At 74.1% G+C, this 47,142-nt stretch carries 52 protein-coding genes and 1 tRNA gene; 20 read left to right on the forward strand and 33 right to left on the reverse strand.

Annotation, left to right across the window (positions count from 1 at the left end; all coding sequences use genetic code 11):
- Positions 1-92: 92 nt before the first annotated feature.
- The 4 genes from ACZ6Y7_RS36180 to ACZ6Y7_RS36195 all read right to left on the reverse strand — a co-directional run bounded on the left by ACZ6Y7_RS36180 (position 93) and on the right by ACZ6Y7_RS36195 (position 4,510).
- Entirely contained in the window at positions 93-2,426 is a 2,334-nt protein-coding gene (locus ACZ6Y7_RS36180) for a catalase (protein WP_465762211.1), read from the reverse strand.
- 52 nt (positions 2,427-2,478) lie between these two features.
- On the reverse strand, positions 2,479-3,120 hold the full coding sequence (locus ACZ6Y7_RS36185; protein WP_465762212.1) for an HAD-IIIA family hydrolase: 642 nt from the start codon (positions 3,118-3,120) through the stop codon (positions 2,479-2,481).
- Between the two features lie 77 nt (positions 3,121-3,197).
- Positions 3,198-3,755: a hemerythrin domain-containing protein gene (locus ACZ6Y7_RS36190; RefSeq protein ID WP_465762213.1), complete on the reverse strand. Its 558-nt coding sequence runs from the start codon at positions 3,753-3,755 to the stop codon at positions 3,198-3,200.
- A gap of 302 nt (positions 3,756-4,057) precedes the next feature.
- Positions 4,058-4,510, reverse strand: coding sequence for a DUF6098 family protein (locus tag ACZ6Y7_RS36195; RefSeq protein WP_465762214.1), 453 nt, complete (start codon positions 4,508-4,510; stop codon positions 4,058-4,060).
- 171 nt (positions 4,511-4,681) lie between these two features.
- Here ACZ6Y7_RS36195 and ACZ6Y7_RS36200 point away from each other — a divergent pair, with 171 nt between their 5' ends.
- The 7 genes from ACZ6Y7_RS36200 to ACZ6Y7_RS36230 all read left to right on the forward strand — a co-directional run bounded on the left by ACZ6Y7_RS36200 (position 4,682) and on the right by ACZ6Y7_RS36230 (position 9,038).
- Positions 4,682-5,194, forward strand: coding sequence for a hemerythrin domain-containing protein (locus ACZ6Y7_RS36200; RefSeq protein ID WP_465762215.1), 513 nt, complete (start codon positions 4,682-4,684; stop codon positions 5,192-5,194).
- 81 nt (positions 5,195-5,275) lie between these two features.
- Positions 5,276-5,836: a hemerythrin domain-containing protein gene (locus tag ACZ6Y7_RS36205; protein ID WP_465762216.1), complete on the forward strand. Its 561-nt coding sequence runs from the start codon at positions 5,276-5,278 to the stop codon at positions 5,834-5,836.
- A 223-nt stretch (positions 5,837-6,059) separates the two neighbouring features.
- Entirely contained in the window at positions 6,060-6,911 is an 852-nt protein-coding gene (locus ACZ6Y7_RS36210) for a VOC family protein (RefSeq protein ID WP_465762217.1), read from the forward strand.
- A gap of 285 nt (positions 6,912-7,196) precedes the next feature.
- Positions 7,197-7,454, forward strand: coding sequence for a hypothetical protein (locus ACZ6Y7_RS36215; RefSeq protein WP_465762218.1), 258 nt, complete (start codon positions 7,197-7,199; stop codon positions 7,452-7,454).
- A gap of 145 nt (positions 7,455-7,599) precedes the next feature.
- A complete protein-coding gene (locus tag ACZ6Y7_RS36220; protein ID WP_465762219.1) occupies positions 7,600-8,151 on the forward strand; it encodes a hemerythrin domain-containing protein in 552 nt (183 codons plus the stop codon).
- A 52-nt stretch (positions 8,152-8,203) separates the two neighbouring features.
- Complete coding sequence (locus ACZ6Y7_RS36225) at positions 8,204-8,410, forward strand: hypothetical protein (protein ID WP_465762220.1); 207 nt, start codon at positions 8,204-8,206, stop codon at positions 8,408-8,410.
- A gap of 280 nt (positions 8,411-8,690) precedes the next feature.
- The gene (locus tag ACZ6Y7_RS36230; protein ID WP_465762262.1) at positions 8,691-9,038 is read left to right on the forward strand and encodes a DUF6296 family protein; all 348 of its coding nucleotides are present in this window, start codon (positions 8,691-8,693) and stop codon (positions 9,036-9,038) included.
- A gap of 57 nt (positions 9,039-9,095) precedes the next feature.
- Here ACZ6Y7_RS36230 and ACZ6Y7_RS36235 read toward each other — a convergent pair whose 3' ends face one another.
- Both ACZ6Y7_RS36235 and ACZ6Y7_RS36240 read right to left on the reverse strand, forming a co-directional pair.
- A complete protein-coding gene (locus tag ACZ6Y7_RS36235; protein ID WP_465762221.1) occupies positions 9,096-9,914 on the reverse strand; it encodes a hypothetical protein in 819 nt (272 codons plus the stop codon).
- Between the two features lie 538 nt (positions 9,915-10,452).
- A complete protein-coding gene (locus ACZ6Y7_RS36240) occupies positions 10,453-10,719 on the reverse strand; it encodes a hypothetical protein (RefSeq protein WP_465762222.1) in 267 nt (88 codons plus the stop codon).
- A 157-nt stretch (positions 10,720-10,876) separates the two neighbouring features.
- Here ACZ6Y7_RS36240 and ACZ6Y7_RS36245 point away from each other — a divergent pair, with 157 nt between their 5' ends.
- Positions 10,877-12,097, forward strand: coding sequence for a PP2C family protein-serine/threonine phosphatase (locus tag ACZ6Y7_RS36245; protein WP_465762223.1), 1,221 nt, complete (start codon positions 10,877-10,879; stop codon positions 12,095-12,097).
- Positions 12,098-12,272: 175 nt separating this feature from the next.
- On the opposite strand, the gene ACZ6Y7_RS36250 is transcribed toward ACZ6Y7_RS36245, so the two are convergent.
- The 5 genes from ACZ6Y7_RS36250 to ACZ6Y7_RS36270 all read right to left on the reverse strand — a co-directional run bounded on the left by ACZ6Y7_RS36250 (position 12,273) and on the right by ACZ6Y7_RS36270 (position 18,669).
- Complete coding sequence (locus ACZ6Y7_RS36250; RefSeq protein ID WP_465762224.1) at positions 12,273-12,704, reverse strand: SRPBCC family protein; 432 nt, start codon at positions 12,702-12,704, stop codon at positions 12,273-12,275.
- A gap of 40 nt (positions 12,705-12,744) precedes the next feature.
- Positions 12,745-15,258, reverse strand: coding sequence for a condensation domain-containing protein (locus tag ACZ6Y7_RS36255; RefSeq protein WP_465762225.1), 2,514 nt, complete (start codon positions 15,256-15,258; stop codon positions 12,745-12,747).
- A 62-nt stretch (positions 15,259-15,320) separates the two neighbouring features.
- Positions 15,321-16,109, reverse strand: coding sequence for an SDR family NAD(P)-dependent oxidoreductase (locus ACZ6Y7_RS36260; protein WP_465762226.1), 789 nt, complete (start codon positions 16,107-16,109; stop codon positions 15,321-15,323).
- 58 nt (positions 16,110-16,167) lie between these two features.
- On the reverse strand, positions 16,168-16,986 hold the full coding sequence (locus tag ACZ6Y7_RS36265) for an AfsR/SARP family transcriptional regulator (RefSeq protein ID WP_465762227.1): 819 nt from the start codon (positions 16,984-16,986) through the stop codon (positions 16,168-16,170).
- 492 nt (positions 16,987-17,478) lie between these two features.
- Positions 17,479-18,669, reverse strand: a complete 1,191-nt coding sequence (locus ACZ6Y7_RS36270) for a Rieske 2Fe-2S domain-containing protein (RefSeq protein ID WP_465762228.1) — start codon at positions 18,667-18,669, stop codon at positions 17,479-17,481.
- Between the two features lie 222 nt (positions 18,670-18,891).
- On the opposite strand from ACZ6Y7_RS36270, the gene ACZ6Y7_RS36275 reads away from it, so the two are divergent.
- A complete protein-coding gene (locus ACZ6Y7_RS36275; RefSeq protein ID WP_465762229.1) occupies positions 18,892-20,526 on the forward strand; it encodes an alpha/beta hydrolase in 1,635 nt (544 codons plus the stop codon).
- Positions 20,527-20,696: 170 nt separating this feature from the next.
- Here ACZ6Y7_RS36275 and ACZ6Y7_RS36280 read toward each other — a convergent pair whose 3' ends face one another.
- The 4 genes from ACZ6Y7_RS36280 to ACZ6Y7_RS36295 form a co-directional block, all read right to left on the reverse strand.
- The gene (locus ACZ6Y7_RS36280; RefSeq protein WP_465762230.1) at positions 20,697-21,227 is read right to left on the reverse strand and encodes a GNAT family N-acetyltransferase; all 531 of its coding nucleotides are present in this window, start codon (positions 21,225-21,227) and stop codon (positions 20,697-20,699) included.
- Positions 21,228-21,312: 85 nt separating this feature from the next.
- Entirely contained in the window at positions 21,313-22,683 is a 1,371-nt protein-coding gene (locus ACZ6Y7_RS36285) for an MFS transporter (protein WP_465762231.1), read from the reverse strand.
- Between the two features lie 124 nt (positions 22,684-22,807).
- Entirely contained in the window at positions 22,808-23,161 is a 354-nt protein-coding gene (locus tag ACZ6Y7_RS36290) for an ArsR/SmtB family transcription factor (RefSeq protein ID WP_465762232.1), read from the reverse strand.
- A 184-nt stretch (positions 23,162-23,345) separates the two neighbouring features.
- A complete protein-coding gene (locus ACZ6Y7_RS36295; protein WP_465762233.1) occupies positions 23,346-23,774 on the reverse strand; it encodes a nuclear transport factor 2 family protein in 429 nt (142 codons plus the stop codon).
- Positions 23,775-24,242: 468 nt separating this feature from the next.
- Between ACZ6Y7_RS36295 and ACZ6Y7_RS36300 the strand changes: the two genes are divergently transcribed.
- From ACZ6Y7_RS36300 to ACZ6Y7_RS36310, 3 genes are all read left to right on the forward strand, one after another.
- Positions 24,243-25,286, forward strand: a complete 1,044-nt coding sequence (locus ACZ6Y7_RS36300) for a PLL family lectin (RefSeq protein WP_465762234.1) — start codon at positions 24,243-24,245, stop codon at positions 25,284-25,286.
- Positions 25,287-25,528: 242 nt separating this feature from the next.
- Positions 25,529-25,747: a hypothetical protein gene (locus ACZ6Y7_RS36305; protein ID WP_465762235.1), complete on the forward strand. Its 219-nt coding sequence runs from the start codon at positions 25,529-25,531 to the stop codon at positions 25,745-25,747.
- A 28-nt stretch (positions 25,748-25,775) separates the two neighbouring features.
- Positions 25,776-26,144, forward strand: coding sequence for a low affinity iron permease family protein (locus tag ACZ6Y7_RS36310; RefSeq protein WP_465762236.1), 369 nt, complete (start codon positions 25,776-25,778; stop codon positions 26,142-26,144).
- A gap of 58 nt (positions 26,145-26,202) precedes the next feature.
- Here ACZ6Y7_RS36310 and ACZ6Y7_RS36315 read toward each other — a convergent pair whose 3' ends face one another.
- The 12 genes from ACZ6Y7_RS36315 to ACZ6Y7_RS36370 form a co-directional block, all read right to left on the reverse strand.
- Entirely contained in the window at positions 26,203-26,742 is a 540-nt protein-coding gene (locus ACZ6Y7_RS36315) for a DUF1360 domain-containing protein (protein WP_465762237.1), read from the reverse strand.
- Positions 26,736-26,903, reverse strand: coding sequence for a hydrophobic protein (locus ACZ6Y7_RS36320; protein ID WP_465762238.1), 168 nt, complete (start codon positions 26,901-26,903; stop codon positions 26,736-26,738). The genes ACZ6Y7_RS36315 and ACZ6Y7_RS36320 overlap by 7 nt, the downstream gene beginning before the upstream one ends.
- Positions 26,904-27,101: 198 nt before the next feature.
- Positions 27,102-27,425, reverse strand: a complete 324-nt coding sequence (locus ACZ6Y7_RS36325; RefSeq protein WP_465762239.1) for a gas vesicle protein K — start codon at positions 27,423-27,425, stop codon at positions 27,102-27,104.
- Entirely contained in the window at positions 27,422-27,709 is a 288-nt protein-coding gene (locus tag ACZ6Y7_RS36330) for a gas vesicle protein (protein ID WP_465762240.1), read from the reverse strand. Before ACZ6Y7_RS36330 ends, ACZ6Y7_RS36325 begins: the two co-directional genes overlap by 4 nt.
- On the reverse strand, positions 27,706-28,701 hold the full coding sequence (locus tag ACZ6Y7_RS36335; RefSeq protein ID WP_465762241.1) for a GvpL/GvpF family gas vesicle protein: 996 nt from the start codon (positions 28,699-28,701) through the stop codon (positions 27,706-27,708). The genes ACZ6Y7_RS36330 and ACZ6Y7_RS36335 overlap by 4 nt, the downstream gene beginning before the upstream one ends.
- Positions 28,698-29,156 carry a gas vesicle protein gene (locus ACZ6Y7_RS36340; protein WP_465762242.1) on the reverse strand — a complete coding sequence of 153 codons (459 nt, stop codon included), beginning with the start codon at positions 29,154-29,156 and terminating at the stop codon, positions 28,698-28,700. The genes ACZ6Y7_RS36335 and ACZ6Y7_RS36340 overlap by 4 nt, the downstream gene beginning before the upstream one ends.
- Positions 29,153-29,701, reverse strand: a complete 549-nt coding sequence (gene gvpO, locus ACZ6Y7_RS36345; RefSeq protein ID WP_465762243.1) for a gas vesicle protein GvpO — start codon at positions 29,699-29,701, stop codon at positions 29,153-29,155. The genes ACZ6Y7_RS36340 and gvpO overlap by 4 nt, the downstream gene beginning before the upstream one ends.
- 4 nt (positions 29,702-29,705) lie before the next feature.
- On the reverse strand, positions 29,706-29,957 hold the full coding sequence (gene ccmI, locus ACZ6Y7_RS36350) for a c-type cytochrome biogenesis protein CcmI (protein ID WP_465762244.1): 252 nt from the start codon (positions 29,955-29,957) through the stop codon (positions 29,706-29,708).
- On the reverse strand, positions 29,948-30,778 hold the full coding sequence (locus tag ACZ6Y7_RS36355) for a GvpL/GvpF family gas vesicle protein (RefSeq protein ID WP_465762245.1): 831 nt from the start codon (positions 30,776-30,778) through the stop codon (positions 29,948-29,950). Before ACZ6Y7_RS36355 ends, ccmI begins: the two co-directional genes overlap by 10 nt.
- Positions 30,778-31,209, reverse strand: a complete 432-nt coding sequence (gvpJ, locus tag ACZ6Y7_RS36360) for a gas vesicle protein GvpJ (RefSeq protein ID WP_465762246.1) — start codon at positions 31,207-31,209, stop codon at positions 30,778-30,780. The genes ACZ6Y7_RS36355 and gvpJ overlap by 1 nt, the downstream gene beginning before the upstream one ends.
- 6 nt (positions 31,210-31,215) lie before the next feature.
- A complete protein-coding gene (locus ACZ6Y7_RS36365; RefSeq protein ID WP_465762247.1) occupies positions 31,216-32,556 on the reverse strand; it encodes an SRPBCC family protein in 1,341 nt (446 codons plus the stop codon).
- A gap of 5 nt (positions 32,557-32,561) precedes the next feature.
- Entirely contained in the window at positions 32,562-33,449 is an 888-nt protein-coding gene (locus ACZ6Y7_RS36370; RefSeq protein ID WP_465762248.1) for a hypothetical protein, read from the reverse strand.
- Positions 33,450-33,862: 413 nt separating this feature from the next.
- Here ACZ6Y7_RS36370 and ACZ6Y7_RS36375 point away from each other — a divergent pair.
- From ACZ6Y7_RS36375 to ACZ6Y7_RS36400, 6 genes are all read left to right on the forward strand, one after another.
- Positions 33,863-33,936 (forward strand) — tRNA-Met (locus ACZ6Y7_RS36375).
- A gap of 478 nt (positions 33,937-34,414) precedes the next feature.
- Entirely contained in the window at positions 34,415-35,239 is an 825-nt protein-coding gene (locus tag ACZ6Y7_RS36380; protein ID WP_465762249.1) for a Rossmann-fold NAD(P)-binding domain-containing protein, read from the forward strand.
- Positions 35,240-35,323: 84 nt separating this feature from the next.
- Positions 35,324-35,971, forward strand: a complete 648-nt coding sequence (locus ACZ6Y7_RS36385; RefSeq protein WP_465762250.1) for a hemerythrin domain-containing protein — start codon at positions 35,324-35,326, stop codon at positions 35,969-35,971.
- Between the two features lie 190 nt (positions 35,972-36,161).
- Entirely contained in the window at positions 36,162-36,755 is a 594-nt protein-coding gene (locus tag ACZ6Y7_RS36390) for an anthrone oxygenase family protein (RefSeq protein WP_465762251.1), read from the forward strand.
- Positions 36,756-37,135: 380 nt separating this feature from the next.
- A complete protein-coding gene (locus ACZ6Y7_RS36395) occupies positions 37,136-37,492 on the forward strand; it encodes a hypothetical protein (protein WP_465762252.1) in 357 nt (118 codons plus the stop codon).
- Between the two features lie 24 nt (positions 37,493-37,516).
- Positions 37,517-37,870 carry a hypothetical protein gene (locus ACZ6Y7_RS36400; RefSeq protein WP_465762253.1) on the forward strand — a complete coding sequence of 118 codons (354 nt, stop codon included), beginning with the start codon at positions 37,517-37,519 and terminating at the stop codon, positions 37,868-37,870.
- 51 nt (positions 37,871-37,921) lie between these two features.
- Here ACZ6Y7_RS36400 and ACZ6Y7_RS36405 read toward each other — a convergent pair whose 3' ends face one another.
- The 5 genes from ACZ6Y7_RS36405 to ACZ6Y7_RS36425 all read right to left on the reverse strand — a co-directional run bounded on the left by ACZ6Y7_RS36405 (position 37,922) and on the right by ACZ6Y7_RS36425 (position 42,917).
- Positions 37,922-38,335: an SgcJ/EcaC family oxidoreductase gene (locus ACZ6Y7_RS36405; RefSeq protein WP_465762254.1), complete on the reverse strand. Its 414-nt coding sequence runs from the start codon at positions 38,333-38,335 to the stop codon at positions 37,922-37,924.
- 870 nt (positions 38,336-39,205) lie between these two features.
- Positions 39,206-40,519 carry a M64 family metallopeptidase gene (locus ACZ6Y7_RS36410; RefSeq protein ID WP_465762255.1) on the reverse strand — a complete coding sequence of 438 codons (1,314 nt, stop codon included), beginning with the start codon at positions 40,517-40,519 and terminating at the stop codon, positions 39,206-39,208.
- A 177-nt stretch (positions 40,520-40,696) separates the two neighbouring features.
- Positions 40,697-41,209, reverse strand: a complete 513-nt coding sequence (locus ACZ6Y7_RS36415; protein ID WP_465762256.1) for a DUF3291 domain-containing protein — start codon at positions 41,207-41,209, stop codon at positions 40,697-40,699.
- A 32-nt stretch (positions 41,210-41,241) separates the two neighbouring features.
- A complete protein-coding gene (locus ACZ6Y7_RS36420; protein ID WP_465762257.1) occupies positions 41,242-41,922 on the reverse strand; it encodes a helix-turn-helix transcriptional regulator in 681 nt (226 codons plus the stop codon).
- 101 nt (positions 41,923-42,023) lie between these two features.
- Positions 42,024-42,917 (reverse strand): winged helix-turn-helix transcriptional regulator, encoded by an 894-nt coding sequence (locus ACZ6Y7_RS36425; RefSeq protein ID WP_465762258.1) that lies wholly within the window; start codon positions 42,915-42,917, stop codon positions 42,024-42,026.
- Between the two features lie 175 nt (positions 42,918-43,092).
- On the opposite strand from ACZ6Y7_RS36425, the gene ACZ6Y7_RS36430 reads away from it, so the two are divergent.
- Both ACZ6Y7_RS36430 and ACZ6Y7_RS36435 read left to right on the forward strand, forming a co-directional pair.
- The gene (locus tag ACZ6Y7_RS36430; RefSeq protein ID WP_465762259.1) at positions 43,093-44,289 is read left to right on the forward strand and encodes an MFS transporter; all 1,197 of its coding nucleotides are present in this window, start codon (positions 43,093-43,095) and stop codon (positions 44,287-44,289) included.
- Positions 44,290-44,974: 685 nt separating this feature from the next.
- On the forward strand, positions 44,975-45,673 hold the full coding sequence (locus ACZ6Y7_RS36435) for an SDR family oxidoreductase (protein WP_465762260.1): 699 nt from the start codon (positions 44,975-44,977) through the stop codon (positions 45,671-45,673).
- A 457-nt stretch (positions 45,674-46,130) separates the two neighbouring features.
- Here the strand turns inward: ACZ6Y7_RS36435 and ACZ6Y7_RS36440 are convergent, their stop codons facing one another.
- Positions 46,131-46,838, reverse strand: coding sequence for a hypothetical protein (locus ACZ6Y7_RS36440; protein WP_465762261.1), 708 nt, complete (start codon positions 46,836-46,838; stop codon positions 46,131-46,133).
- Positions 46,839-47,142: the final 304 nt, after the last annotated feature.

Below are 47,142 nucleotides of genomic sequence, written 5' to 3' on the forward strand. Positions count from 1 at the left end.
CGTCGCTCTGCGGAAGCAGCGGCTCAACCCGCGACCACGCAGCGTCCGTTATCTCTCCTCGCCCCACCACAAGATCAATTATGAGACACGGCCTAACGGGACGGGAAGCGGTGGTGCTCGATCAGGTCGGCGAACTCCTCCCACAGGGCCGGGCCGGGCGGCTCGTCGCCCGCGTGGACGGCCACTCCGGCCAGCCCGCCCGGATCGCCGAAGCCGGCCGCCCGGGAGAGCGCGACGCCCGAGCCGAGCAGGGCGACCGGCTTCCCGTGCCGCAGCGACTCGGTGAGGAAGCGGACGGCGTCCGGATCGGCCGGCAGCGTCGGCTCGCAGCCGTCCGGGACCACCAGCGCGTCGTACAGCACCGACGCCGTGGTCGGCAGCGCGCGGTCCACCGGGACATGCGCGCCGTCGGCGGCCAGCACATGGCCGTCCTGCGCCGCCAGCACCTCCACCGTGGCGCCCTGCGCGCCGAGCCGCTCGCGTGCGGCCCGCACCTGGTCGCCGTCCACTCCCGGAGCGGTCAGGACGGCGACCTTGCGGGTGCGGATCCCGGAGGCCCGCAGGTTGTCCAGGCTGAGCGCGGGGGAGACCTGCAACCCGGCCCCGGGCCGGCTCCCGGCACCCGCGTCGGCACCGACCCCCGCGTCGGCACCGGCACCCGCATCGGCACCGGCGTCGGACTCGGTCCCAGGCCCAGGCACGGCTTCGGGCTCGGTCTCGGGCTCCGGGACGCCGATGCGTCGGGCGACCTCCGCCGCCAGCCCGGGATCCACGTGCCGCAGGTTGCCGACCATCCGACGACGCACCTCGGGCTCCGCCACCTTCCCCAGTTCGAACGAGAAGGCCTCGACGATGTGCTGCTGCTCCCAGTCGGCCATGCTGCGCCAGAACAGCGCGGCCTGGCTGTAGTGGTCGGCGAAGCTGGGGCTGCGGCGGCGGATCGCGGCGCCGTCGATCCGCTCCTGGTAGTGCTCGAAGACCCCTTCGGGCAACCGGCCCCCGCCGAGGGCCGCCGGGCAGCCGCCGCCGACGGAGTTCGGCGCGTAGCTGGTACCGGGGTGGACGACCTGCTGGCCGTAGCCGTCGCGGTGGTTGTTCCGCACGTCGACCAGCGGCCGGTTGACGGGCAGCTGCGAGAAGTTGGGGCCGCCGAGGCGGATCAGCTGGGTGTCCAGGTAGGAGAAGTTGCGGCCCTGCAGCAGCGGGTCGTTGGTGAAGTCGATGCCGGGGACGATGTTGGCGGTGTGGAAGGCCACCTGCTCGGTCTCGGCGAAGAAGTTCTGCGGGTTGCGGTCCAGGACCATCCGGCCGACCGGACGGACCGGCACCAGCTCCTCCGGGACGAGCTTGGTCGGGTCCAGCAGGTCGAAGGGGTAGGCGAACTCGTCCTGCTCCGGGATCAGTTGGACGCCGAGCTCGTACTCGGGGAAGTCGCCCGCCTCGATCGCCTCCCACAGGTCCCGGCGGTGGAAGTCCGGGTCCCGGCCCGCCGTGATCTGCGCCTCGTCCCAGACCTGCGAGCAGACCCCGAGCAGCGGCCGCCAGTGGAACTTCACGAAGGTGCCGCGCCCGTCCGCGGTGACCAGGCGGAAGGTGTGCACGCCGAAGCCCTGCATCATCCGGTAGCTGCGCGGGATGGCCCGGTCGGACATCACCCACATCAGCATGTGGGTGGACTCGGGCTGCAGCGAGCAGAAGTCCCAGAAGGTGTCGTGGGCGGAGGCGCCGGTCGGGATCTCGTTCGGCGGCTCGGGCTTGACCGCGTGGACGAAGTCCGGGAACTTCACGGCGTCCTGGATGAAGAACACCGGGATGTTGTTGCCGACCAGGTCGTAGTTCCCGTGCCGGGTGTAGAACTTGGTGGCGAAGCCGCGGACGTCGCGCACGGTGTCGGCGGAGCCGCGCGGGCCCTGCACCGTCGAGAAGCGTACGAACACGGGCGTGCGGCGGCCGGGCTCCTGGAGGAAGTCGGCGCAGGTGAACTCGGCCAGCGAGGCGTACGGTTCGAAGAAGCCGTACGCGCCGGCGCCGCGCGCGTGCACCACCCGCTCCGGGATGCGCTCGTGGTCGAAGCGGGTGAGCTTCTCGCGCAGCTGGAAGTCCTCCAGCAGGGTGGGGCCGCGGTCGCCGACGGTCAGGGAGTTGTCGGTGTCGTCGATCCGCACTCCCTGGTCGGTGGTGAGCGCCCCGGCCGGGTCGGGGGCGCGGAAGGCGTCCAGCGCGCGGTCCTTGGCGTCACGGTCGCCGGGCTCGCCGGGCTCGCCGGCGGCCTCGATGGTCCGGTCCTCGGGGTCGGCGTCCGGTCGGCCCGCCGCATCGGCCTCGGCGTGCGGGGCGCCGGATCCCGACGCGGGGCCGAGCCCGTGGGGCTCGGCGGTGGGGGGAGTGTGGGGACGGTACTCGGGGGGTCCGGGGTTCACGGTCATCGTGCGTTCTCCGTCCTGGAGTCGGGGCGGGGGCGGGATGTCACGGAAGAGTTCAGCGGTGGAGCAGCAGATCGGCGGCCTGCTCGGCGCCGTCCGCGGTCCGACAGGTCGTCAGGGTGCAGGGCGGACAGCCGGTGTTCGTCGACGGCACGGGCTCGGGCACCCGGATCACGTGGGCGCCGGCCGCCATCGCGGCGGACACCACCTCGTCGCTGCACCCGATCACGGTGACCCGCGAGGCGGGCAGACCGAGCGCCCGGCAGGCCGCCGTCACCAGCGTCGGCGCCGGCATCCGGCAGCCGCAGCCGTCGTGCGGACCGTGCGGGCAGACCGCCCAGACGTCGAGCGGGCCCAGCAGCGCCTCGGCGCGTGCCTGGACGGCCTCGACCTGGCCCGGCCCGATCAGGCCGCGGGCCACGCCCGGCTGGTTGCTTACCACGCCGACCGCGAAGCCGGCCGCGCGCAGCGCCGCGAGCGCGGCCCGGACGCCGGCCATGGGGTGGACCATGGCGGGGTCGCCGTTGCAGGAGACGCCCCGGAGCAGCGTCCCGTCCCGGCCGAACAGCACCGCGCCCGTCGGGGTGGCGGCGGTGCCCTTGCCGTCGTGGGTGAACAGCCACGGGCCGGGCCGGTCACGGTGCTCGGACGGCCGGGGCTGCGGGACGGTGGGGACGGGTTCTCCTAGGTACGCCATACTCCTGCGGGTAGCCGCTCCGGGGAAGGTCAAACGGCCTGCCGGGCAGGTGGACCGGACGGGCCACGCGGGTGCCGTCACGGCGAGTGCCGGTCCCGGGCGGTGTCGTGCCCGCTGACGTCGTCCCGCAGGGCGGCGATCGCCCCGGCCCCGGGAGGCAGCCCCCAGACCGGGCCGTCCGGGCGCGGGGCCCGGGACTCGCGCATCCGGCGTTCGCACCGGCGCAGCTCCTCCGGCGAGCGGCCGGCCCGCAGGGCGGGGAACAACTGCTCCTCCTCGCCGCGCAGATGGGACCGGACCACGACGACCAGCACGGACACGGCGTGACGCCGTTCGGTCGGCGTCAGGCGGCCGTCGTCCGCCCGGTCGAGCAGCCGGCGGATCGCCGCGTGGGTGTGGACGGCCGCGTCCGCGAGCGCTTCGCCGTTGGGGAGGGCCCGGCGGGCCAGCGGGTACAGGTGGTCCTCCTCGACCGTGAGGTGCGGGTCGAGGAGCAGCCGCAGCGCGTCCAGCAGTCGCAGTGCCTCGTCGTCGGTGCCGCGGCGGGTGGTGATCCGGTCCAGCTGCCGGAGCAGCGCCTCGACGGCCCGGTGCTCCGCGCACAGCCGGCTCGGGAAGCCTTCGGCACCGTTCATGGCGGTCTCCGTCCGACGCCGGGATGCGGGTGGCCGCAGGCGCCTGCCCGTTTCGTGCCGGGTCAACCGTCGGATGGGCTGCCAGCAGCCGTCGGCTCAGCCGACGAGCCCGGACGGCGGCCGTCGCCGCCCGGAGCACCGTCCGCGCCGGCGAGAGGCCCGACCAGAACGGCCGCCGGAGCGCCGCACGCGGTGGCTCCGTCGGTCCAGGCGGTTCAGGCGGGGAGGCGGCTCAGCCGGACACGGTGGCTCCGTCGGGGAGGTGGTTCAGTCCGGAAGGTGGCTCAGCCCGTCGGGGCGGCTCAGTCGGTCGAGGCGCGTCCGGGGGCGAACCGCTCGTGGTAGCGGCGCGCGGCCTCGTCGAGGGCGCGGCGGCCCACCCAGGCGAGCGGCAGGGGATCGGCGATGAGCGGCTCGTGGTCGGGGCCGGCACCGACCACCCGGCCGGTCAGCACCCACGGCTGCCGGTCCGGGCAACTCTCGTTCAGGTCCGCGTACTTCACCACCCGACGGGCCACCCAGTCGACGGCCGGGCGCGGCCACCACGGCTCCGGGCGCAGCGGAGTGACCGACAGGCCGGGCATCGGGACGTCCGCCTCGTAGTCGCGGCTCCCGCCGGCCCGGTCCGCGTCCGGGCCCTGCGAGTACCGCAGGTAGACGTCGAGGTCGCCGGTGGCGAGGCAGGTCAGCAGGGCCAGGTCCTCGATCCGGCCCATCCCGGCCTCGCTGGAGGATCCGTCGGTCGCGTCGTGCATCGCCGGCCCACCTCGGTCACGTTGGCCGTCCCGGCGGTCGTTCCGGAACCGGGACGTGCCGGGCGGATGCCCGGGGATCGCACCGGTACACCTCCGGCGCGGGGCGCGTTTGGCCGGGGGGCCGTCGGGGAGACGCCGGGCGTCGGCGAACCGCCGAGAAGGAGACGCGTGATGTCGAACGATGCGATCGTCCTGCTGCGGGAGGACCACAAGGAAGTCCGCCGTCTGTTCCGCGAGTACCGGGGGCTCGTCGACGGCGACGGCGAGGGCGGCGCCCAGGCGCGGCGCGACAAGGTCGAGCGGATCGTCGAGGCGCTGACCGTCCACACCTACCTGGAGGACGAGCTGGTCTACCCCCGGATCCGCCGGGAGGTGCCCGGACTCGCCGAGACCATGGACCGCGCCAAGGAGGAGCACCACGTCGCCGACCTGCTCTGCGAGGAGCTGAGCCGGATGACCCCCGACGACGAGGGCTACGACGCCAAGGCCGCCGTCCTGATCGATGCCGTCGAACGGCACATCGAACAAGAGGAGGGCGAATGGTTCCCGCAGGTCCGCGCCGCCCTCGGCCGCAAGGAACTGCAGGAGATCGGCGAACGGATGCGGGCGGTGCGCGAGACCGCGCCGCGCCGACCGAACGCCGGCGGCATGCTGCACCGCATCGCCGACGCCCTGGAGGGCTGACCCCGGCCCCGCCCGGGACGGGGCCGGCCCGCGCGGAAGCCCCACGCGGTTCCGGCCCGCCCGCAGGAGGAGGTACCACCCGTGCACCACGACGAAGACCTGCTGGACCAGCTCACCGCCGACCACCACGCGCTGCTGGTCCACTTCAGCGAACTCAGCGGCCTGCCCACCGGGGACCCCCGGCGCAAGGAGCTGGCCGACCTGGTCACCGACCGGCTGGTCCGCCACACCCGGGCCGAGGAGGAGCACCTCTACCCGCTGGTCCGCGACCGGCTGCCCGACGGACCGGCCGTGGCCGAACGCGAGCGCGCCGACCACCGCGCGGTCGAGGCGCTGCTCGGGGAGCTGCGCCTGACCCACGTCACCTCGCCGCACTTCGACCGCCTGGTCGCCCGGCTGACCGAGGAGGTCACCCGGCACGCCGGCGACGAGGAGGCGCGGCTCTTCCCGGCCGTACGGGCCGTGACCACGGAAGCCGAGCTGCACACCCTGGCGGCCCTGGCCCACGCCACCAAGCAGTCCTCCACCGGACGGCCCCGCCACCAGCCGCCCACCGAACGCCCCGCTGACCACCTGCCGCCCCCCGAACGCTCGCTCACCGAGCGGATGCGCGACTTCCTGACCCCGGGCGGCCCGCACTGACCGGCGGCCCGCCCCGGCAGGGCCCCGGCGGCCCGCCCCGGCAGGGCCCCGGCGGCCCGCCCCGGCAGGGCCGGGCCGGGCGAAGGCGGGAGGAGCCGGCACGGGTGACGGGCCGGGCGAAGGCGAAACGGCGAGAAGGGCACAGCGGGAAGGAGCACGGCCGGAAGGGGCACAGCGGGAAGGGGCACGGCGGGGAAGGGCACGAGGAGAGGGGCACGACGCGATGAAAGAGCGAACCGTCCGGCCGGCCCCCGGCGCCCTCGGCGTCGAGGAGGCCGGCGATCCCTCCGCCGGCCCCTGCTGCGTCCCCGCCGCGCCCTGCTGGGTGAGCCTGCTCAGCCGGGACCTGCTCGCCGCCGAGGCCTTCTACGGCCCGCTGCTGGGCTGGACGTTCCGCGCCGTGCCCAGCCCGTGGGGCCGCTACCTGTACGGGCTGTCCGGCGGCACGGTCGTCGCCGGCCTGGCCGAGGTCGCCCGTCAGTGGGAGTTCCCCGTCGCCTGGACCACCTACTTCGGCACCGAGGACGCCGACGACGCCGCCGAGCGGATCCGCTCGGGCGGCGGCACCGTCGCCGTCGGCCCGCTCACCTTCGACGGCGGCCGGATCGTCATCGCCGCCGACGCCCAGAACGCCACCTTCGGCATCTGGGAGGCCCCCGCCGGCCGGCCCCGGCGGCTGTGCGGCGCGGGCGCCCCCGTGTGGACGGAGCTGCGCACCTCCGACCCGTTCGCCGCCGCGCTCTTCTACGGCCGCGTGTTCGGCTGGGACGGGCGGGACCCCCGGCGCTACGACGTGCGCTACGAGCACGACCGGGTGGTCCTGCGGATCGATGGCCGGGCCGTGGCGGCGGTTCGCGGCAGCGGGCGGGAGGGCACCCCGGAGCCGTTGCCGCAACCGCGCTGGCAGGTGTCCTTCGAAACCGCGGACCTCGACCGGTCCACCGCTGCGGCGGTCCGGCTGGGCGGTCGGATCGTCGCGCCCCCGACCGACTGGGCGTACGGCCGGATCGCCGCGCTCCACGACCCGGAGGGCGGCCTGTTCCACCTGGTCACAGGCCCGCCGGAGGACGTCTGAGGCGGGGCTCCCCGCTACGCCGCACGAGCGGCGGAGCGAGCCGCCGCGCCGTCCGGGGCCTGCGGCGGTGTTTCCCGGCGCCGGTCCCGGGCAGCCGAGCGGTGGTCCGCCGACGCCCGACCGGAAGAGCGGGCGCTCCGGCTACTCGGACGAGCGGCCTGCCCGGCTCGGCCCGGGCGGGTCGACGTACCCCGGATGCCGGGCCGTCCCGACGGGTTGCTCCGGCACCGGCCGGGCACGCGCGGAGCAGGCGGCGCACGCGCCCCGAGACGGAAGGAGACAGACGTGAACGAGATCCCCCAGGGCGGCGCGGGAGGCGTGCCGCTGCACCACGATCCGCAGGACGACGGCGACGATCCGCGCGCACCGGGAGCGGCCGGGCGGAGCGGCACCACCCGCGAGCACGGGCAGGACGGGCCGGAGGAAGCCGCCGAGACCCCCGCAGAGGAACAGGGGGACGCGACCACCGCGGAGCCCGGCCGGGCCCGTCGGCTCGGCGCGGACGAGCGGGACGGCGACTCCGGGCCGGGCGGCGGCGCCTGATCGGGTGCCCGGCCGATCCAGCACCCGGCGCGGCATACCCGCGCGGAGACCGGGGATACGCGAGGGCTGCGGCGCCCGGCCGCGGGGCGGGGCCGACCTTCGCGACGCATACGGACGAGAACGGACGAGAACGGGAGTAGAGCCCATGGGACACGGCGGCAATGTGATCAACGAGCTGATGACGGACCACCGCGAGGTGGAGGAGATGTTCGCCCGCGTGCAGGCGCTGCCGGCGGGCGACGAGCGACGGCGCGAGGTGGCCGAGCAGTTCACCATCGAACTGATCCGCCACTCGGTGGCCGAGGAGCAGCACCTGTACCCGGCGGTGCGCGAGCACGTTCCCGGCGGTGACGCCCTCGCGGACAAGGAGATCGCCGACCACGCGACGGTGGAGCGGCTCCTCAAGGACCTCGAAGGCGTGGACAGCGGTGACGCCCGGTTCGGCGTCCTGGTCGAACGGGTGATCGCCGAGGTCACGGCGCACATCCAGGACGAGGAACGGAACCTGTTCCCCGCGCTCGCCGACGCCTGCCCGCCGGAACGCCTCGACGAGCTCGGGGAGCAGGTCCGGCGCGCGAAGAAGCTCGCGCCCACCCGCCCCCACCCGAACGCCCCCGACAACAAGCTGGCGGCCGCCGGCACCGGGCTGGTCGACCGCGCGCGGGACTTCATGACCGGGCGCGGCGGATCGGACTGACGCCGGACCGACGCTGACCCGCCCCCCCGCATCTCGACGGAAGGAGACCGCCATGAGCGTCCACGGAAGGCACGACACCCCGCAGACCCCGCAGCCCGGCACCCCGCAGGTCGAGGCTCCGGAGATCGACGAGGAGACCCGCGAGCAGTCCTCGGAGCAGCGGAACATCACCGCTCCCACGCCTCCGGACGTCCGGGCGAAGGGCGACGAGGACGACGAGGAGCCCGAGCCGCCCGCGGCCGACACCTGGGCGCCCTGAGCGACCGCGGGGCGGGGACGCGGACCGGCGTCCCCGCCCCGCCGCCCGTTCCGTGCCCGCGCGTGATCCCCGGTCCGCGGAACCTCCGGGCCCGTCCGCCCCGAAGCGGCCGGGAGGGACGGCCGGCGGGCGGGCGCAGCCCGGCGGCCCGGGCGGATGCGGTCAATCCGGGGCCGGTCCGGTGCCGGTGCCCGTGGACCGACCGCCGACCGGTGCAGCCGTGGTGTCCGTGGGTGACCGGCCGCATACTGTCCGGACATGCTCGGAGGCCGTTATGACCATGGTGGGGCCCACCGCGGAGAACCCGGCCACGGACGACGGGACGGTTCCGCGCGCCTCGACACCCGGGAACGGCCCGACGCGCCCGGCCGCCCGGGCGGCCCCGACCGGCCGGGCAAGCGGCACCCGCCGGTGCGCGGTGACCATGCCCGGGCCGGTCGGAGGCCACGGCCGGTCGAGCGTGGTCGTGGTACACGCCACGGAGGCCCTCGGCCCGGGCGGCGGCCCGGTCTGGGAGAGCGCCGACGGCGCCCTCCGGGTGGAGATCACCGGTGACGTCGCAACCGTCCTCAGCGCGTCGGCCGGGGGCGCGCTGCACCCCTGCCTGCACGCGGTCCGCTTGCCCTGAGGCCCGGCGCGCCCGGCGGCCGGGTGAATACGGGCCGCGGCGGGCAGGGGCGAACGGTCAGGGCCGGAACGGCCGGTCGCCCTCGGCGTCGCCCTCCGGAGCTTGCTCCTCCGCGGCCTCCGGCGTCTCGATGCCGGGCTGGCCGTCCCGGTCCCCGGTCGGCTCCTCCGGCTCCGGCGGGCCGCCGTCCGAGCGGATCCGCACCGCCTCCTCCTCGGCCGACAGCCCGGCGGTGTCGCCGGGCGCGTCGGCCCGCAGGTCACTGTGCGGGTCCGGAGGGTCGAGCCGGCCGGCGGCCGGCTCGGACGGCTCCGCGACCGCCGTCCGCTCGTCCGGCTCCGGCTCCTCCTGAGCCAGCCGGGCGTCCAGCGACTCGCCCTCGGCCTGTTCGGCCCCCGTGGTGCCGAAGGACTCGGCCGCGACCGGCGTGTCCCCGGGAACGGCCTGGACCTGCGGGTCCTGCGACCACTCCCGCGCGGGGGAGCCGTCCTGGAGGTCGGGGATGCCCTCGTCCTCGGGATCGGCGGCCGGGTCGTGGTGTCCCCGCTCGGGTTCGGGCGGGGCGTCCGTCGGTTCCGCCGGGGCGGCGGGAGCGACGCGACCGCCCCGGGGCGGCGGATCGAGGGCGGTCGGCTCGCGGCGCGGGGGGTTCGCGTACTCCTCGCCCGGCTGGACGCCCGGCACCGGCCCTTCGGCGATCTCCGGTTGCTGTTCGCCGCTCCCGGCGACGTTCGGCGTCCCGCCCTTGCCGATCGGTGAGGGACGGCGCTCGGGGCCGTCGCGGTCCTCGGTGCCGGACCGGGCCCCGGCGGTGTCGGCGGGGCCGGTCGCGCCGCCCATGTCGTGCAGCGGCCGCTCGCGCGGTGATTCGGTCATGGCGTCCTCCTGGCCACGGTCCGGCCGGTCGGTACGGCGCGGACCAGTTGTCGGGGTGCGCTCTGCCGGCGTCGGCCGGCGCAGAATCCGGGCCCGGGTCCACCGCGAGGGCGCCGAGCGACGCCGCCACCCGAGCGGCACCGCCGCCGGCCGGACGTCGTCCGGCTCAGGCGACCGCCGCAGGGCGTGGCGGCGCAGCGACCCGAGGGCGTACCGGACGTCGTGGTCGGGGCCGACGCCGACCAGCTTCGGACTGGTCTCCCCTGACGGCGCGCCTGCCCGGTGGGCGCACGGGGAAACGGGGCCGGGGCGGCCTGAGCCTGACGCGCGGGAGCCGCGTGTGTCACCCCGGCTGACCGGCGGGCGGATCCCCGCGACCACAGGCGGTGACCGCCGAGCCGAAAGCAGTCGGCGCCCGGCGCGCATGCGGCCCGCCCCCTGATCCGGGACGGGCCGGCCCTCCGGTCGCGGCGCGGACGCGCCCGGGGGCGCGAGGCGGACGCCCCGGCGCCCCGGAGGCGTCGGGGGACCGGAGGCGTCAGGCGGCCGAGAGGGCCCGTTCGCACTCCCGGCAGCGTCGGTCGGCCAGCTCGGGCGGGTACCAGGGGTCACCGGGCCGGGCGGGTGCGTAGTGGCTGTGCTCCATCGAGCCGGTGTCGCGGCCGCACAGCGTGGTCGGCTGGGGGTCCTCCGGGACGTCCGGGTCGCCGCCCGCCGCGTGCACGGCCAGCACTCCCGGCCCGACGCCCTCGGCGCCGAGGACCTGCTCGGGCTCCAGCTCGAACAGCACGATGATCGAGGCCATGTCTCCGACGGTGCGCCGGGCCGGGCCGACGCGCACCCCGGGCCGGTCACCCGTGGGACGGGCCGCGCTCTGCGCGCCCGGGCCGGAAGGCGACCGGGCCGTCCCGTGCGGTGGGCCCCGCACTGGGTAGGCGCCGGTCCGAGGGAGGTGCGACGTGGTGAGCGGAGCGGACGCGGGGCCGGGCGGAGCGCTGGCGCGGCTGCTGGTCCGCGGCCGGGCCGCCGGGCCGGCGGACCTGCCCGGCCTGATCGGGCAGGCGGCCCGCGAGCTGGGCGCGGACGGGGCGCGGGTGTTCCTGGCCGACGTCCAGCAGCGGCACCTCGTCCCGCTGCCCGGGCCCGAGGACTGGCCCCCGGACGGGCCGGGGGACGGGATGCCGGACCTGGTCGACATCGAGGGGACCCTCGGCGGCCGGGCCTACCGGCTGCAGCAGACCCAGCTGTCCTCCGGATCGCCCGTGGTCGGGTGGTTCCCGCTGGTCGACGGGGTCGAGCGGATCGGTGTGCTGCGGGTCGAGGGCGGCGCACCGGGCGCGGACGCGGCGGACCGCTACGAGGCGCTGGCGGCGCTGGTCGCCCTGATGGTGGTGTCGAAGAGCACCTACAGCGACGTCATCGTCGGTATCGGACGCCGTCGGCCGATGAGCCTGCAGGCCGAACTGCTGTGGGCCTTCCTGCCGCCGCGCACCATCGGCACCCGGGAGGTGACGTCCAGCGCCGTCCTGGAACCGGCCTACGACATCGGCGGGGACGCCTTCGACCATGCGGTGGCCGGCGGGCGCCTGCACGTGTCGATGTTCGACGCGATGGGCCACGACCTCGCCTCCGGCGGCGCCAGCTCCGTCGCCCTGGCCGCCTGCCGATCCACCCGGAGGTCCGGTGGCAGCCTGGCCGACATCGCCCGGGCCATCGACCGCACCCTGGTGCAATGGATCCCGGACCGGTTGCTCACCGCCGTGGTCGCCGACCTCGACACCGGGACGGGCGAGCTGACCTGGGTGAACTGCGGCCACCCGCCACCGTTGCTGATCCGGGACGGCCGAGTCGTCACGGACGCCCTGCAGCGGCGGGCCGAACTGCCGCTCGGCCTCGGCTTCCACGAGCGCGGGTCGCAGCCCGTCCACCGCGCCCGGCTGCAGCCAGGCGACCGGCTGCTGGTCTACACCGACGGCGTCACCGAGGCCCGGTCGGCCTCCGGCGAGTTCTTCGGCGAGCGCCGACTGGCCGACACGCTGGTCCAGCACATGGCCGGCGGGGACCCGGCCCCCGAGGCCCTGCGCCGCCTGATCCACGCGCTGATCAGCCATCAGGACCACGAGCTGCGCGACGACGCGACCATCCTGCTGGCGGAGTGGCATCCGCAACGACCCGGGCAGTGACGGGGACCGGGGACGTCGGGGCGCGGACGAAGGGGATCCGGCGTCAGCCTCGGCGTCGGCGTGGTCACGGACGTCGGCGCGTGGGCGTGGGCCTCGGCGTGGGTTTGGACGCGGGCCTGGGCCTGGGCGTGGGTTTGGGCGCGGGCCTGGGTCTGGGTCTGGGTCTGGGCCTGGGCTACCGGAGCAGTCGGTCCAGCACCCGGCCGAAGACCAGCCGCCCGGCGGCCGCGAGCAGCGGATCGGTGAACCGGGGCAGCCCGGCGATCCGCAGCTCCTCCGCCCAGACCGCCTCGCTGCCGCCCGCCACCGCCCGGACCCGCAGCACCGCCTCGCCGCGCACCGGGCGACCGCGCTTGACCAGGCGGCAGCGGCCGTCGCGTCCGGGAGCCGGAGCGAGCAGCTCGACGATCTCCATCGGGTCGTCGAAGCGCAGCGGGCCGATCGTCGTACGGGCCAGAACGACGTCGCCCACCGCGCCGCCGGTGCCCCGGGCGACGGTGACCCGGGTGAACGGGACCCGCTCGCCGTGCTGGGGCCAGGCGGTGAGCCGCTCCCAGCAGACGGCGGGCGGCAGCGGCGAACGGCGGGTCAGGACGAAACGGGCCATGGACGCCACGGTAGCGCGCGGGCGGGGTGGGGGACGGGAGCTACGGACGGTCTCCCAGGCGTTCCGCCACCGCCCTCAGGTCGCTCTCCCGGTCGAGCAGCACCACCAGCGGGTGCGCCGGGGCCCCCAGCCGGGCGATCTCGTACGCGGCCAGGCCGAGCCCCGGCGGGGCGACCAGCGCGACCGGCGCACGGGAGTCCAGCAGCGGGCCGAGCAGCGGCCGGTAGGCGGCGGGCGGCGGGTCGGCCGCGACGGGGCGCAGCACGCCGAGGGCCTGCGGGCCGGGCCAGCCGCGGGCGGTGCCGGGGTAGCGGGTGTGCGGTGCGCCGGGCGGGGGCAGCAGCAGGACCCAGCCCGCGCCGGGACGGGTGGCCGGGCGCAGCACGTCCAGCCGGACGGCCGGGGCCTCGTCGTCCGGGTCCTCGTCGTCCGGCCGGTCGTCCGGCCGGTCGTCGTCGGGGACCGGGCGGACGGACGGCCCGGCCGGATCCGCGCGCCCGGGGCGGTCCGTCGCCCCGGCGGCCGCGGCCCCCGGCTCGCCGAGCCGTGGCGCCGGCTGGCCGGCGAGCGTGGAGCGCAGCACCTCGGTGGCGCTCAGCCCGCTCGGCAGGTCCGGGAAGGCGCGCAGCAGGTGGGCGCTCTGGCTGAGGAGTTCGACGGCGTCCTGGTCGGCGAGCAGGGTGCGGTCATGGGTGGTGGTGAGGACCAGGCCGCCGGTGGCGTCGTAGTGGGCTGCCAGGGTGATCGGGTACGCGGTGAAGGTGCCGGCCGGGGTCGGGCCCTCCACGTGGATGCCGTGCGCGGCGAGGTCGGTCTCCAGCCGCAGGTGGTGGGCGGGGGCCGGCTGGTGCTCCAGGACGACCAGGCTGTTCGGGCGCGGTCCGCGCGAGCCGGCCGTCCAGCGGTGCGCCTGGCCGGGGGAGACCCACTCGTAGCCGGCGAGGTCGAGCACCCCGTCCCGCAGGGCGGCGAGCAGCTGCGGCACGGTGGTGCCCGGGTGCACCCGCACCGAGATCGGCAGCGGGTTGCGCAGCGCGCCGGGCAGCCGGTCGACGCCGTCCAGCGGGATGCCCCGGCCGGAGACGGTCACCGCGAAGCCGACCCGCACCGCCCGGGCCGGGCGGCGGGGACGGCCGGCCTGCGCGGCGCGGTAGAGCAGCAGTGCCCAGGCGGCCTGCAGGGCGCTGCTCTCGCCGGCGCCCCAGGCGGCCGCCCAGCCGCGCAGCCGCACCGCCTCGTACGGGGTGAGCCGGCGCCGGGCCCGGCCGCTGCCCGGCCGGCGCGGGTCGGGGTCGAGCGGCAGGACGGCCGTGGCGGCGGGCCGGGTGGACCAGAACTGCCGTGCGGCGTAGGTGCTCTGGGCCTGCAGCCAGCGGGCGTGGTCGCGCACGTCCGGTCGGCGCTCGCCGCCGGGCAGGACGCCGTCGGTCAGGTAGGCGCGGTAGAACGACTGCAGCAGCAGGCGGACGCTCCAGCCGTCCAGCATCGCGTGGTGGTAGCTCAGCAGCACCCGGGTGGCCGGGCCGTCCGCGGCGTCCGGCGGGGCGTCGAGCAGGGTGGCGCGCAGCAGGGCGGGGCGGCGCAGGTCGAAGCCGCGCCGGCGGTCGGCGGCGAGCAGCTCCTCCCACTCGGCGGTGCCGTGCGGGTGCCGGGTGACCTCGGGGACGGCGCGCTCGTGCAGCACCATCCACGGCTCGGTGGTGTCGTCCTCGTCCCAGTCGAAGGCGGCGCGCAGCACGGTCTCGTGGTCGATGACGGACTGCCAGGCGGCGGTGAAGCGCTCGGTGTCCAGCGGGCCGTGCCAGTTCCAGGACAGCTGCTCGACGTGCCGCCCGTGGTGGTCCGGCCGCCCGAGCACCTGGCGCAGCATCTCCCGCTGGAGCGCGCTGGTCGGCACGGTGACCGGCTCGGGCGGGTGGGCGAGCGCCTTCCGCAGCTCCTCCAGCAGCTCGACGGCGCGTTCGCGCGTGCCGGGGGCGAAGCCGAGGAAGAGCCGCGGGGGCCGGGGGCGGTCCGGGGCCTTCCGGCCGTCCGAGGCGTCCGGGCCGTCCCCGCGGGTGTCCCGCTCCGTCACCAGGACCGCGCGCAGCCCGGGCCCGGTGGCGAGGCTCCGGCCCAGCTCGGCGAGCACCCGGTCGAGCTCCGCCGGTCCGTCGGCCGCTCGCTGCCACAGCAGGTCCTGCCCGGAGTCCTGCCCGGGTCCCTGACCGCCGGGGGGTGGGCCGGGATCCGCTGCCGAGGCCTGCCGCTGCTCCGTCCTTCCGGGTTCCGGCCCGCCGGCCTCCGGCAGGACGGCCCGTAGCGCCGCGCGCAGGGCCGCGCGCAGCACGTCCGGCGGGTACGCCCGGTGCAGTTCGACCAGCAGGAACTCCTCGGTCCGTGCCGGGCGGGCGGCGGGCTGCCGCGGGTCGACGGCGGTCCGGGCGAGGGCGGCGGTCACCGCCCCGGCGTCGAGTCGTCTCGGCGGACGGGCGGCGGGCAGGCAGGGCTCGGGCGCGGAGGCGCCGGACACCAGCAAGGTGACGGGTGCGCTGGAGAACTGACGGTTCGTCATCACTGATCAGCGGGCACCGGAGCCCGAGTCCTTCCCGTGGGCCGGCCTGGATCGCGCCGGGGTTACTGGGTGGCGAGACCGCCGCAGACGTTGAGTGCCTGGGCGGTGATGCTGGCGGCGGTCGGGGTGGTGAGGTAGCCGGCCAGCGAGGCGACCTCCTCGGGGGTGGTGTAGCGGCCGAGCGGGATGTGCGTCTGGAAGTGCTGGTGGATGGTCTCGGGCGTGGTGTTGTAGGCGGTCGCGTACTCGTGGTGGATCCGGGTGGTGTGCGGGGTCTGGACGTAGCCGGGGCAGATCGCGTTGACGGTGGTGCCGGTGGGTGCCAACTCCTTGGCCAGCGCCCGGGTGAAGCCGATCACGGCGTGCTTGCTGGCGGTGTACGGCGCGCCCAGGGTGACGGCCTGCTTCCCGGCCGTGGAGGCGATGTTGATGATGCGCGGGTGGGCGGTGCCGGTGATCCGGCCGTTCCGGAGGGTTTCCCGGGTGACCAGGAAGACGGCGTTGAGGTTGGTGTCGATGACGTCGTACCACAGGTCGTCGGTGGTGGTCGCGGTCGGTCCGCCGCCGGTCCGCCCGGCGTTGTTGACCAGGACGCTGATCGGGCCGTGCGCGGTCACCGCGTGCCGGATCAGCTCGGCGACCTGGGCGGGGTCGCGGACGTCGCAGGTGGTGCCGTCGGCCTGGTGGCCCTCCTCGCGCAGGGTGGTCAGTGCCTCGTCGATGTGCTGGGCGGTGCGGGCGCAGATGAAGACACGGTGGCCGCGGCTGCCGAGTTCGCGGGCGATGGCGAGACCGATGCCGCGGGTGCCGCCGGTGATCAGGGCGAGGGGTTGCTCGGGTGCGGTGGTCATGACGCGTCCTGTGGGTGAGGGCTGGGAGAGGTCGGCGGGACGGCCGGGCGGACGGCGCTCAGGCCGAGTAGAGGTTGTAGGTGGTCGGGTGGGCGGTGGTCGGCGTGTTGAGGGCCGGGTCCAGGGTGAGGATGGCGTGCTGCAGGTGCTGCAGGTGCGGCGAGGGCTGGATGCCGAGTTCGGCGGTCAGCCGGTGCCGCAGGTGGTGGTAGGTGGCGAGGGCGCTGGTCTGCCGGCCCGCCCGGTAGAGGGCGACCATGGCCTGGGCGTGCAGCCCCTCGTGGTGAGGGTGCTGGTGGGTCAGGTGGGTGAGTTCGGGGATCAGCTCGTTGTGCCGGCCCAGCCGCAGGTCGGAGTCGATCCGCCGTTCCAGGGTGATCAGCCGGCTCTCCTCCAGGCGCATGATCTCGATGGTGAGGATCGGGCCGGGGCGTACGTCGACCAGGGCGGGCCCGTGCCAGAGCGCGAGCGCCTGGCGGAACTGGGTGGCGGCCTGGCTGTCGTGGCCGTGGTTGAAGGAGTGCTGGCCCTGGGTGATCAGCAGGTTGTACGTGTGGACGTCCAGGTCGTCCGGGTGCGCGGTGAGCTGGTAGCCGCCGTGGCGGGTGGTGAGGATGTCCTTGGCGGTGATGTGCGGGGTCGGCCCGAGGGCCTGGGTGATGCGGCGGCGCAGCTGCAGGATGTACGTCTGCATCGTGGTGAGCGCCTGTCTGGGCGGGTCGTCGCCCCAGATCTCCTCGATCAGGGTGGCCGTGGGCAGGATCCGGTTCGGGTAGAGCGCGAGGAGGGCGAGGATCTGGCGCTGCTTGGCGGCGGTGGGGACGACGGAGATGCCGTTGAGGTCGGCGGTGAGGGGGCCGAGGACCTTGAGCTGCATGACGGTTCTCCTTTCGTGTGCGGGACGGTCGGCCGGGTGCGGGGCGGAAGTCCGTTGATGCGGACAGGAGTTCGAGTCGGCGGAATGGTGGGGTGGATGCGTCGCACCCTAGTTGCGCCGAAGGGCGGGGGACGGATTCCTCTAGTGCCCGTCGAGTGCGGTTCCGGGCGCCTTGATGGGGGTTTCCGGGCAGGCCGGAGCGGCGGGGCGCCACCCGGGTGCGGGCGGCGCCCCGCCGGACCCGCCGGACGGGGCGGGACGGGGCCGGAGGTGCGGGGGAGAACGGCGGGGGCGCCACGTCTTCGGCAGATCTCCCGAGAAGCCTCCGGCCGGCGGGTGCGGACTGCCGGCGTCCCGGACGGGACCGTCCGGGACGCCGTAGGGGGGGCTGGGGAGGCTGCCGCTCGGCGCCGGTCAAGGCTGCCATTCAGCGCGGCTGTGCAGCGCGGCTGTGCAGCGCGGCTGTTCAACGCGGCCGTTCAGCGCGGCCGTTCAGCCTCGGGCGACGCCGGCGGCCGTGCCGCCGGAGGTGCCGTTGACAGTGCCGGCGGCGGTGCCGTCCGCCGTGCCGGTCGGGGTGCCGGCCGCCCGGCCGTCCGACCCGCCGTTCGTGGCGGCCGGACCCGGACCCGGCAGGTGCGCCCGCTGGTCCGGCGGGTAGAACTGCCGGGCCCAGTGGCGCATCGCGCCGATCGGCCCGTCGCCGGCGGCGAGCCGAGGCGGTGACTGGTACGTCTTGGTGGACCAGATCGGGAAGTCGGCCGAGGTGAACTCGAGGTTGCGCTTGAACATCGGGCCCGCCAGCAGGGCCGTCACCGCGCGGCTGACCGCCCGGGCGACGGCCGGGGTGAGGCCGGCCGGCTCGCGCATGACGAAGCGGCCCGCCTGCCGCAACTGCATCCGGGCCGGGGCGACCTGGGTGGCCATCACCAGCGAACAGATCTCCAGGCCGAGCGAGGGCGTGCGCACGTCGGTGTGCAGGGCGGTCAGGCCGTACCCGTCCACCTCGACGTCGACCTGCCGCAACCCGAGCAGCGGGAAGGTCTCCCGGACCCGCATGGAGATGTGGAAGCGGGGGCCGTCGAACTCCACCGGGGCCGCCAACTCGCCCTGCGGCCAGCCGTGCAGGGTGATGAAGTGGCCCAGGTCGAAGGAGTTCTCCATGACGTCCTGGGCGTAGCCGGGCATCTCGAAGGAGGCGTACCGCAGGGGCTGCCGGCCGTCGCCGAGCACGTGCCAGGAGGGGATCTCCCAGTCCGGCTCCCGGCCGTCGTGGTGGCGCCAGACGAAGACGGCCTCGTTCACCTCCCGCACCGGCAGCCGCGTCAGCGCGGCCCTGGGCGGCGGGGTGCCGTAGCCGGTGCGCACGCAGCGGCCCTCGGCGTCGAAGGCGAAGCGGTGGAAGGGGCAGACCAGGTCGTCGCCCTCGACCGCCGCCAGGCCGAGGTGGGCGCCGAGGTGCGGGCAGTACGGGCGGACGGCGCGCAGCCGTCCGTCCCGCAGCCGGTACAACACGACGTCCTCACCGGCCAGTTGGCGGGTGACGACGGTGCCGGGCTTGAGCTCGGCGGAGAAGGCGAGGGCGGACCAGCCGTCCGGGTACGGCAGCGCCGGTGGCAGGGCGAGGTCGGCCGCGGTCGGGCGGTCGCTGACGGGGTGGACGTGCTTGTGGGACACGTGCAAGGGAGTCTCCTGTCGGGGTCCCGTCCGGCGCCGCCCCTCCCAGGCGATTAGCGCTCGAACGGAATGCGTTCCCGATGCTAGCCACGGATCGTGAGTGCCCGCACGGACAACCTGCCTGGAGAGTTGAAAGTCTGATGATCCGTCAGACTGATGTGGTCAAAGCTTGGTAAATTCCGGTCGACCCTCTGGATGTGCCATTGCACATGTCACATCATGCTCCCCATGAGAAAAGCCATCGCCCTGCTCGCGGCCGTCACGGCCGTCGCCGCCCTCGGCGGAACCTCCGCCTCCGCCGCCGGACCGGACGGTGCCGACCTGGCCGACACCGGCCAGGGGAAGCTGGTCTGGAGCTCCTGCAATGACGCCGCCACCCCCGCGCTGCAGTGCGCCATGCTCGACGTGCCGGTGGACTACGCCGACCCGCACGGGCGCAAGATCGCCGTCAAGCTGAACCGACTGCCCGCGACCGCCCCCAAGGACAAGCAGCAGGGTCCGATCCTGCTCAATCCCGGCGGTCCCGGCGACTCCGGGCTCTGGATGCCGGTCTCGATCGCGAGCAAGCTCCCGGCCGACGTCGCCTCGACCTACGACTGGATCGGCTTCGACCCGCGCGGGACCAACGGCAGCGACCCCCATGTGGTCTGCGACGCCCACTACTTCGACGCCGAGCGCCCCGACTACCAGGTCGACCAGGGCACGGCCAAGGCGTGGCTGAAGAAGGCGGCCGGCTACGCCGCCGACTGCGCGGCGGACTGGTCCTGGCTGCTGCCGCACATGACCACCGTCGACAACGCGCGCGACATGGACAGCATCCGGCGGGCGCTCGGCGTCCAGAAGATCAACTTCTACGGCGGGTCCTGGGGCACCTCGCTGGGCTCCACCTACGGCCAGCTGTTCCCCTCGCACGTGCGGCGGATGGTGCTGGACAGCATCGTGGGACCGACCATCAGCTGGTACGACCACAACATCCTGCAGGACAAGGAGCACCAGCGCCGCTTCGAGGCCTTCGCGGCCTGGACCGCCAAGGCCGATTCCGTCTACCACCTGGGCACCGACGCGGCCGCCGTCGAGCGGGCCTACCACCAGGTCGAGGACGCCCTGCGCAAGGACCCGGTGGACGCCGCTCCGGCCCCCGGCAGGATCGGTCCGGCGGAGTTCGAGGACACCTTCTACGGCGGCGGCTACAACTTCCTGCGCTGGCCGCGGATGGCCACCGTGCTCTCCGCGTACCTCACCCAGCACGACGCCCGCCCGCTGGCCATCGCCTACAACCGGTACGCGGCCCCGGGCGCGGACGACGGCACCTTCCCCGCGTACAACGCGGCGCAGTGCACCGAGAACGCCTGGCCGCGCGATTGGGAGGTCTGGAAGAAGGACCAGGCCGCGGTGAACGCCGTCGCGCCCTTCTACACCTATAACAACATGTGGTACAACGCCGCCTGCATGTTCTGGCCGTACCAGGGCAACCCGGCCGGCCGGCTGAAGATCACCGGCAAGGGCCTGCCCCCGGTCCTGCTCTTCCAGGCCACCGAGGACGCCGCCACCCCGTACGAGGGCGGGCTGGCCATGCACGACGCGCTGCCCGGCTCCAAGCTGGTCGTCCAGAACGGCGGCAGCTTCCACGAGATCCTCTTCCACGGCAACGCCTGCCTGGACGACACCTTCACCGCCTACCTGCGCGACGGCAGCCTGCCCCAGGGCAAGGGACGGATCGCCAAGACCTGCGCCCCCGAGGCCGATCCGGACCCGGTGTACGTGACCCCGCCGCCCGCCACCGCCAAGGCCACCCCCGCGGCCGGCGGCTCCGGCCGCCTCTCCCCGACCGACCCGGAGGCCGTCCACGGCGTCCTGCGGTAGGAGGCCGGAGCCCGGGCGGCCCGCCGCTGCGGTGGACCGCCCGGCCGTTCCGGCGGCGGTGCGTTCCGGCGGGGGTGCGTTCCGGCGGGGTGCGTCCCGGCGGGGTGCGTTCCGGCGGGGATGTGGTCCGAATGCGGCCCGGGCCGGGGGGCCGGGCCGCATCCGCCGGGTCACCCCCGCCACTCCTCGGCGAGCAGGCCGAGCACCACCTGGTCGAGGAACTCCCCGTTCGCCCACGCGGACCGGCGCAGCCGCCCCTCGACGGTGAAGCCGGCGGTGGCGGCGGCCCGCAGCATCGGCGTGTTGTCCGCGAGCGTCTCCAACTGGAGCCGCCGCAGGCCGAGCACGGGGAAGGCGTAGCGGCAGAGCACCCGCAGGACGTCCGCCGCGAGCCCGCGCCCCCGGTGGCCGGGCCGCAGCGCGAGGCCGACGTGGGCGGCACGGTTGTGGGTGTCGATGCCCCACAGCAGCGCCTCCCCGGCCAGCTCCCCGGTGGCCGTCTCGACGACGGAGAAGCAGGCCGCCTCCTCGGAGGGCTCGGCGACCGCGTACGGGGACTGCGCCGAGCCGGGCGGGAGGGGGCGCCAGGGGCGGGAGTCGGCCCGCGAGCGGGTCGCGACGTCGTCGTGGAGCTCGGCCTGGAGCACGGGGACGTCGGCCTCGTGCCGGGCCCGGAGGGTGAGGTGGGTGCCCTGTAGCATGTCACATTGCTAACATCCGCGCCGCCGCGCATCCAGCGGTTTTCCGTCGCCGAGACGGCGACGGTGGGGGAGTGCGGCGGTGCGGTCAGCCGGCTGTCGCGCGGGTGCGGGACGGCCGGGGCCAGCGGTGGTGGTGCTGGTCGATGACGTAGTGGTGGTCGTGCTGCCAGCCCCCGGTGAGGGCCGGGTACGCGCCCCGGAGGTGGGGGTGGCCGGCCGGCAGGTCGGTGTGCCGGTGCTCCAGCGCGTCGGGGTCGCGGGCCGGCCACAGGGCGAGGGCCGCGGTGGCGGCGGCGAGCGCGAGGACACCGAGGACGCCGGCGGTGACGGGCAGTCCGGCCTCCGCCGCCAGCCCGCCGGCCAGCGGATAGGTGAGCAGCCAGCAGGCGTGGGAGAGCGAGAACTGGGCGGCGAACGCGGCCGGCAGGTCGGCCTCGGCGGCCGAGCGGCGGATCAGCCGCCCACCCGGGGTGAGGACGGCGGAGCTGCCCGCGCCGACGAGGGCCCACGCGGCGAGCAGCGCCGGCCACGTCCCCGCCCCGGCCGGCGCGGCGGCGATCGCGCTGGTGGCGGCGAGCACCGCCGGCAGGGCGAAGGCGGCGGGCAGCATCACCGCGCGCTCGCCGACCCGGCCCAGCAGGCGGGGCAGCAGCAGCGCGGCGAGCATCGAGCCGACACCGTAGGCGCCGAGGGCGAGCGAGACGGCCCCGGCAGTCCGGTGGAAGTGGTCGCGGACGAGGTTGACGGTGTCGACGAACACGACGGCCCCGGCGGCGGCGACCGCGAGGTCGAGGGCGAGCAGCGCGCGCAGCCGGGGCGTGGCCCGGAACAGACGGGTGCCGAAGGCCGACCTGGCGCGGATGCCCCCGGTGCGCCCGAGCGGGGCGGGCTTGGGCAGGGCAGCCGAGACGACCAGCGCGGCGGAGGCGAGGAAGCCGACCGTCGTCCCGGCGAACAGCCAGTCGTACGAGACGATCGAGAGCAGGAGCGCGGCGAGCGCCGGGCTGAACAGCGACTCCAGGTCGTACGCCAGCCGGGACAGCGACAGCGCGTCGGTGTAGTCGCGCTCGGCGGGCAGCACGTCCGGGATGACGGCCTGGAAGGTCGGGGTGAAGGCGGCCGAGGCCGCCTGGAGCAGGAAGACCAGCAGGTAGACCTGCCAGACCCGGTCGACGAACGGCAGGGTGAGCGCCACCCCGGCCCGGGTGAGGTCCATCCCGACCAGCAGGGCCCGCCGGGGCACCCGCCCGGCGAGCGCACCGGCGACCGGGGCGATGGTCACGTAGGCGACCATCTTGATCGCCAGCGCCGTGCCGAGCACCGCCGAGGCGTCGCTCCCCGCGATCCGGTACGCCAGCAGGGACAGCGCGACGGTGGCCAGGCCGGTGCCGACGAGGGCGACGACCTGGGCGGTGAAGAGGTGGCGATAGGTGCGGTTGCGCAGTACGGACAGCATGGGCCCCGTCCCGATCCGCAGTGGCGTGGTCGGCCCATTCTATTCAATGTGTGCGTACCTGTGCACCTATGAAGGGCGCCGCCCCCAGCCCGGCCCGGCGGGGAGCGGCAGGCGCGGGGACGCGTCAGTCGTGCGGCGGCAGGTGCCCGATCTGGTGGTCGGCGACGTTCAGCGCCTCGTCGACCAGCCGGCGCAGGTGCCCGTGGTGCAGCGAGTACACCACCCGCCGTCCTTCCTTGCGGGTGGCGACCAGCCCCGCGAGGCGCAGCTTGGCCAGGTGCTGGCTGACCGACGGCCGGGCGGCGCCGGTGGCCTCCGTCAGGGTGGTGACGTCCGCCTCGCCCCGCCCGAGCCGCTCCAGCAGCGCGAGCCGGGTGCGGTCGGCCAGCAGCGCCAGGACGGACGCCGCGACGTCCAGGCGCTCCCCGGCCCGCTGCTGCGAGCGGTGCGCATCTGCCAGATCGGTGCCGGTGCTCATCCGCCTATCGTAGGCCCCATCCGTGCGCACATGCTCACCCGTTGCGCCCCGTCAGGAGGCGCGGTCGCCCCCACGGCGAGCGGGTGATGTCCGTCGAGGTCACCGGCCGCACCGCGCGGTCGGTGACCTCGGTGTTCTCCCGGCGGGCCGTCGGTTCACCAGGGCCATGGGTTCACCAGGGCCGTCAGTTCACCAGGGCGGGGGAGAAGTAGTCGCGCAGCCGGGCGATCCTGCCGTCGCGGACGCGGAAGATCTGGACCAGCGAGACGACGGCGTCCTCGCCGTCGCCGTCGCCATCGCCGTCCCCGTCGTCGAAGGCCGTGTCGATCTCGGCGATGAACACCTCCGGGTCGGCGGTGGTGTGCAGCACATACCGGGACTTCTGGAGGTTCGGCGTCCGCTTCTCCGCCGGCTGGGACGCGTAGTACGCGGCCATCGCCGTGCGGATCGCCTCGCGGCCCTCGATGCGCCGGGGGAGGGAGGTGCCGTCGGGCAGCAGCGGTGCCTCGAAGACGCCGTCCTCGGTGAAGAGCTCGGCGAGGGCGTCGGCGTCGCGGGTCAGCGGTCCGGCGTGGACGTAGCGCTGGAAGATCTCCTGCGGGGTCGGGGACATGACGGCCTCCCTGGCTGGGGCGCGGAGCGGGATCGGTGCGAACGGCTCATCCCATCACACGGCGGCACCCGGTCGGCGGGGTTCCGCGAGACCCGCCGCCCCGGCGCCGCCGTGCCGGATCGGAGCTCCGCGCACCGCTCGGAGCGCGGGCCGGTGACGGTGCCGGCGCGGCCGGCGTCGCGCGGAGGCGTCGGGTGGAGAGGCGAGCGAGGACGGGACGGGCGCCTCGGCCCGGTTGAGCAGGACGTCGAAGGAGTTCTCCACCGCCGTCGCCGGTGCCGGACGGTGGACTGTCAGTCAGATGACCGATGCGGCGCGGCCCGCCGCGCTGACAACCTCTGCGTCGAGCGGCTCCGCGCCCGCCGGGCCACCACGGCCCGTGCGGGTTCGTCGTAGGACCGGGGCCCCACCACGCGATCGCTCCGAAGCCACGCTCACGCGGGCTCACGGAGGAGAAGGGCAGCAGACATGACCGCACGACCCCCCACGCCACCGCACCGCCGCAGGGCCTCGCGGACCGCCACCCTGATGGCCGTCCTCCTCACCGCGCTGGCCGCCGTCTTCGCGAGCACCGCCCCGGCCGGCGCGGTCACGCCCTGGCAGGAGGCGGACCACAACGCCAGCACTTCCGACTCCCCGGCGATGGCGTACTACCGGGGGAGCAACGTCGAGGCCATCCGCGGCCTGGACAACGCCCTCTGGTTCAACGTCGACGGTGCCGGGTTCAACCACATCGGCGGCGTCACCTACGCCGCGCCCGCGATCACCGTGTACCGCGGGGAGCTCTGGGTCTGGCACACCGGGCAGAACGGCGACATCTGGGGCCAGAACCTCGCCAACCCCGATGAGCCCAACCACCGGCGCTGGTACTGGAACCGGCCCATCCAGTTCAGCACCCAGAACGTCGGCGGCTCCGGTTCGGCGGGCCGCGCGACCCTGGGCCCGGCCGTCGCGGCCTCCCCGGAGCTGCTGCACTTCATCGTCGTCGGCGCCAACGAGCGCATCTACCACGCCACCATGGGCGTCAACCGGAACTTCAGCCGCTGGTCCGAAGTGCCGGGCGGCGCCCGCACCGAGTCCGGCGCCGGCGCCTCGACCTCGCCCGACAACCGCCTGACCGTCGTCCACCGCGGCACCGACAACCGGATCTACCGCCAGGGCCTGAACTTCCAGTACTGGCAGTGGGACAACAACTGGCAGCAGATCAGGAACACCAACACCAACGCTGCGCCGTCGGTCGCCTACAACGGCCGCGACGGCCTGATGGTCCACGCCTGGCGGGACGCCAACACCGGCCAGATCCTGACCGCCGAGAGCCTGACCTACGCGGCCGAGGCGACGGCCCCGCAGGGCGTGCCCCGAGGCAACAACGTCACCAGCCCGTCGGCCCCGCGCGTCGACTCCGAGCCCGGCGGTGTCGGCATGACCATCCGGGGCGGCAACTTCTACGACGTCCAGGGCCACTACTTCCGGAACAACGTCATCTACAACATCCACAACTACTACGGCTGAAGCCGACCCCGGAAGCCGCGCCGCCCCCTCCCGTCCACCGACCCGAGGGGGCGGCTGCCGTGCGATCGGTGCCCACCGGCCGGCAGCCCTGCGCGACGGTCTCCGTCGACCACGTCCGCGGGGTTTCCGCTGTGCGCCGCCGGGTAGCCGGAGGGGTCCGGGAGGCTCCCTCCGTCGGTGACCACGGACGGCCCCGCACGGAGTCGGCAGCCGCGGCGCGCGCTACGCACGGAGGAGTACCGATGATGGACGACATCCCGCAGGGAGGTGCCGGCGGCGTCCCGCTGCACCACGACACGGAGCAGCAGGACACGGGCCGGCACGACACGGGCCGGCCCGAGGAACGGAAGCCGGCTGAGCGGCCGGAGGCGGAGGCCGACACCGTGAAGACGGTCAGGGCGGGCACACCGGTCGCCGAGCAGAAGACGCCGCAGGAGCCCGACGAAACCGTCGAGGGCTGACGCCCGTCCCCCGGGGAAGCCGACATCCATGCCCTTCCGACATCCCGCCGAGCGTGCGACCGCCGGCCGCGGGCGCTTCGAAAACGTGGCCGAGCACGCCTCGAACCTCACCAGCTCACCGGCGTTCTTCCTGCTGTGCCTGCTGCTGGTCGGCGCCTTCGTGGCCGTCCATGCCGCAGGCCTGGCGCTCGGGTGGCAGCTGCTGGTCGGCGACCTGATGACGGCCGTCACGCTGCTGCTGCTCGCCCTGCTGAAGAACCCCGAACGGCGCGCCGAACACGCCATCCAGCGCAAGCTCGACGCCATCGCCGCCGCCCTGCTGGAGCAGCGCAGCGGGCACACCGACAAGGCGGTCGAGTCCCTGGAGGAGGCGATCCGCCTGGAGGAGGAGAACTGACCCGCCCGCCCCGCCGCTGACCGGCGTTCGCCGACCAGGAGGCGGGGCGGGGCGGGGGTCAGTCGACGTGCTCGTGCAGGCCGGCCCGGGCGAAGTGCAGGAAGTCGGCGACGGTGAGCGCGGTGAGGCACGAGCAGGCCAGTCCGGTCGCCCCGGGGGCGAACACCCGAGCACCGGTGACCGCGGTGGCGACCCACAGGCCGACGCAGAACGGGCAGGTGACGAGTTCGCCGACCGCACGGCGTACTCCCGCGCCCCGCACCTCCTCCTCCAGTTCGGCAGGGGCCTCCTGGCCGCGGAAGCGGGTGAAGGGCAGCCGGAACGGGCTGGTGACGGGATCCTTGGCGAGGACGCGGGAGAGCCGGTGGACGGCGCCCGCCGTCAGCAGGACGTCCCACGGCCCCGGCGCGGGGAGCGGTCGGCCGCTGCGCCGTACGACGGCGGTGAGGGCCGAGACCCCGCCGGCGTACGCGGCCATGACGGCGACGTAGCCGCCGATCGGCCGGTCACCGCCGGGGTCGTAAGCCTCGCGTTCCCGGCGCAGGGCAGCTCCGAGGCGCTGGACCACCGACCGGCCCGTGCCGGCACCGGTCACCATCGGTACCAGCGGGCGCGGCGGTTGCGACCTCCCCCGGCGACGACGAATCCGAGGACCCAGACCACCAGGACGGCCAGGGCGACCCACCACAGGACGTGGATGGCGAAGCCGGCGCCGCCCAGGACCAGGGCCAGCAGCAGAACGAGGGCGAGTATCAGCATGGGACGGCTCCCTAGTGGAAGGGCGTCCGGACACGGCGGGTGCCCGGCTCGGTGCCGCACTCCGTTCGTGGAGGCGGATGGTACGACGGCGTGTGCCCGGTGTCGGGGTGTCCACGCCCGTGGCGAGGGGTTTCGTGCGGTGCGGTGCGGTGCGTTGCGGAGCGGTGCGGTGCCGGGGGTGCGGAGCGGCGGGGCGGGTCAGTCGGGAGAGAGGAGCGGGCCGAGCGGGCCGAGATCGATGTTGAGGTCGTCAGGGGTCAGGCCGAAGTGCTCGCGCAGGTCGTCGATGCGCTGTTCCAGGGCCATCAGGGTCAGGCCCAGGGCCTCGATCCGGTCGTCGTCGAGGTCTCCCTGCTCGATGCGGCGCAGGGCTTGGCGCTCCATCAGCTGGTGCACGAGCTCGACCAGCGCCAGGACCAGACAGGTGAGGTCGCGGGCGACGCTCTCGGGCTCCAGCGGCACGCGCCGGTTGCCCGTCGAGTGCCGTGCCGCCGCGCGTGGCGGGGGATCGGGTGGTCTCACGTCGGCCCTCCCTCCTCGGCACCCGGGGTGCCGGGGTCGAGGGCGGCCCGCACGGAGGCGATCATGGCGCGCAGGCTGATGCGGACCAGGTCGACGTCGGCGATGGAGAGCGTGATCTCACCCGCGATCACCACGCCGCCGGCCAGGAGGCGGTCGAGCAGGTCGACCAGCGCCACGTTCCGCTCGGGCCCGGCGGGCGGGAGGCCGGACGACGCGGACGGCGAGGACGGCGCGGCCGGCGAGAGGTCGGGCCAGGTGGCGGAGGGCGGGGGACGGGCGGTCATCGCGGCTCCTCCTCCCGGGGCGTGGTGGTGAAGGAGTAGGGCGGCCAGGGGCCCGTCGTCTCCAGGCGCAGGCCGGGGAAGCGGGCGGACAGCGCCTCGACGGCCTCGTGGAAGCCCGCCGTACGGGACTGCTCGACGAGGTAGGCGCCGTTGAGGACCATCTGCTCGGCGCGGTCGGTCGCCTCGGGCGGCCGGAGCGGGTGGTGCACCGCCTCGACGGCCGTCCGCGCGAGCGCGGCGTGGACGTGCACGGCGTCGGCGGCGGCCTGGTGGAGGGCCTGTTCCTGCAGGCGGCGGTGGGCCTGGCGGCGCAGCAGGTACGCCGTGCCCGGGCGGGCCGCGGGATCCGGTGGCGGGCCCCCACGGCCCTCACGGCCGCCGCCCCCGTCCCCGTCCCCGCCCCCGGCGCCGGTGCTCCCGGGTTCGGTACTCCCGGGTTCGGTACTCCCGGCGTCGGCGTTCGCGGCTCCGGCACCTGCGGCGTCGGTACCCACACCGTCGGTCCCCACGCCTCCGGTAGCCGCGGCGTCGGTACCTCGGGCGTCGGCACCCGCCGCGGAGGCACCGGCCGGTGGACCGGCCTGCGCGAGGTAGGCCTTGACGCCCCATTCGACGCGGTCGGCCGTGCGCCGGAGCGAGGCCAGCAGTTCGTCGCGGTGTTCGTCGAGCATGGCGGCGGCCCGCCGGTCGTCGCGGTAGAGGGTGGCGAAGCGCAGCGGCAGCACCGGGGCGGTGCGGGCGAGGGTGTCCACGACGTGGTGGTGCGCGCGGACGGCGCGCTCCAGCCAGGCCGCGTCCTCCAGTCGCGCCCGTAGGGGCTCCTCGTCGAAGTCCGTGCGGGGCACCGCGCCGGCCAGCGCGCTCAGCCCGGTCGCGGCTACGACGTGCAGCGCTTCGCCGGCCACACCGGTCAGGCCGGGCGGCACGGGGTGGTCGGCGCCGGTGACGGTGACGGCGTAGAGCCAGGTGTAGGTGGGCGGTCGGGTGCTCATGAGGGGTCACTCCGGGAGGTCCGCCGGGTGCGGGGGGTCTTGCGGACCGGCGGGGGGTCCGTCGCCTCGTCCGGTTCCGGCTCCACCGCGTGCTCTCCTTCGGCGGTCTCCCCACGGCCGGGCAGGCCGCGGGCGGCTTCGAGCCGGCCGAGGCGCTCCCGCAGGAGCCGGTTCTCGGCGGCGAGGTCGCGCTGGCCGGAGGAGAGGCTCGGGTCGTGCTCCCACCAGTCGATGCCCATCTCGCGGGCCCGGTCGACGGAGGCGATGAGCAGACGGATCTTGATCGTGAGCAGCTCGATGTCGAGGAGGTTGATCCGGATGTCCCCGGCGATGACGATGCCCTTGTCCAGGACGCGTTCGAGCAGATCGGCCAGGTTCGCGGACTGCGGCGCCGCGGACGTCCTCGGCAGGTGTGACAGCGGGCCGGCACCGCCGTATCCGCTCAACTCGGTCATGACAGCTCCTCGTTGGCCCGTCCCCGGTGGTACCGGCGGTTCCGCCGGTAGGAGACGAGTTCGCCGTCCGCGTCCAGTACGACCCGGTACTCGGCCAGGATGTCGGTCGAGTCGGGAATGCGACGCGCCTCCAGGATCTCCACCCCCACCTGCCAGCCGTCCTCGGTGCGCTCCAGCGACGTGACGCCCTCCGCGCTGCGCCCGGTCAGCTCCTGGACGCAGTCGGCCGCTCGCGCGGCTGCGCCGCGGGCGGTCAGCCGTTCAGGCTCGGTCCGGCGGGTTCCGGAACTCGCTCGGGGCCGGGGCTCGGCCGAGGGCTCGTCCGCCTCCGAGGGTTCGGGGCGGCGACGGCGCGCGGTGCGCGGTGGTGGATCGGGCGGGCGACGGCGACGCGGAGCCGGAGCCTCGTCCTCCTGGTCGGGCGGCGGCGGTGGACGCCGCCGGGGCCGGTCGGGGTCGGCGCGGGCCGTGGTGCGGCGCGGCGGGCGCTCGTCGGCGTCCCGCGACGGTGCCGGACGGCGGGGGCGCTGCTCGTGTTCGGGCACGGCCCTACACCTCCAGCCCCCCGGCGGGGCCCTTGGCCTGCCACAGGCGCCGGACGAGTTCCTCCTCCTGCGCCGCGGCATCCTCGTCGCTGATCGCGCCGCTCGCACGGGCGGCTTCCACCTCCGCCAGCCGGGCGCGGATGACGGCGGGGTCGGTCAGCTCCCGACGGGCCTGCTCGGAGAGCCGCTCCGCCACCCAGATGACTCCGCGCACGGGGGCCAGCGGAAGGGTGAACAGCCCGCTGATCAGGCCCATGGCGAGCCTCCCTGTTCCGTCGGCACGGTTTCGGACGCGGCCGGTCGGCCGTCGGCCACCGCGTCGGAGACGAAGTCGTACGGGGCGAGCGGGCCGAGCAGCCGCATCGTGGTGCGCTCGGCCCAGTCCCTGGCCAACTCCTCGGCGGCCGCCTCGAACGCGGTCCAGCGGGGCTTGGCGACGAGGAAGGAGGCGCTGACCGCCTGGTCACCGGCCGCGTCGGCGGCCGGCGCCGCGCGGACCGCGACGGCGAGCGGAGACAGGCGTTCCAAGGCGTCCGCGGTGTCGGACTCGCGGCGGGCGGCGATCTCGCCCGCGATCAACTCGCCGAGCCGCACCCGCTGGTAGTAGGCGGCCTCCTCGGGGAGAGCCGCCACCTCCTCGCGCAGTCCGGCGATGTCCTCGCGGTCGGCCAGCACGTCCCGCAGCACACGCTCCTGCCGGTAGGTGGCGCGCAAGGTGAACTGGGCGGTGTCGCGCAGCTCCTGCAGCGCGCCCAGGAACGCCTCCTCGTTCGGGGCGAGCAGTTCGTCGGTGACGGCTTCCGCGTCGCGGACCACCGCGCCGAAGCGCAGCGGCAGCACGGCGCCGCGGGCGGCCAGGGTGTCCAGTACCCGGGCGTGGCCGCGGAGGTCGGCCGCCGTGCCCAGCGGGCCGTCGACCACCACCTCGCTGACGAGCGCCGCGAGGCCCCGGTGCCGCAGCGGCCTCACCGGGGCGGGCGGGTCGCCGATCCCTTCCAGCCCCGAGGTGTCGGCGTCCGCCGTCACGATCCCGTACACGTAGCAGGCGCGCTCCTCGGTGGGCGTACGGCCGTTCATCACTCACGCTCCCTGTGCTGGGTGCGTGAGCGGGAGCGGGGGCGCTGCCGGGGCTCGGGCTCGTCCTCCTCCTCGTCGTCCCCCCTGACCCGGTCGATCACGTCGCTCACCGACTCCTTGACGCCTTCGAGCGCGCCCTTCGTCTTGTGCCGTGCGCCGCCCCGGGTCATGTCCTGCATCAGTTCGGGCAGGCCCTCGCTCTTGTCCTCCTTCAGGTCCAGACGGTTGACCGCCTCGGCGAACCGCAGGTACGTGTCGACGCTCGCGACGACGATGCGCGCGTCGATGGTCAGCAGCTCGATGCCGACCAGGGAGACGCGGAGGTAGATGTCGATGACCAGGCCCTTGTCGAGGATCAGGTCGATGACGTCGACCAGACCGCTCGACGAGGGGCGGTCGAGGTAGTGGCCGGTGTGCGGGGCGACGGTCATGACGGCTCACCGCACCCGTGCCGGTACGCGCCTGCGGGACCGCCGGCCGGTCCGTTCGCCGTCGGGCGACGGGCCGGGCTCCTGGTCGTCCTCGTCCTCGGCGTCGTCCTCCTCGTAGGCGTCCTCGTCCTCGTACTCGTCGGCGCCGTCCTCGTCGCCCTCGTCGTACTCCTCGGGTTCCTCTTCCTCGTCGTAGTCCTGGGGCTCTTCCTCGTCCTCGTACGCGTCCTCGTCCTCGGAGCCATCGTCGGGCTCCTCCTCATCGTCGTCGTACTCGTCCTCCGGCGGTTCGTCCTCCCAGTCCTCGTCCTCGTCTTCGTCCGTGGGTTCGGATTCGTCCTCGTCGTAGGCCTCGTCGTCGGCCTCGGACTCCTCGTCGTCCTGCGGTTCCTCGTCGGCCTCGTCAGCCTCGTCGTTCTCCCCGTTCTCGTCGTCCGGCTCGTTCCGCTCCTCGTCCTCGTCGTACTCCTCGTCGGCGCGCTCCTCTTCCAGGGCGTCCTCGTGGGAGCGGACGACGTCGCCGTCGCGGATCTCCCCGCGCCAGCCCTCGACCGAGTCCGGGTCGAGGATGGTGTGGGTCATGACGTGGCGGCGGAAGTGCTTGAGTTCCAGGCGTGTCCGCCGTCCCTGGGCCCGCCAGATGTTGCCCACGCGCTCGAAGAGGCCTTGCGGGTGGTACTCCAGTACGAGGAGGATCCTGGTCAGGTTCGGCGCCAGCTCGTGGAAGGTGACCGTGCCGTCGACATGGCCCTTCTCGCCCTTGGAGCGCCAGACGATCAACTCGTCCGGCACCTGCTCGATGATCGTCGACTCCCAACGGCGGTGGGACAGGAAGATCCCGGCCTTCCAGGAGATCTTCTGGTCGGACTCCTGCTCGACGTTCTCCAGCCGTTTGGTGAAGCGGGGGAAGTCCTGGAACTGGGTCCACTGGTTGTAGGCCACCCGGACGGGCACCCCGACGTCGATCTCCTCGACGATGTTGGTGAGCTTGAGCTTCCCGCCCTTTCCGCCCTTTCCGCCGCCACCCCCGGTGAGCTTGTTGCCGACCACCTGTTTCAACCCTGCGGCGCCGGCCCCCAGCAGCATCCGCATCGGAGACGGCCCTCCGCCGTCACCGCCATCGCTGCCGCCGTCACCGCCGCCGCCCAGCAGACTGCCGCCGTTCTCCGCGAAGTCGGTCAGGCGACCGGTGAGGTCGGTGACCTTGTCGCTCACCGCCGCCACGGCCCGTTCCCCCGCGGCGGCCGCGAACTCGCGCGCCTGCTGCATCAGCTCGTCGGTGGGAAGGGCCTCAAGGACGTCCCCCAGTCCCGTCGAGCCCTGGTCCTTCTTGGTCTGCTCAGCCATCGTCGTCACCCCTTCTTGCGCGCCGACGAGGCACGGGTGTTCGTGGTCTTGCGCGCCGCGGGGGCACTGGCCTTCTTCGCCGTCGACGCCGTGGTGCGCTTGCGCGCGGACGTCGAGGAAGCCGCCGTCTTGCGGGGCGCGGCCGAAGCCGTCTTCTTCGCGGCCGTCGTCTTGCGCGGGGAGGCGGCCTTCTTCGCGGGAGCCTTCGACTCCTCGGACTTGCCGCTCGGCCGCCGCGAGGAGGCCGTGCTCTTCCGGGTGGTGCCGCCGCTACCGGCCGCACGGGAACGTGACGGCGCGGCCTTCTTGGTCGAGGACGCGGACGGTTTGGTCGAGGACGCGGACGCCCGCGGCTTGCTCGCCGCCGGGGTCGAGCGGCGCGTGGACGAGGTCTTCGAGCGGGACGCGGTCTGCCGGGAGCGGGACGGCCGTGGTTTCTCCTCGGCCTCGTCGCCGTTGCCCTCCTGGTCCTGGTCCTGGTCCTGGTCGCGGTCCTGGTCGCGGTCCTCCTGGTCCTCCTGGTCCCGGTCCTCCCGGGACTCCTCCTCGGACGGATCCTCGGCCTGCTCCTCCGATTCGTCCCCGCGGCGTTCGGTCCCCGCCCGCAGGTCCTCGGTCCGCTGCTGCAACTGGTCGGTCAGCGCGCTGACCCGGTTGCTCGCCGCGGCGATCGCGGCCTTCTTCCCGGCTTTGGCGAGTTCGCCGCGCACGTCGCCGGCCAGTTTGCGAAGCTGGGGCGACGATTCCAGTACGTCACCGAGGAGCACCCCGGGGTTGGTGCTCAGACGTTTCCCCGCCGCCATGCCCGCGAGAGCCAGCGCCCATCGGGCCTTGTGCAGGCGCCCGAGGAGGTAGCCCCCGCCGAGAGCGACGGCAAGCTTGGCGTTGTTCATGGTCGATGTCCCTGGCAGAGTCCCTGAACGGCCCCGGCCCTCTCCCGCAGGAGAGCCGCTCCTCGGCCCCGCTGCCTACCCCCGCCCGGCCCGGACAAACGGAGAGTCACTGTTTTTTGGTCCGGCCGGACTGCGCTCGTCGTCGAACTCCTCTGGTCCGGGCTGTTGTTGGATCACACGGACGACTCCGACGATGTCCCGTGGCGACAGAGAGTCATCCGTCGGTGGCTCCATGTCGGACTGTCGCCCGCGGCGGGGTCCGCACCCGCCGGCCCGTCGACTCGGCGCGGGTCGTCACCTCCGGAAGGGCGGTCGGACGCTTGACCGCCCGGGCCGCCGGCGCCGGCGGCCCGACTGCCGCCGGGAAACCGATTTCGCGTTCGGGCCGTCATCGCCTAAGCTGATCTCACCGACGCGGGGTGGAGCAGCTCGGTAGCTCGCTGGGCTCATAACCCAGAGGTCGCAGGTTCAAATCCTGTCCCCGCTACTGTTGGAGCCGGGGTCGACGCGTGAAGCGCGTCGGCCCCGGCTCTTTTCGGTTTCCGGCCTCGGAGGAGCCCGGGCGCACCCGCCCCGGCCGTCCGTCCCTCGCCGCGGGATGTCCGCATTCCCCGATGTCCGCATTCCCCGCGGGGTTCCTCCGTTCGGAATGCGCGGGCCGTTTCCGGCGGGGGTCGAGGAGGGGTCGAGGGGTCCTGGAAAGAACTTCCGGGCCGGGGTGGGGTGTGTTGTGGTGGGTGGCGGCGGGCCTCGGCCGCGCATGCGAGGGATGCCGTGGGTGGGCGGAGCGCCGCAGGTGAACGGCGGTGTAGACGCTCGCGCATGGAGCTGAGTGTGGAGGCTATGGTTCGCCGGCTCGGGGTGGCATTGACTGGTGGACATGAGGACGGAGGCGAAGGGGCCGCGGGCTCCGGGGTTCGTCCGTCCGGTCCGGTTGGTTCCTGCTTCGGGTGAGGGTGGTCGTGATGGCTGGTGTGGTGGATCTGGCGGCGGATGCCGGTGTGGTGCTGGTGGTCGGCGGGACGGGGAAGACGGGTCGGCGGGTGGCGGAGCGGTTGGCGGCTCGTGGATATCGGGTGCGGGTGGGGTCGCGGTCGGGTGCGGTGCCGTTCGACTGGAATGACGAGGGGGCGTTGGAGGGGGTGAGTGCGGCGTATCTGACGTACTACCCGGATCTGGCGTTTCCGGGTGCGGTGGAGGCGGTGGGGGCGTTCTCGCGGTTGGCGGCGGCGCGTGGGGTGGTGCGGTTGGTGTTGTTGTCGGGGCGTGGTGAGGAGGCGGCGGAGGCGGGGGAGAAGGCGGTGATGGGGTCGGGGGCCGCGTGGACGGTGGTGCGGTGCGCGTGGTTCGACCAGAACTTCAGTGAGTCGTTCTTCCTGGGGCCGGTGCTGGCGGGGGAGTTGGCGTTGCCGGTGGGGGGTGCGGTGGAGCCGTTCGTGGACGTGGAGGACATCGCGGATGTGGTGGTGGCGGCGCTGACGGAGGCGGGGCACGCGGGGGAGGTGTACGAGGTGACGGGGCCGCGGTTGCTGTCGTTCGCGGATGTGGCGGGGGAGTTGTCGCGGGCGGTGGGTCGTGAGGTGCGGTTCGAGGCGGTGTCCGAGGAGGCGTACCGGGCGGTGTTGGTGGAGGCGGGGTTGCCGGGGGACTTCGCGGAGTTGTTCTCGGTGATCCTGGACGGTCGTAACGCGTCGTTGGGTGACGGGGTGCGGCGGGCGTTGGGGCGTGAGGCGAGGGATTTCGCGGACTACGCGCGGGAGGCCGCGGCCACCGGCGTGTGGAACGCGTGAGCAGGCTCGTCCCGGAAGGCCGCGAGCGGCCGCCACCGGACGGGCGTCGGAACGGAATCTGAGCGGACACAGGAGGGTCTGGTCATGTCGGACGGCACAACGGTCTGGTCGAGCGAGCAGGGCATCGGCACACTGCCCGCCCATATCAAGGGCTTCGGTCTCATGCACGTGGCGATGCGCCGGGACGCGGCGCGGCTGAGCGCCGTCGCCGCGCGCGGCCCGTCCGGCTCCAGCGCCGGCCTGGCGGACTGGTTCGGGCGGCTGCGCGCGGTGATCGACTGGCACCACCACAGCGAGGACGAGATCCTCTGGCCGTACCTGCGCGGCCGGGTCGCCGGCTTCGACGGCAGCGGGGTCCTGGAGGAGGACCACGAGGCGCTGGACCGGTCGATGCGGCGGGTCGCGCGCGTGCTGGGCTCCGGCCTGCGCGCCGAACTGCCCGAGGCGGCCGCGGGGTTCGAGGCCCTGGTGCGCACGCACCTGGGGCACGAGGAGCCGGTGGTCTTCCCGGCACTGGCCGGCCTGCCGGTGGACGAGTACCTGCGGGTGGAGCGCCGGATCATCCAGAGCGCGCCGACCCAGGTGATGACCTACCTGCAGCCCTGGATGTTCGACGGCGCGGACGCGGCCGCCGTCCGGGCAGTGTCGGCGACCATCCCGGCCCCCGTGCGGCTGATCGGGCGCACGGTGCTGGAGCGGCGGTACCGGCGCGGGCTGGCGGCGGTGCTCTAGCGGGTCGGGCCGCAGGCGCGTACTCCCGGCACCGTCCGGCACCGCAACGCGGGGCAAGTGCCTTCCTGCGGGCGCGGGTTCCGGTTGTCGCGCTTCCGTTGCGCGGTGCACCGCACCGTGGGCGGTGTCGTGTGTACCACGTTCGTCGGCACCGCAGTCCGCGGGGCCGAGAGAGTAAAGGGGTCCTGAGATGCGTTCGGATCAGACCGCGGTTCCGCTGTCGTACTCCGCGCCGTCGGCCATCGGAGGTGTGGGGGTGGGGAGTTCGGTGCACGCCGTCGGACAGAACAAGGCGACCGGTCCGCTGCTGGTGGGCGCGACCATCGCGATGGGGCTGATGGCGGGGCTGTTCTTCGCCTTCGACGTGTCGGTCATGCCGGGTCTCGCGGCCAGTGACGACCGGACGTACGTGACGGCGATGCAGCACATCAACAAGTCGATCGAGAACGGGATGTTCGGCCTGGTCTTCGTCGGCGCCTTCGCGGCGACGGGTGTGGCGGCGTGGCTGCTGCACAAGGCGGGCCGGCGGCAGGCGGCGCTGTGGGCCGCGCTGGCGACGGCGCTGTACGTGGTGGCGCTGATCGTCACCATGGGTATCAACATCCCGCTCAACAACCAGCTGGCGGCGGCCGGTGACCCCTCCCAGATCCAGGACTTCGCGTCCGTACGGGCCCACTTCGCGGACAGCTGGGTGCCGGCCAACATGCTCCGCACCGCGCTGTGCACAGGCGGCCTGCTGGCGCTGACCCGCTCCCTGGTGCTGCACGGGCGCGCGAGCCGCTGAGGCCGGCTTCCGCGTCGAGCGCGGGTGCCCGTCCGCCCGGTGCGGACGGGTACCCGCGTGTGCGCGCCCGACCTCGTGGATCCGCCGCGCCCGTCCGGCCGTTGGAGCGGGCGCCGCCGCTGGGGCAGGGCATGGGGCCGGAGGGCGGCGGGGGCGGCGGCCCCCGCTGTCGGGCGGACCGCGGCACGGGGCCGGGTGCGCCGGAGCGTGCGCCGGTGCGCCGGGTCGGTGCGTTCACCCAAGTCGCAGGATGAGACAGCGAGTTGGCGCTGGCGAGGGATGTGGTGGAGCATGGGCGGGCCCGGTCTGTTGCGGCGCCCTTGCGCCGCGGCCGTGGTGCCGTACGCGTGCGGGGGGAGGAGGCGGGTCCGGTGGGTCCGGTGGATCGTCCGTTTCTGGTCCGGGGGAAGGCGGTACCCCTGGCCAGGTACCTGGCCGAGGAGGACATCGAGGGTCTGGTGGCCTGCTCGTGCATAGGGAACGAGGTGAGCATCGACCTCGCGGACACCCGGATCCTGGTGAGCCTGGTCGACGTCGCCGACGTGGTGAGGCTCAACTTCGACATGGTCCAGGACGGCCCGGCCAAGCCCCGCTCCTGGTCGCGCCGGCTGCCCGCCGGCACCGGTCCGCGCGAGATCGCGGCCCGGATCGCGCTGGACGTCCGCACCCTGGAGCGCGAACTGGCCCCGCTGCGACGCCGCCCGCCCGGGCTGCCGGAACAGCGCCGACCGGGCTGAGCGCCGCCCTCGTAGAGTGGCGGCGTGGACAACGACCGACCCCGCGCCGACCACGGTCCGGGCGATGCCGCGCCCGCCGACGACCCCTTCGCCGACGGACGCGCCATGCTCTGGCTCCTGGACGGCTTCGACGCGCAGGGCGAGCTGCGCTACTCCCGCGAGCTGGACCGGGAGGAGTTCCTGCTGGTCCGCCCCCTCTTCCAGGGCGCTCCCGAGGTCCGGCTCGGCGAGGACGTCTGGATGGTGGCGGGCGACTACCGCGTCCCGCCCCGGCTCCTCGCGCCGCTGGGCGAACTGCTCGGCCCGCCGGCCCCGTTGGACGGCCTGGACCACTTCATCGGCGCCCGGCAGGACTTCCCCGACGGGCGGGAGGGCTGACGGGCCCGACGGCCTGATCCGGCGGCCCTTGTTCCACTTTCGCAGCGGACCCTAGTCGGCGACGACCGCCGTGTTCTGGCAGGCGGTCAGCAGCCAGCGGCCGTCGGCTTGCTTCGATATCACGTACAGCGGGGCGCCCTCGCTCTCCTCGCCCGGGGCCAGGTAACGCTGACGGACCTTGACTGCCGCGACGTCGGGGCGGATGAAGAGCGCGTGGACCACCTCGTAGGTGACCTTGCCGTCCCAGCTTGCCGCGGGGAGGACCTCGCGGGTGAACTCCGAGATCGCGTCGAGGCCGATGAGGACCTTGCCGTGGGCCGTCGTCCAGATCGCGTCCCGGTGGAAGAGGCTGAGGAACTCTTCGGGGTCCTTGTTCTGCTGGGAGTGCATGACGGTCGCGACGAGCTGGTTGATCGCCTCGATGTCCGCCGCGTGGGATGTGGATTCCGTGGTCATGTGGATCATCGTCACACCTCAAGCGTGCTTGAGGTCAAGCATGTGATCCCAGGGCGGTATGAGGCTGACCGGACACTTGGCGCGGTTCCGGCACAAGCTGCCCGGGGAATACGGGCCCAGGGCGACGAGCCGGGCACGAGACACTCTCTGTGATCGGCCGGACGTCCTGGCCCGATGACGGGGCCGGTCCCGCCGCCCGCCTTCCAGGAGTGGAAGCTGCGGTCTCTGCCCGGGCGGACGAGCTCAACGCCCACATCGCTCGGTTCCTCGAACGTACGGGTAGGCTCGTAGGTATGGGAATTGATTGGGAGAACATACTCGGCGCAAGTGGTAACGGCCTCGCTGATGCCTACGACAGAGCGGTCTCCGCGGCCACCTACGGCGATGACCCGGTGGAGGACCGTCGGCCGCTCCCAGTCGGCGAAGAGCACGACGGCACAGACGGTTTGCGCTGAACCGACGGCGAAGCGCCCCGGCAAGCCGGGGCGCTTCGCCGTCGGTTCAGGGGTCGCTCAAGAGGCGTCCGGGCTCAACTCTGCGATTCCACCGCCGCCTTCACCGAACTCGTCATCCCCGGCAGCAGCACAGGTGACGGCCGGCACTACGGCACGGGGTGCTGCTGCCCGAGCACCGAGGTCACGGCCTCGGTCGAGTGATGAAGGCCGCGTCGATCCGACAGGCCCACAGGGACTATCCAGACCTCGGTGACGTCCTGACCGACACCGCTGACGGCAACGCGCGCATGCGACGCGTCCACGAGGGTCTCGGCTACACACCCACGCACGCGACACCCCAGTCTCAGCTCGGCCTTCGGCAGAGAGCGGACGGGCCGGACCGGGACATCACCCGGCCCGGCCCGCCGGTGCTTTCGATGCACGCCTAGCGCGTAACCAGCCAGGACATTCCCGCGGTCAGGTTCGCGCGCAGTGCCGGGTCCGCTACGGCCGGGGTGGGATCGGTGGCGACGGCGATGAGCAGGTGCGGCAGGGCCTTGGGCCCGGTCAGCTTGAGGTCGCCGAGCTCCAGTGCGGTGCGGCCGGCGAGGTGGCGGAGCTCGCGACCGTCCAGGAACCAGCGCAGCCGGGTGCCGGGCACCGGCAGGTCGACGGTCAGGCGGTCGGCCGCGGTGAGCCGACTGCCGGCGGGGGTGGGGCTGGTGAGCGGGGTGGCGTGGCGGTAGAAGCCGGCGATCATCGCCTCGCGCCCGGGCAGGTTGAACTCGCGGCCGAGCGAGCGCATGATCGAGTTCTCGGTCGGCCGGTACAGCCCGGCGGGGTAGTAGCCACCGCCCTCGTACGCGCCGACCGTCCCGCCGTCCGGGGAGTTCTGGCCGAGCCAGCGCGACCACTTGGTGCCCTGCTGCCGCATCCGGTCGGCCGTCAGGGTGCTGATGTTGGCCTCGGCCGGCTCGTCACCCCGGTACGTCCCCTGGCCGTCGTACGCGTACTCGTCGGCGAGCTTGCCCAGCGAGTGCCCGGTCTCGTGCACCGCGATCTGCCCGGACTTGGCGTTCCCGCCCGCGACCGTGGCGATGCCCTCGTAGCCGAGCGGGGACTTGACGTCGTTGTAGCCGGCGCCGCCGTACTTGGCGCTGTTGGCGACCACCAGGACCAGGTCCGCCTGCGGCGCCTTGGCCGCGTACCGTTCGACCGCCTTCTCGTCCACGCAGAGCAGCCGCTCCACGCCGTCGCACCAGAAGTACGAGCCCAGCGCGGTGTGCCGTACCGTCGCCTGGTCCGGGTCCCCGGTCACCCCCGACTCCGGGGAAACCGCCGACACGGCCCAGACGTTGAACAGCCCGCGGTAGGTGGCGTACGGCTCGACGGCGGTCACCTCGCGCCACTTCTCGGCCGCGTCGGTGAGGAACTTCTGCTGCTCCTGCGCGGCGTAGCCGTCCCCGATCACCACCACGTCCAGCTTGGTCGCCGGGTCGCCGCCGCGGACCAGCGGCGTCACGTCGCCGTCGCCCTGCAGCGGGGCCAGGCCCTGGGCCGGTGCGGCGACGAAGGGGGAGGCGGCGGGGGCCTGGACGCGGGAGATGCCGCCGTCCTCGGCGAAGGCCTCCACCTGGCGGGTGGGCGGTGGTGCGGTGGTCGCGGCCGGGGCGCTCCAGGAGGGGGCGGCGCCGAGGAGGGCTGCGGCGAGGGTGGTGGTGAGCAGGGCGGTGGCGGTCCTGACGGGTATGCGGCGCACGGGCGTGGTCCTCCCCTGGTGAGCGGTCGGTGGCTGACCGGCTTCCTTCCCCTGACCGGGACCTGACAATCCGCCGGACCGCCCTGCACCGCTCCCCCCGGCTCGGTGGCCGCCGGTCGCGGCGACGGGCGACCGGCCGCGCCGCCGCCGATGTGACCGATCGCCACGGCCCGCGGATCAGTCGACCGCTCCGGCCGGCGTGGGCGGGGTGCCCTGCGGGTACCGGAGGGCCTCGGCTGCGCTGTACGAGGAGGTGAAGGTGAACGCGCGGGGGGACGGCCCGTGCGTCCGCAGGTCCGCGAGCCGCTCCAGCGCCTCGTCGACGGTCGGCAGGTGGCCGGCGGGAACCCACCAGAGGACCAGGTGTGCCTCGACGTGCCGTTCGAACCAGTCGCGGCGCCGCCGCATCGCCTCCAGGTGGCCGCTGCGGTAGGTGAAGTCCCACAGCGCCTCCTGGGTCTCCCACACCGACATGTTGACGATGACGTCCTCGCCCGCCGGGCGCAGGCCGGTCGCATCGGCCGCCCCCTCCTCGGCGAGCCGCCACACGAAGCCGGGGGCGTCGTCGGCGGCGGCGTTGACCGGGTCGAGCATGTCGACGAACGGGGCGATGCGCGGGTCGTCGAGGGGGAAGCGGAGCGTGGCGACGTTGAGCTGGGCGAGGTGGGCGGCAGGCGCGGTCGAGGTCATGGCCTCATCCCAGCACGGCTCGGTTTTCTATGTCAATCATCATTGCTTTTAGAGCTCTCGACCACCACGCAGCACTCTCCGGGCCGGGCGTCCATGCGAGCGCGGACGGGACCGTCCGCCCCGAGCAGGCCCTCCAGCAGTGCCAGGTTCATGCCGCAGACCAGCGGTGGGAAGCGTTCGGCGACCGCGTGGAACGGGCAGTTGCGCATGCGGACGACGCGCGCGCCCGCTCCGGCCGCCCCGTCGGCGCCTTCCACGTGCGGTTCGTACCCGCGGGCGGCGAGCAGTTCCACCGCCTCCGCCAGGCCGCCGCAGGGCGCGGCGGAGCCGCGCAGGGCCTCGCCCCGGCGGCGCGCGGCCGAGCGGAGCCCGTCGTCCAGCCCGGCCTGCTCGGCCGCCTCGGCGAGCAGCTCGGCCGCCGTGCGGTAGTCGCGGGCGGGCAGGGAGACCGACCGTTCGGCGCGCACCCGCGTGTACACCTTGGCGGGACGGCCGGCCCCCGGGCCCGAACGGCCCGTCAGCCGGCGGCTGCCGACCTCCAGCAGTCCGGCCTCGGCCAGCTTGTCCAGGTGGTGCGCGGCGAGCGTGCGCGCCACCCCGGCCGCCTCGGCGGCCTCGTTGCGGCCGACCTCGCGGCCCTGGGCCGCGACGTACTCGTACAGACGGCGCCGCACCGGATCCTGCAACGCCGCGATCGCCTCGATGTCTTCCATCCGGCCATTCTAGGAACAACGCACGTTCGAGATAGAAGGAAGCGCCTGGGGAGAGCCGGTTCCGGTGCCGTCCGGCCGCCCACGCCTCCGGCAGCCTCGCCTCAGCGGGCCGCGAGGCCGTCGAGGCCGTCGAGGACGGCCAGGGCGTCCTCGACCGAGCCGGCCGGGTCGGAGACCGGGTAGAGGACGCCCCGGACGGTGCGGTCGGCGTCGAGGACCAGGGTCAGCCGCTTGAGGCGCTCGGTGCCCGCGGCGCGGAAGGTGGGCAGCCGGAGGGCCGCGGCCAGTTCCAGCTCGGCGTCGGACAGCAGCGGGAACGGGATCCGGGCGTGCTCGCCGAACGCCGCGAGCTGGTCCGGGCGCTGGGTGCTGACGCCGTAGACGGCCGCGTTCCGGGCAGTGAACTCCGCCATCCGGTCCCGGTAGGTGCAGGATTCCAACGTGCAGCCGGCCGCGCCCGGGATCTCGCCCCAGCCGGGCGGATGGCCCGCGCCGCCCGGTGCGAAGGCGCCCGGGTAGCAGTAGAGCACCGTCCAGGCGCGGTCGGCCGCGACCGGGTCCGTCCGGTCCCCGGACGCGGCGGCGAGGTCCAGCGCGGGCAGGCGGCGGCCGACCAGCGCGGCCACCCGGCGGGCCTCGGCGGAGTCGGTGCCGCTGGTGCCGGAGAGCGTGCCGTCGCCGAGCACGTACCGGTCGCCCCAGTCCTGGAGGGCGACCAGGACGGGCAGCAGCGCGCGCCCGCGTTCCGTCAGGTGGTACTCGTAGCGCGGCGGATGCGGATGGTAGAGCCGCTTCTCCAGCACCTGGTCGGCGACCAGGGCCTTGAGGCGTTCGGTGAGCACCTTGCGGCTGATGCCGAGCGCGTTCTGCAGTTCGTCGAAGCGGTGCATGCCCCCGGCGACGTCCCTGATCAGGAGCAGCGTCCAGGTGTCCCCGACGACGGCCAGTGCCTGGGAGACGGCGCAGTCCGGGTCCGCCGCTTGATGGTGCCGCATGGTCGTCGATTATAGTGAGTTCCCAATAGGAACTCACTCATCCTCGGGGGCGGGCGTGGCAGAGGTGGCAGACGTGGTGACCAGCGCAGCGGAGGGCACGGCGGATACGGCGGAAGGGGTGAAAGCGGGGGAAGCGGGGGATACGGCGGAAGCGGCGCGACCGGACGGCGCGGGATTGTTCTGGCGCTACTGGACGGCGTCGACGGTCAGCCGGCTCGGCAGCCAGGTGACGACGGTCGCCCTGCCACTGATCGCCGTGGTCGCCCTGCACGCGTCGGCCCTCGAGGTCGGCCTGCTCACGGGCGCCTCCTTCGTCGCCTGGCTGCTGATCGGCCTGCCGGCCGGCGTCCTCGTCCAGCGTCTGCCGCTGCGCGGTCTGCAGGTCGCGATGGACCTGGTGCGCGCCGCCGCCGTCGCCTCGGTACCGCTCGTGGCCGCCCTCGGCGTGCTGGGCATGCCGCAACTCGTGGCGGTGGCGCTGGTGGTCGGCCTCGCCAACGTCGTCTTCGACGTCGGCAACTCCGCCTTCCTGCCCGCCGTCGTCCCCAAGGAACAGCTCACCTCCCGCAACAGCCTGGACTCCGCGAGCCACGCGGCGACGGACCTCGCGGGGCCGTCCCTGGGCGGCGCTCTCGTCCAACTCCTCGGGGGCGCCGGGTCGATGCTGCTGGACACGGCCAGCTACCTGGTCTCCGCGGCGCTGCTGCGCAGCCTGCCGCGCGGCGAGCGGACGCCGGGCCGCCACGAGGACGACCACGGCATGCGCCGACAGATCCGCGAGGGCTGGCGGTTCGTCGCCCGGCACCCGCTGATCCGGCCGTGCGTCGCCTCGGCCACCGCCGTCAACTTCGTCTGCGGCGGACTGATGACCCTCACCCCGGTGTTCCTGGTCCGCACCCTCCACGCGCCGGTTGCCGCGGTCGGCGCCCTGATGGCCACCGGCGGCCTCGGCAGCCTGCTCGGCGCCGCCCTCACCCCCCGCGTCGTCGCCCGGGTCGGCAGCGCCGGCGCGGTGCGCTGGGGAGCCGTCCTCGCCACCGCCTTCGCCGTCCTGCTGCCGCTCGCCGGTTCGGGCTGGGCGACGCTGGTCTTCGCGGTCGGCAACGCCGGGTTCTCCGGCGGCGTGGTGATCTTCAGCATCGTCACCCGGACACACCGTCAGACGCACACGCCGCCGGACCTGCTGCCCCGCGTGATGGCCACCGTCCGGTTCGTCTCCTGGGGTGCCATCCCGGTCGGCGCCCTCACCGCCGGCGCCGCCGCCTCGGCCTGGGACACGCGCACCGCGCTGCTGGCGTTCGCGCTCGGCAGCGCGGCCTCGCCCGCGATCCTCCTTGCCGGGCCGGTCCGCCGGGTTCGCGACCTGACCTGACCCGACCGGCGGCGCCACACGACGCAGCGCCCACCGGCCGTCCGCGGGTTGTCTGCGGGGCGTCCACTGGCCGTCCGCAGGACGTCCGAGTCGGCCGCCGACCGAACACGAGTGGACGTCGGGCGGCGTCCGGCCGGGCGAACACCCTTCTGGGGTCTGAGCATTCTGCGGTTCCGTTCGACCTGCGACCGGCCTTTCACGATCCGTCCTCGGGGAACCAGGCGCCGACGAGCCGCCGCGAGACCCCGGTCGTCGTCCCGGGCGAACTGCTGGTCAAGCACAACTGCCCTTGTCCGTTCTTCCGGCAATCCTGAGGACCGAGCCCCTACCGACCGTCGGATCGTCCACCCGGCCGCTCGGCGACCTGGACCGGCACCCCGCAGGGAGCGAGGACCTCGGCGGCATCGCCACGGCCGGCGCCACCGGGGGCGTGATGCGCGTCATTTCCGCTATCGTGCGCTGCCACGGCTGCACGCCCTTCGCCCTCGGGACAGGTTCATGGCCGCTGGTGATGGTCGGTCAGCGACGGTGGACCGGCTCGATCGGAGGATCGCTGGGTGGAGTGCAGGCGTTTCGGGGGGCCGACGGCGGCCGGGGGCCCGTCGACGTGACGTGCCACCTCGCCTCCGCGGACGTCCAGGACGCTGCGGAACCCTGATGACCACATCGCCGAGGAGGCCGTCCCATGGAACCCGTCACGCTCATCACCGGTGGCTCGACCGGAATCGGCGCCGCCACCGCCCGCGCCTTGCTCAAGCAGGGCCACCGTGTGGCCGTCACCGGACGTGACGCCGACAAGCTGGCCGCCTTCGCCGCAACGGCCGCAGCGGACGACCGGTTGCTGACGATCACCGGCGACGCCGGCGACGAGCACGACGTCGCCTCCGCCGTACGCCGCGTGGTGGACCTGTGGGGCCGACTGGACAACGTCATCGCCAACGCCGGCTTCTCCCTGCCCGGCAACCTGGAGAGCCACGCCCCCGAGGACATGCGCGCCATGGTCCTCACCAACGTCCTGGGCCCGGCCCTGCTGGTGCGCGAGACCCTGCCGCACCTCAGGGAGTCCAGGGGCCGGATCGTGATCATCGGTTCCGTCGCCGGAGTGCGCCACACGCCCGGCAACCTGTACTCGGTCACCAAGTGGGCCGCGCACGCGCTGGCCGAGAACACCCGGCTGCTGGTCGGCAAGGACGGAGTGGGCGTGACCGTCGTCGCTCCTGGGGTGGTGGACACCCCGTTCTGGAACGAGCGCGGCGGCACCCCCGACGCCTCGCCGACGATGACCCCCGAGCAGATCGCGGACACGATCGCTTTCGCCATCAACCAACCCGCGGGCGTGGACATCAACCACATCACCGTGCGCCCGACCGGCCAGCTCGGCTGACGCGGAGCCCCCGAACGACCGTACGACATAGCCGCCTTCGGCCCCGCCGCGCAGCCCACGGCAGGGGGCCGAAGGCGTACGGGCCGGGAGCGAACGTCCGCCGACCCGGATCTTTCACCTCTCCACCTTCCGACTCCGCAGGCCGCGCATGAGGGAGCGGAGGGCATCCACCCGAGCGCCCTCCCCCCTGCGGAAGTCCGCCTACCGGCGTTGCGTTACCGGAGGCCGGAGCTGCGACCCGGTGTCACCGGGTGCGGCTGACTCGACGTAGCACGGGAGCTGGTGCGCCAGGTCGACCCCGGGGGAAGGGCCGCCGCGTGATCGTCAGGGCTGGTGCGGCGCCTGCCGGCGGGCGATGGTCGATGGCGCCACGGCCCGGATGCACCACGCAAAGCTGCGTGGGTGAGAACCCGTTCCGGCGGGAGGTGTTCGGCAGCCCCCGGTCGCGAAGCCACCCTCAGATTTCCGGCACGGCCATCGTGGCGATGGCGGCCGTGATCAGCCAGGCCAGGATCGCCAGGGTCAACGTCACGGCGAACGACCACTGGCACGCGATGAGAACGACACAGCCCATGCCCGTCGCGCCGAAGGTCGGAATGGCGATGAGCAGCAGAGGTCCCCCCTTCCACCGGTCCGCGGTGGCCAACCGGTACGCGACCACGGTCGTGCCGGCGCCGATCAGCAGGGCGATCTCGAGCACGTCCCACCACGGGATGTTCCGCTGTTCGGCCTGGTGCCCGTGGTAGGCGACCCGGACCACCGAATCCTTCCAGACCATCAGATCGACGGTCGTGCCGACTTCGACGTCCCAGTAGAAGGCCTTGCTCACGCCGTACTCGTCGGTGGGAGCCGTCTCACGGGAGACGGTCAGCAGGTAGGTGACCGAATTGTCGTCGGAGCTGGTGGACTTCTTCGTCACCCGCCCGCTCTCCTGCCGGAGACACGGCACCACGTCGCCTGCCTCCGGCGTCCCGCAGAGCGGCGCTGACCGGTACGCACCCGACGCCTCGAAGGTGTCGGCGAAGCGGACGAAACCGAAACCGACGACGGACAGGCCTATGACGACCAGTAAGGCCCTCCAGACCAGCCGGAAGACCGGCGGCACTTTCCGCCGCTGCTTCGGCTTGCTCAGATTGCCCGTCCAGGCATCCGTCACGTCCTCCATCGAATCCTCCCCGCCCTGCCCGCCCTCGCGTCCCGTTGATCTTCCGGGTGTAGTCGGATCATGCCAGGAGGCCGGGCCCCGTGGGGAGAACTGGCGCCGCCTGTAACGGACTTGTGCCGGTACGGACCGACCGGACACGCGAAGAGCCGGGAGCGCCGCCCGCGGTGAATGCTGGCGATGAATTCCCGGCTCGTTGCACGGTTTCGTTCTTTTTATTGGTTGGTGTTGGTGGTGTTGGTGAGGTGGTGGTGGAGGTTGGTGAGGGCGTGTTGGGTGGCGGTGGTGTGTTTGGTGGTGAGGTTGG

This window comes from Kitasatospora sp. NPDC053308, assembly GCF_055585785.1.

Coding starts and splice junctions, on each gene's coding strand:
- ACZ6Y7_RS36180 (WP_465762211.1), bottom strand. CDS start 2,426: ATGACCGTGAACCCCGGACCCCCCGAGTACCGTCCCCACACTCCCCCC.
- ACZ6Y7_RS36185 (WP_465762212.1), bottom strand. CDS start 3,120: ATGGCGTACCTAGGAGAACCCGTCCCCACCGTCCCGCAGCCCCGGCCG.
- ACZ6Y7_RS36190 (WP_465762213.1), bottom strand. CDS start 3,755: ATGAACGGTGCCGAAGGCTTCCCGAGCCGGCTGTGCGCGGAGCACCGG.
- ACZ6Y7_RS36195 (WP_465762214.1), bottom strand. CDS start 4,510: ATGCACGACGCGACCGACGGATCCTCCAGCGAGGCCGGGATGGGCCGG.
- ACZ6Y7_RS36200 (WP_465762215.1), top strand. CDS start 4,682: ATGTCGAACGATGCGATCGTCCTGCTGCGGGAGGACCACAAGGAAGTC.
- ACZ6Y7_RS36210 (WP_465762217.1), top strand. CDS start 6,060: ATGAAAGAGCGAACCGTCCGGCCGGCCCCCGGCGCCCTCGGCGTCGAG.
- ACZ6Y7_RS36220 (WP_465762219.1), top strand. CDS start 7,600: ATGGGACACGGCGGCAATGTGATCAACGAGCTGATGACGGACCACCGC.
- ACZ6Y7_RS36225 (WP_465762220.1), top strand. CDS start 8,204: ATGAGCGTCCACGGAAGGCACGACACCCCGCAGACCCCGCAGCCCGGC.
- ACZ6Y7_RS36230 (WP_465762262.1), top strand. CDS start 8,691: ATGGTGGGGCCCACCGCGGAGAACCCGGCCACGGACGACGGGACGGTT.
- ACZ6Y7_RS36235 (WP_465762221.1), bottom strand. CDS start 9,914: ATGACCGAATCACCGCGCGAGCGGCCGCTGCACGACATGGGCGGCGCG.
- ACZ6Y7_RS36240 (WP_465762222.1), bottom strand. CDS start 10,719: ATGGCCTCGATCATCGTGCTGTTCGAGCTGGAGCCCGAGCAGGTCCTC.
- ACZ6Y7_RS36250 (WP_465762224.1), bottom strand. CDS start 12,704: ATGGCCCGTTTCGTCCTGACCCGCCGTTCGCCGCTGCCGCCCGCCGTC.
- ACZ6Y7_RS36255 (WP_465762225.1), bottom strand. CDS start 15,258: ATGACGAACCGTCAGTTCTCCAGCGCACCCGTCACCTTGCTGGTGTCC.
- ACZ6Y7_RS36260 (WP_465762226.1), bottom strand. CDS start 16,109: ATGACCACCGCACCCGAGCAACCCCTCGCCCTGATCACCGGCGGCACC.
- ACZ6Y7_RS36265 (WP_465762227.1), bottom strand. CDS start 16,986: ATGCAGCTCAAGGTCCTCGGCCCCCTCACCGCCGACCTCAACGGCATC.
- ACZ6Y7_RS36275 (WP_465762229.1), top strand. CDS start 18,892: ATGAGAAAAGCCATCGCCCTGCTCGCGGCCGTCACGGCCGTCGCCGCC.
- ACZ6Y7_RS36280 (WP_465762230.1), bottom strand. CDS start 21,227: ATGCTACAGGGCACCCACCTCACCCTCCGGGCCCGGCACGAGGCCGAC.
- ACZ6Y7_RS36285 (WP_465762231.1), bottom strand. CDS start 22,683: ATGCTGTCCGTACTGCGCAACCGCACCTATCGCCACCTCTTCACCGCC.
- ACZ6Y7_RS36290 (WP_465762232.1), bottom strand. CDS start 23,161: ATGAGCACCGGCACCGATCTGGCAGATGCGCACCGCTCGCAGCAGCGG.
- ACZ6Y7_RS36295 (WP_465762233.1), bottom strand. CDS start 23,774: ATGTCCCCGACCCCGCAGGAGATCTTCCAGCGCTACGTCCACGCCGGA.
- ACZ6Y7_RS36300 (WP_465762234.1), top strand. CDS start 24,243: ATGACCGCACGACCCCCCACGCCACCGCACCGCCGCAGGGCCTCGCGG.
- ACZ6Y7_RS36305 (WP_465762235.1), top strand. CDS start 25,529: ATGATGGACGACATCCCGCAGGGAGGTGCCGGCGGCGTCCCGCTGCAC.
- ACZ6Y7_RS36310 (WP_465762236.1), top strand. CDS start 25,776: ATGCCCTTCCGACATCCCGCCGAGCGTGCGACCGCCGGCCGCGGGCGC.
- ACZ6Y7_RS36315 (WP_465762237.1), bottom strand. CDS start 26,742: ATGGTGACCGGTGCCGGCACGGGCCGGTCGGTGGTCCAGCGCCTCGGA.
- ACZ6Y7_RS36320 (WP_465762238.1), bottom strand. CDS start 26,903: ATGCTGATACTCGCCCTCGTTCTGCTGCTGGCCCTGGTCCTGGGCGGC.
- ACZ6Y7_RS36330 (WP_465762240.1), bottom strand. CDS start 27,709: ATGACCGCCCGTCCCCCGCCCTCCGCCACCTGGCCCGACCTCTCGCCG.
- ACZ6Y7_RS36335 (WP_465762241.1), bottom strand. CDS start 28,701: ATGAGCACCCGACCGCCCACCTACACCTGGCTCTACGCCGTCACCGTC.
- ACZ6Y7_RS36340 (WP_465762242.1), bottom strand. CDS start 29,156: ATGACCGAGTTGAGCGGATACGGCGGTGCCGGCCCGCTGTCACACCTG.
- ccmI (WP_465762244.1), bottom strand. CDS start 29,957: ATGGGCCTGATCAGCGGGCTGTTCACCCTTCCGCTGGCCCCCGTGCGC.
- ACZ6Y7_RS36355 (WP_465762245.1), bottom strand. CDS start 30,778: ATGAACGGCCGTACGCCCACCGAGGAGCGCGCCTGCTACGTGTACGGG.
- gvpJ (WP_465762246.1), bottom strand. CDS start 31,209: ATGACCGTCGCCCCGCACACCGGCCACTACCTCGACCGCCCCTCGTCG.
- ACZ6Y7_RS36365 (WP_465762247.1), bottom strand. CDS start 32,556: ATGGCTGAGCAGACCAAGAAGGACCAGGGCTCGACGGGACTGGGGGAC.
- ACZ6Y7_RS36370 (WP_465762248.1), bottom strand. CDS start 33,449: ATGAACAACGCCAAGCTTGCCGTCGCTCTCGGCGGGGGCTACCTCCTC.
- ACZ6Y7_RS36380 (WP_465762249.1), top strand. CDS start 34,415: ATGGCTGGTGTGGTGGATCTGGCGGCGGATGCCGGTGTGGTGCTGGTG.
- ACZ6Y7_RS36385 (WP_465762250.1), top strand. CDS start 35,324: ATGTCGGACGGCACAACGGTCTGGTCGAGCGAGCAGGGCATCGGCACA.
- ACZ6Y7_RS36390 (WP_465762251.1), top strand. CDS start 36,162: ATGCGTTCGGATCAGACCGCGGTTCCGCTGTCGTACTCCGCGCCGTCG.
- ACZ6Y7_RS36405 (WP_465762254.1), bottom strand. CDS start 38,335: ATGATCCACATGACCACGGAATCCACATCCCACGCGGCGGACATCGAG.
- ACZ6Y7_RS36415 (WP_465762256.1), bottom strand. CDS start 41,209: ATGACCTCGACCGCGCCTGCCGCCCACCTCGCCCAGCTCAACGTCGCC.
- ACZ6Y7_RS36420 (WP_465762257.1), bottom strand. CDS start 41,922: ATGGAAGACATCGAGGCGATCGCGGCGTTGCAGGATCCGGTGCGGCGC.
- ACZ6Y7_RS36425 (WP_465762258.1), bottom strand. CDS start 42,917: ATGCGGCACCATCAAGCGGCGGACCCGGACTGCGCCGTCTCCCAGGCA.
- ACZ6Y7_RS36435 (WP_465762260.1), top strand. CDS start 44,975: ATGGAACCCGTCACGCTCATCACCGGTGGCTCGACCGGAATCGGCGCC.
- ACZ6Y7_RS36440 (WP_465762261.1), bottom strand. CDS start 46,838: ATGGAGGACGTGACGGATGCCTGGACGGGCAATCTGAGCAAGCCGAAG.